The 56,505-nt window shown below is 65.3% G+C and carries 52 protein-coding genes, 1 tRNA gene and 1 riboswitch (2 of these 54 running past the window's edge); of the genes, 32 read left to right on the forward strand and 21 right to left on the reverse strand.

Going from position 1 to position 56,505, the window contains the following annotated elements:
- On the forward strand, nt 1-16 hold the 3' end of the coding sequence (locus EV663_RS09555; protein ID WP_132951573.1) for an SDR family oxidoreductase. 656 nt of this gene lie to the left of the window's left edge; the window shows 16 of its 672 coding nt (coding positions 657-672); its start codon lies beyond the left edge, outside the window; the stop codon is at nt 14-16.
- The gene (locus tag EV663_RS09560; RefSeq protein WP_132951574.1) at nt 10-1,539 is read left to right on the forward strand and encodes a cryptochrome/photolyase family protein; all 1,530 of its coding nucleotides are present in this window, start codon (nt 10-12) and stop codon (nt 1,537-1,539) included. Before EV663_RS09555 ends, EV663_RS09560 begins: the two co-directional genes overlap by 7 nt.
- A 100-nt stretch (nt 1,540-1,639) precedes the next feature.
- On the opposite strand, the gene xseA is transcribed toward EV663_RS09560, so the two are convergent.
- Nucleotides 1,640-3,187, reverse strand: a complete 1,548-nt coding sequence (xseA, locus tag EV663_RS09565; RefSeq protein ID WP_132951575.1) for an exodeoxyribonuclease VII large subunit — start codon at nt 3,185-3,187, stop codon at nt 1,640-1,642.
- 71 nt (nt 3,188-3,258) lie between these two features.
- Between xseA and purD the strand changes: the two genes are divergently transcribed.
- Nucleotides 3,259-4,521: a phosphoribosylamine--glycine ligase gene (purD, locus tag EV663_RS09570; protein ID WP_132951576.1), complete on the forward strand. Its 1,263-nt coding sequence runs from the start codon at nt 3,259-3,261 to the stop codon at nt 4,519-4,521.
- A 3-nt stretch (nt 4,522-4,524) separates the two neighbouring features.
- On the opposite strand, the gene EV663_RS09575 is transcribed toward purD, so the two are convergent.
- Nucleotides 4,525-5,112 (reverse strand): TetR/AcrR family transcriptional regulator, encoded by a 588-nt coding sequence (locus EV663_RS09575; RefSeq protein WP_132951645.1) that lies wholly within the window; start codon nt 5,110-5,112, stop codon nt 4,525-4,527.
- Nucleotides 5,113-5,217: 105 nt separating this feature from the next.
- Here EV663_RS09575 and EV663_RS09580 point away from each other — a divergent pair, with 105 nt between their 5' ends.
- The 5 genes from EV663_RS09580 to EV663_RS09600 all read left to right on the forward strand — a co-directional run bounded on the left by EV663_RS09580 (nt 5,218) and on the right by EV663_RS09600 (nt 10,901).
- Nucleotides 5,218-5,466, forward strand: a complete 249-nt coding sequence (locus tag EV663_RS09580; protein ID WP_132951577.1) for a hypothetical protein — start codon at nt 5,218-5,220, stop codon at nt 5,464-5,466.
- 92 nt (nt 5,467-5,558) lie between these two features.
- A complete protein-coding gene (locus tag EV663_RS09585; protein ID WP_132951578.1) occupies nt 5,559-6,845 on the forward strand; it encodes a homoserine dehydrogenase in 1,287 nt (428 codons plus the stop codon).
- A 41-nt stretch (nt 6,846-6,886) separates the two neighbouring features.
- Nucleotides 6,887-6,965: riboswitch (SAM riboswitch) on the forward strand.
- 42 nt (nt 6,966-7,007) lie between these two features.
- Nucleotides 7,008-8,180: an aminotransferase class I/II-fold pyridoxal phosphate-dependent enzyme gene (locus EV663_RS09590; protein ID WP_132951579.1), complete on the forward strand. Its 1,173-nt coding sequence runs from the start codon at nt 7,008-7,010 to the stop codon at nt 8,178-8,180.
- Nucleotides 8,181-8,307: 127 nt separating this feature from the next.
- Nucleotides 8,308-9,411, forward strand: coding sequence for a GTP cyclohydrolase FolE2 (gene folE2 / locus EV663_RS09595; protein ID WP_132951580.1), 1,104 nt, complete (start codon nt 8,308-8,310; stop codon nt 9,409-9,411).
- 41 nt (nt 9,412-9,452) lie between these two features.
- Nucleotides 9,453-10,901 (forward strand): TrkH family potassium uptake protein, encoded by a 1,449-nt coding sequence (locus tag EV663_RS09600; RefSeq protein ID WP_132951581.1) that lies wholly within the window; start codon nt 9,453-9,455, stop codon nt 10,899-10,901.
- A gap of 37 nt (nt 10,902-10,938) precedes the next feature.
- Here the strand turns inward: EV663_RS09600 and EV663_RS09605 are convergent, their stop codons facing one another.
- Entirely contained in the window at nt 10,939-12,681 is a 1,743-nt protein-coding gene (locus EV663_RS09605; protein ID WP_132951582.1) for a trypsin-like peptidase domain-containing protein, read from the reverse strand.
- 182 nt (nt 12,682-12,863) lie between these two features.
- Here EV663_RS09605 and EV663_RS09610 point away from each other — a divergent pair, with 182 nt between their 5' ends.
- The 7 genes from EV663_RS09610 (at nt 12,864) to glmM (ending at nt 22,935) form a co-directional block, all read left to right on the forward strand.
- The gene (locus tag EV663_RS09610) at nt 12,864-13,814 is read left to right on the forward strand and encodes a glycine--tRNA ligase subunit alpha (RefSeq protein ID WP_132951583.1); all 951 of its coding nucleotides are present in this window, start codon (nt 12,864-12,866) and stop codon (nt 13,812-13,814) included.
- A 1-nt stretch (nt 13,815) separates the two neighbouring features.
- Entirely contained in the window at nt 13,816-16,068 is a 2,253-nt protein-coding gene (gene glyS, locus EV663_RS09615; protein WP_132951584.1) for a glycine--tRNA ligase subunit beta, read from the forward strand.
- Between the two features lie 65 nt (nt 16,069-16,133).
- On the forward strand, nt 16,134-18,683 hold the full coding sequence (locus tag EV663_RS09620) for a putative PEP-binding protein (RefSeq protein ID WP_132951585.1): 2,550 nt from the start codon (nt 16,134-16,136) through the stop codon (nt 18,681-18,683).
- Nucleotides 18,684-18,816: 133 nt separating this feature from the next.
- A complete protein-coding gene (locus tag EV663_RS09625) occupies nt 18,817-19,482 on the forward strand; it encodes a cell wall hydrolase (protein ID WP_243697926.1) in 666 nt (221 codons plus the stop codon).
- Nucleotides 19,483-19,579: 97 nt separating this feature from the next.
- Nucleotides 19,580-20,530, forward strand: coding sequence for a dihydroneopterin aldolase (locus EV663_RS09630; protein ID WP_132951586.1), 951 nt, complete (start codon nt 19,580-19,582; stop codon nt 20,528-20,530).
- A 40-nt stretch (nt 20,531-20,570) separates the two neighbouring features.
- A complete protein-coding gene (gene folP, locus EV663_RS09635; RefSeq protein WP_132951587.1) occupies nt 20,571-21,590 on the forward strand; it encodes a dihydropteroate synthase in 1,020 nt (339 codons plus the stop codon).
- Entirely contained in the window at nt 21,583-22,935 is a 1,353-nt protein-coding gene (gene glmM, locus EV663_RS09640; protein WP_132951588.1) for a phosphoglucosamine mutase, read from the forward strand. Before folP ends, glmM begins: the two co-directional genes overlap by 8 nt.
- A 114-nt stretch (nt 22,936-23,049) precedes the next feature.
- Here glmM and EV663_RS09645 read toward each other — a convergent pair whose 3' ends face one another.
- The 5 genes from EV663_RS09645 to EV663_RS09665 form a co-directional block, all read right to left on the reverse strand.
- Entirely contained in the window at nt 23,050-23,958 is a 909-nt protein-coding gene (locus EV663_RS09645; protein ID WP_132951589.1) for a DMT family transporter, read from the reverse strand.
- A gap of 81 nt (nt 23,959-24,039) precedes the next feature.
- Nucleotides 24,040-25,062, reverse strand: a complete 1,023-nt coding sequence (ilvC, locus tag EV663_RS09650; RefSeq protein WP_132951590.1) for a ketol-acid reductoisomerase — start codon at nt 25,060-25,062, stop codon at nt 24,040-24,042.
- A 102-nt stretch (nt 25,063-25,164) separates the two neighbouring features.
- Entirely contained in the window at nt 25,165-26,373 is a 1,209-nt protein-coding gene (locus EV663_RS09655; protein ID WP_132951591.1) for a UbiH/UbiF family hydroxylase, read from the reverse strand.
- 58 nt (nt 26,374-26,431) lie between these two features.
- Nucleotides 26,432-26,677, reverse strand: coding sequence for a hypothetical protein (locus EV663_RS09660; protein WP_132951592.1), 246 nt, complete (start codon nt 26,675-26,677; stop codon nt 26,432-26,434).
- 112 nt (nt 26,678-26,789) lie between these two features.
- Nucleotides 26,790-27,437: a pyrimidine 5'-nucleotidase gene (locus tag EV663_RS09665; protein WP_132951593.1), complete on the reverse strand. Its 648-nt coding sequence runs from the start codon at nt 27,435-27,437 to the stop codon at nt 26,790-26,792.
- 102 nt (nt 27,438-27,539) lie between these two features.
- Between EV663_RS09665 and EV663_RS09670 the strand changes: the two genes are divergently transcribed.
- A complete protein-coding gene (locus EV663_RS09670) occupies nt 27,540-28,193 on the forward strand; it encodes a GntR family transcriptional regulator (protein WP_132951594.1) in 654 nt (217 codons plus the stop codon).
- Nucleotides 28,194-28,203: 10 nt separating this feature from the next.
- On the opposite strand, the gene EV663_RS09675 is transcribed toward EV663_RS09670, so the two are convergent.
- Together EV663_RS09675 and carA are read right to left on the reverse strand one after the other, a co-directional pair.
- On the reverse strand, nt 28,204-30,072 hold the full coding sequence (locus tag EV663_RS09675; RefSeq protein ID WP_132951595.1) for a glycosyltransferase: 1,869 nt from the start codon (nt 30,070-30,072) through the stop codon (nt 28,204-28,206).
- Between the two features lie 71 nt (nt 30,073-30,143).
- Nucleotides 30,144-31,298, reverse strand: coding sequence for a glutamine-hydrolyzing carbamoyl-phosphate synthase small subunit (gene carA, locus EV663_RS09680; RefSeq protein ID WP_132951596.1), 1,155 nt, complete (start codon nt 31,296-31,298; stop codon nt 30,144-30,146).
- Between the two features lie 182 nt (nt 31,299-31,480).
- Here carA and EV663_RS09685 point away from each other — a divergent pair, with 182 nt between their 5' ends.
- Together EV663_RS09685 and EV663_RS09690 are read left to right on the forward strand one after the other, a co-directional pair.
- Nucleotides 31,481-31,942: a GatB/YqeY domain-containing protein gene (locus EV663_RS09685; protein WP_132951597.1), complete on the forward strand. Its 462-nt coding sequence runs from the start codon at nt 31,481-31,483 to the stop codon at nt 31,940-31,942.
- A gap of 199 nt (nt 31,943-32,141) precedes the next feature.
- Complete coding sequence (locus tag EV663_RS09690) at nt 32,142-32,471, forward strand: hypothetical protein (protein ID WP_132951598.1); 330 nt, start codon at nt 32,142-32,144, stop codon at nt 32,469-32,471.
- Between the two features lie 14 nt (nt 32,472-32,485).
- Here EV663_RS09690 and lipB read toward each other — a convergent pair whose 3' ends face one another.
- Entirely contained in the window at nt 32,486-33,136 is a 651-nt protein-coding gene (gene lipB / locus EV663_RS09695; RefSeq protein WP_132951599.1) for a lipoyl(octanoyl) transferase LipB, read from the reverse strand.
- Between the two features lie 108 nt (nt 33,137-33,244).
- On the opposite strand from lipB, the gene EV663_RS09700 reads away from it, so the two are divergent.
- The 7 genes from EV663_RS09700 (at nt 33,245) to EV663_RS09730 (ending at nt 40,083) form a co-directional block, all read left to right on the forward strand.
- Nucleotides 33,245-34,564 (forward strand): peptidoglycan-binding domain-containing protein, encoded by a 1,320-nt coding sequence (locus EV663_RS09700; protein WP_165910172.1) that lies wholly within the window; start codon nt 33,245-33,247, stop codon nt 34,562-34,564.
- Between the two features lie 120 nt (nt 34,565-34,684).
- Nucleotides 34,685-34,771 (forward strand) — tRNA-Leu (locus EV663_RS09705).
- 169 nt (nt 34,772-34,940) lie between these two features.
- The gene (locus EV663_RS09710) at nt 34,941-35,675 is read left to right on the forward strand and encodes a hypothetical protein (RefSeq protein ID WP_132951601.1); all 735 of its coding nucleotides are present in this window, start codon (nt 34,941-34,943) and stop codon (nt 35,673-35,675) included.
- 54 nt (nt 35,676-35,729) lie between these two features.
- Complete coding sequence (locus tag EV663_RS09715; protein ID WP_132951602.1) at nt 35,730-36,503, forward strand: DUF6478 family protein; 774 nt, start codon at nt 35,730-35,732, stop codon at nt 36,501-36,503.
- Nucleotides 36,500-36,892 (forward strand): hypothetical protein, encoded by a 393-nt coding sequence (locus EV663_RS09720; protein ID WP_132951603.1) that lies wholly within the window; start codon nt 36,500-36,502, stop codon nt 36,890-36,892. Before EV663_RS09715 ends, EV663_RS09720 begins: the two co-directional genes overlap by 4 nt.
- Nucleotides 36,893-36,991: 99 nt before the next feature.
- Nucleotides 36,992-39,007, forward strand: coding sequence for an NADPH-dependent 2,4-dienoyl-CoA reductase (locus EV663_RS09725; RefSeq protein ID WP_132951604.1), 2,016 nt, complete (start codon nt 36,992-36,994; stop codon nt 39,005-39,007).
- Between the two features lie 173 nt (nt 39,008-39,180).
- A complete protein-coding gene (locus EV663_RS09730; RefSeq protein ID WP_132951605.1) occupies nt 39,181-40,083 on the forward strand; it encodes a LysR family transcriptional regulator in 903 nt (300 codons plus the stop codon).
- A gap of 6 nt (nt 40,084-40,089) precedes the next feature.
- On the opposite strand, the gene EV663_RS09735 is transcribed toward EV663_RS09730, so the two are convergent.
- From EV663_RS09735 to EV663_RS09750, 4 genes are read right to left on the reverse strand one after another with little or no spacing between them, the layout of a single operon-like run.
- On the reverse strand, nt 40,090-41,049 hold the full coding sequence (locus tag EV663_RS09735) for an OmpA family protein (protein WP_132951606.1): 960 nt from the start codon (nt 41,047-41,049) through the stop codon (nt 40,090-40,092).
- Entirely contained in the window at nt 41,046-41,621 is a 576-nt protein-coding gene (locus EV663_RS09740) for a peroxidase-related enzyme (RefSeq protein WP_132951607.1), read from the reverse strand. Before EV663_RS09740 ends, EV663_RS09735 begins: the two co-directional genes overlap by 4 nt.
- A 15-nt stretch (nt 41,622-41,636) precedes the next feature.
- Nucleotides 41,637-42,353 (reverse strand): GNAT family N-acetyltransferase, encoded by a 717-nt coding sequence (locus EV663_RS09745; RefSeq protein WP_132951608.1) that lies wholly within the window; start codon nt 42,351-42,353, stop codon nt 41,637-41,639.
- The gene (locus EV663_RS09750; protein ID WP_132951609.1) at nt 42,350-43,081 is read right to left on the reverse strand and encodes a competence/damage-inducible protein A; all 732 of its coding nucleotides are present in this window, start codon (nt 43,079-43,081) and stop codon (nt 42,350-42,352) included. The genes EV663_RS09745 and EV663_RS09750 overlap by 4 nt, the downstream gene beginning before the upstream one ends.
- A 206-nt stretch (nt 43,082-43,287) precedes the next feature.
- Between EV663_RS09750 and map the strand changes: the two genes are divergently transcribed.
- The 3 genes from map (at nt 43,288) to EV663_RS09765 (ending at nt 46,858) form a co-directional block, all read left to right on the forward strand.
- Nucleotides 43,288-44,100: a type I methionyl aminopeptidase gene (map, locus tag EV663_RS09755; RefSeq protein WP_132951610.1), complete on the forward strand. Its 813-nt coding sequence runs from the start codon at nt 43,288-43,290 to the stop codon at nt 44,098-44,100.
- A gap of 85 nt (nt 44,101-44,185) precedes the next feature.
- Entirely contained in the window at nt 44,186-45,742 is a 1,557-nt protein-coding gene (locus EV663_RS09760; protein ID WP_243697927.1) for an alpha/beta hydrolase family protein, read from the forward strand.
- Nucleotides 45,743-45,820: 78 nt separating this feature from the next.
- Nucleotides 45,821-46,858 carry a TRAP transporter substrate-binding protein gene (locus EV663_RS09765; protein WP_132951611.1) on the forward strand — a complete coding sequence of 346 codons (1,038 nt, stop codon included), beginning with the start codon at nt 45,821-45,823 and terminating at the stop codon, nt 46,856-46,858.
- Between the two features lie 108 nt (nt 46,859-46,966).
- Here EV663_RS09765 and rlmN read toward each other — a convergent pair whose 3' ends face one another.
- The 3 genes from rlmN to serB form a co-directional block, all read right to left on the reverse strand.
- A complete protein-coding gene (rlmN, locus tag EV663_RS09770; RefSeq protein ID WP_132951612.1) occupies nt 46,967-48,196 on the reverse strand; it encodes a dual-specificity RNA methyltransferase RlmN in 1,230 nt (409 codons plus the stop codon).
- 107 nt (nt 48,197-48,303) lie between these two features.
- Nucleotides 48,304-48,873, reverse strand: a complete 570-nt coding sequence (locus tag EV663_RS09775; RefSeq protein WP_243697928.1) for an invasion associated locus B family protein — start codon at nt 48,871-48,873, stop codon at nt 48,304-48,306.
- Nucleotides 48,874-49,046: 173 nt separating this feature from the next.
- The gene (serB, locus tag EV663_RS09780; RefSeq protein WP_132951613.1) at nt 49,047-49,922 is read right to left on the reverse strand and encodes a phosphoserine phosphatase SerB; all 876 of its coding nucleotides are present in this window, start codon (nt 49,920-49,922) and stop codon (nt 49,047-49,049) included.
- 158 nt (nt 49,923-50,080) lie between these two features.
- On the opposite strand from serB, the gene EV663_RS09785 reads away from it, so the two are divergent.
- From EV663_RS09785 to EV663_RS09795, 3 genes are all read left to right on the forward strand, one after another.
- Entirely contained in the window at nt 50,081-51,226 is a 1,146-nt protein-coding gene (locus EV663_RS09785; protein ID WP_132951614.1) for a phosphoserine transaminase, read from the forward strand.
- An 81-nt stretch (nt 51,227-51,307) separates the two neighbouring features.
- Complete coding sequence (serA, locus tag EV663_RS09790; RefSeq protein WP_132951615.1) at nt 51,308-52,903, forward strand: phosphoglycerate dehydrogenase; 1,596 nt, start codon at nt 51,308-51,310, stop codon at nt 52,901-52,903.
- 86 nt (nt 52,904-52,989) lie between these two features.
- Entirely contained in the window at nt 52,990-53,727 is a 738-nt protein-coding gene (locus EV663_RS09795) for a metallophosphoesterase (RefSeq protein WP_132951649.1), read from the forward strand.
- A 17-nt stretch (nt 53,728-53,744) separates the two neighbouring features.
- Here the strand turns inward: EV663_RS09795 and EV663_RS09800 are convergent, their stop codons facing one another.
- Both EV663_RS09800 and EV663_RS09805 read right to left on the reverse strand, forming a co-directional pair.
- Nucleotides 53,745-54,194, reverse strand: a complete 450-nt coding sequence (locus tag EV663_RS09800; protein ID WP_132951616.1) for a Dps family protein — start codon at nt 54,192-54,194, stop codon at nt 53,745-53,747.
- Nucleotides 54,195-54,305: 111 nt separating this feature from the next.
- Nucleotides 54,306-54,950, reverse strand: coding sequence for a ribonuclease T2 family protein (locus tag EV663_RS09805; protein WP_132951617.1), 645 nt, complete (start codon nt 54,948-54,950; stop codon nt 54,306-54,308).
- Nucleotides 54,951-55,080: 130 nt separating this feature from the next.
- On the opposite strand from EV663_RS09805, the gene EV663_RS09810 reads away from it, so the two are divergent.
- Complete coding sequence (locus EV663_RS09810) at nt 55,081-55,827, forward strand: DUF1013 domain-containing protein (protein ID WP_132951618.1); 747 nt, start codon at nt 55,081-55,083, stop codon at nt 55,825-55,827.
- 86 nt (nt 55,828-55,913) lie between these two features.
- On the opposite strand, the gene recR is transcribed toward EV663_RS09810, so the two are convergent.
- Nucleotides 55,914-56,505, reverse strand: partial view of a recombination mediator RecR gene (gene recR, locus EV663_RS09815; protein WP_132951619.1) — the 3' portion only. It continues 8 nt past the right edge of the window; 592 of the gene's 600 nt are visible here — the last part of the coding sequence; its start codon lies off the right edge, out of view; the stop codon is at nt 55,914-55,916.

Genomic DNA, 56,505 nt, shown 5'->3' on the forward strand with positions numbered 1-56,505 from the left:
CAGGGTGCCGTGGTGAGCCGGCTTGTCCTGGTGCTGGGCGACCAGTTGTCGGCGGGGCTGTCCGCGTTGCAACGGGCCGACAAGGCGCGCGACCTCGTGGTAATGGCCGAGGTGATGGACGAGGCCATGTATGTTCGCCATCACCCGGCAAAGATTGCCTTTTTCCTTGCCGCGATGCGCAAGTTTGCCGCCCGGCTGGAGGCGGAGGGCTGGCGCGTTGCCTATACGCGGCTGGATGACGCCGAGAACAGCCAGAGCATCGTGGGCGAACTCATGCGCCGGGCCGAGGCCGAGGGCGCCGACAGCGTACTTGCCACGGAGCCCGGCGAATGGCGGCTGATCGTGGCGCTGTCGGACGCGCCTCTCGATGTGCATCAATTGCCTGACACCCGGTTCATCGTCAGCCATGAGGAATTCGACGTTTGGGCACGGGACCGCAAAACCCTGCGGATGGAATATTTCTATCGCGAGATGCGGCGCAGGACGGGACTGTTGATGGAGGGGGGCAAACCCGCCGGGGGAAAGTGGAACCATGACCACGAGAACCGCAAGCCTGCCACGCAGGACCTGTTTCGCGTGGGGCCCATGCGCTTTGTGCCCGATGAGACGGTCGAACGGGTGCTGGACCTTGTCGAGGCGCGGTTCGCGGGCAATTTCGGCCGGCTCCGTCCGTTCTGGTTTGCCACCGATGCCGATCAGGCAGAGCGGGCGCTGGCGCATTTCCTGCGCCATGGCCTGCCGCGGTTCGGCGATTTTCAGGATGCGATGCTGGCGGGCGACCGGTTTCTCCATCACGCGGTGATCTCGCCCTATCTCAACGTGGGGCTCCTGGACCCGCTGGACGTCTGCCGCCGGGCCGAGGCGGAATACCTGGCGGGGCGCGCGCCGATCAACTCGGTCGAGGGGTTCATTCGCCAGATCCTCGGCTGGCGTGAATTCGTGCGCGGCATCTATTTCCGAGAGGGACCGGATTATGCGCGGCGCAACGCGCTGGGCCATGATCGTCCCTTGCCCGCGCTGTACTGGGGAGCCGAGACGGGAATGAACTGTCTTTCACACGCGGTCGCCCAGACGAGGGACGAAGCCTATGCCCACCATATCCAGCGGCTGATGGTGACGGGCAATTTCGCCCTGCTTGCGGGGATTGATCCCACCCGGCTGCATGAATGGTATCTTGCCGTCTATGCCGACGCGATCGAATGGGTCGAGGCGCCCAATACCGTGGGCATGAGCCAGTTCGCCGACGGGGGGGTGGTGGGCTCCAAGCCCTATGTATCTTCGGGGGCCTATATTGACCGGATGTCGGATTACTGCCGGGGTTGCGCCTATTCGGTTGCGCGCAAGACCGGGCAGGGGGCCTGTCCTTTCAATCTGCTTTACTGGCATTTCCTGGATCGGCACCGGGCGCGGTTCGAAACCAATCCGCGCATGGCGCAGATGTATCGCCTGTGGGACCGGATGGATGCCGGGCGCCGCGTGGCCATCCTGGAGGGCGCGGATGCCTTCCTGGTGCGGCTGGATCGCGGTGAGGCGGTGTGAGAGGGGGCGGCGGATTCAGGCAGTGCGGGCCAGGGTGTCGTCAGGCCCGGTGTGACCGTGGGCCGCAGCCCCGCCTTGCGTGCCCGACAGGGCTGCGGCCTCAGAACAGGCTGCCCTGTTCGGGCGGGTTTCCCGGTTTGCGGCCCGGCGCGATGCGGCGGGTGCCCAGGGTCAAGCGCCCGTCGTGGAATTCGATTTCCAGCGCGCTGGCGGTTTCTGCGGCGGCGCGGGTCGTGACGACCGTTTCGCCAGCGCGCACCACGGCAAAGCCCCGGCGCAGTGTTTCGGTATAGCTGAGGCCTGCGCGCATACGTTCCAGTGCCGCCAGGCGGGCGTGGCGCCGGTCCATCGCGGTGGCGAGTGCGGCGGCTAGGCGGCGGTCCAACTCGGCCAGACGATCGCGTTGCATGTCGATCCGGCGGGTCAGGTTCTCGGGCCGCAGCCGGGCAGAACGCGCGGCCAGTTCCATGCGCCGTTGGCGCCACAGCCGGTCCATGGCGGGGCGCACCCGCACCGCGCGGTCGTCCAGGCGCCGCCGGTCCTCGGCAAGGCGGCGGCGCATCGTGGCGGGGCGCAGGGCCGCCGCCGCCTCTGACAGGCGCAGCTTTTCATGGACGATTCTTGCGCGCAGGGCGGCGGGCAGGCGTTCGGCCGCGCGGTCGAGCCTTTGTGCGGCGCTTTCTACCAGGGTCTGGGGACGGGGCAGTGCGCGCGACAGGTCGGCCAGGCGCTGGCGGCGCTGTTGCAACAACCGCGTCAGCGCCCCCCAGCGCCGTGCCTCCAGCGTGTCCAGCCTTGCAATCAAGTCGATCCGCACGGGCACGGCCATCTCGGCGGCGGCGCTGGGGGTGGGTGCGCGCCGGTCGGCGGCGAAATCGATCAGCGTGGTGTCGGTCTCGTGCCCGACGGCCGAAATCAGCGGGATCTGCGATTCTGCGGCGGCACGGACCACGATTTCCTCGTTGAAGCCCCAAAGATCCTCAAGGCTACCGCCGCCGCGCGCCACGATCAGAAGGTCGGGCCGGGGCAGGGCGCCGCCCGGCGTCAGCGCGTTGAAGCCGCGGATCGCGCGCGCCACCTCGGGGGCGCAACTTGCGCCCTGCACCGCCACGGGCCAGATCAGCACGCGCCGCGGAAAGCGGTCGCGCAGGCGGTGCAGTATGTCGCGGATCACCGCGCCCGAGGGAGAGGTCACCACCCCGATCACCTCGGGCAGATAGGGCAGTGGTTGTTTGCGTTCGGGCGCGAACAGGCCCTCGGCGCTGAGCGCGGCCTTGCGTTTTTCCAGCATGGCCATCAGTGCGCCAGCGCCTGCGGGCGCGATATCCTCGATCACCATCTGGTAACGGGATTGACCGCCGAACGTGGTCAGCCGCCCCGTGGCGATCACCTCCATCCCTTCTTCGGGCTGGGTGGCAAGGCGGGCCGCGGCGCCTTTCCAGATGACGCTGGCCAGCACGTTGCGGTCGTCCTTAAGGTCGAGATAGACATGGCCAGAGCGTGGGCGCGACACGCGCCCCACCTCGCCGCGCACGCGGACATGGGAAAAGGCGCCCTCGACCGTGCGTTTTACCGCGCCGGAGATTTCCGAGACGGTGAATTCGGGGGCGTTGGGCGCGGGGCCGTCATCTTCGATCAGGTCGGGCATGGACACTCGCTTGTCTTGGGGCGGGGCAGAGCCTAGAACGCCGCGAACCGAAGGCCAAGCGGGGGCGGCACATGAATATCCTCATTCTCGGCGGTGGCGGGCGCGAACATGCGCTGGCCTGGGCGATCCAGCAGAACCCCAAATGCGACCGGTTGATCGTGGCGCCGGGCAATGCCGGGATTGCCCAGATGGCCGAATGCGCCGCACTGGATATCGAGGATGGCGGCGCGGTGGCCAGTTTCGCCGAGGAAAACGCCGTGGATTTCGTGGTGATCGGTCCCGAGGCGCCGCTGGCGGCCGGCGTGGCCGACCGGCTGACGGCTGCGGGCATCCTTTGCTTTGGGCCCAGCGCCGCGGCGGCGCGGCTGGAAAGTTCGAAAAGCTTTACCAAGGAAATCTGCGACGCCTGCGCCGCCCCCACCGCCGCTTACGGCCATTTCAACGATGCGGACGCGGCCAGGGCGTATCTGCGCGCCCAAGGCGCCCCCATCGTGGTCAAGGCCGACGGGCTGGCCGCCGGCAAGGGGGTGATCGTGGCCCAGACCCTTGCAGAGGCAGAGGCCGCCATCGACGACATGTTCGGCGGGGCCTTTGGCGGCGCTGGCGCCGAGGTCGTGATCGAGGAATTCATGGAGGGCGAAGAGGCGTCCTTTTTCGTGCTGTGCGATGGCGATACCGTGCTGCCCATCGGTACCGCGCAGGACCACAAGCGCGTGGGCGAGGGCGATACCGGCCCCAATACCGGCGGCATGGGGGCCTATTCGCCCGCGCCGGTGATGGCGGACGCGGTCTGCGACAAGGCGCTGGAGGAAATCGTGCGCCCCACCATGGCCGAGATGGCGCGGCGCGGCACGCCCTATCGCGGGGTTCTGTACGTGGGCCTGATGATCCGGGACGGCCAACCGCGGCTGGTGGAATACAACGTGCGTTTCGGTGATCCGGAATGCCAGGTGCTGATGATGCGGCTGGGCGGACAGGTGCTGGACCTGCTGCTGGCCTGCGCCGAGGGGCGGCTGGCCGAGGCGCGGGTGAACTGGGCCGAAGATCACGCGATGACCGTGGTGATGGCCGCCAGGGGCTATCCCGGTGCCTATGAAAAGGGCAGCGTCATCAGCGGGCTGGACGCCTTGCCCGAGGACAGCACGAACATGGTGTTCCACGCCGGAACGAAAGAGGCAGACGGCCGGATCACCGCGTCGGGCGGCCGGGTTCTGAACGTCACCGCGCGGGGGGCATCCCTGCAAGAGGCGCGCGAGCGTGCCTATGCCATGGTGGACCGGATCGACTGGCCAGGCGGGTTCTACCGCCGCGATATCGGGTGGCGCGCGCTGTAAGGGTCACGCGCCCACGGCCTTGCGCACCATGTTCCAGTAGATCCGCTCGATGCGGTCGCGACTCAGGCGCCCGTCGTCGCGGTACCAGGTAGTTACGCCCGTGAGCATGGCGATCACGGCCATCGTTGCCAGTTTCGTGTCGGGCAGGCTAAAGACGCCGCTTTCCTTGCCCGCGCGCAGGATGTCCTCGAGCACCGTTTCATAGCGTTTGCGCAGATCTTCGATCACCGCGAAATTCTCGGGCTCCAGGTTCCGTAGTTCCATGTAGGCGATGAACACCGCGTCGGGCCTTTCCAGGTGAAAGCGGATGTGAAAGCGGGTAAAGCATTCCAGCGCGTCAAGCGGGTTTTGTCCCTTGGCTTCGGCCTGCCATGCCGCGATCAGGTCGTCGAGATGGGATTTCATCAAGTCGAACAGCAGCCCCTGCTTGTCGGGGATGTAATTGTAAAGGGCCCCGGCCTGTACCCCCACCTCGGCCGCGATCTGGCGCATGGATACGGCCGCATAGCCCTGCCGTGCGAACAGCCTTTGCGCGGCCGCGCGCAGCCGCGGGCCGGTGATGTCGGAATGAGAGCCGGAGGTGCGTGCCATGGGGCAAAGGTTATATGAACGCACGTTCATTTCAATCCCCCGTGCCGCGTCTTGCCGGGCCGCGGGGCGGCGTCTAAGCTCTGCGCAATGAACGCGGGGGATTTCATGACGAGACATGGCGGATGGATCGCGGGGGCGCTGTTGCTGACCGCCTGCGCCCAGTTCCCCGAGATCGATGCTGCCGCTCCGGCCCGCAACGCGGTGGCGGACTATCCGCGTATCGTCCCGCTGGACATGGGGCGGCTTGCCTTGGTGGTCGAGCCGATGGCTGGGTCTGATGATGGCGCGAGGCTGGCCGCGCGGGCCGTCGATTTGCGCCACCGCGCCGCGCTGTTGCGCCTGCGACCGATCTAGGCGGACTGCCGTGCCCCGCTGCGCCGCGTTGCACCGGGCGGCCCTTCGCGCTAACAACCCGCGAACCCAGACCTGACCCGGGAGCATCGCCCATGACCACCCCCCTGCGCCTCGGCATTGCCGGGCTTGGCACCGTTGGCGCCGGTGTCGTCAAGATCGTGCAGTCGCATGCCAACCTTCTGGCACAGCGCAGCGGACGCCCGGTGGTCATCACCGCCGTGTCCGCGCGGACACGGGCCAGGGATCGCGGGGTCGATCTTTCGGCCTATGCGTGGGAAGACGACCCTGTCGCGCTTGCCCGTCGCGAGGATGTCGATGTTCTGGTGGAACTCATGGGCGGCTCTGACGGGCCGGCAAAGGCCGCGACCGAGGCGGCGCTTGCCGAGGGCAAGGACGTGGTCACGGCCAACAAGGCAATGCTTGCCCTTCACGGCCAGGCTTTGGCCGAGGCCGCGGAACAGGCGGGCCGCGTGATCCGTTTCGAGGCGGCGGTCGCGGGGGGGATCCCGGTCATCAAGGCATTGACCGAAGGCCTGGCGGGCAACCGGATCGAGCGGGTGATGGGCGTGATGAATGGCACCTGCAATTATATCCTTACCCGAATGGAAAGCGAGGGCCTGCCCTACGAGACGGTGTTCGAAGAGGCCAACGCGCTGGGCTATCTAGAGGCTGACCCGACGCTGGACGTGGGCGGGATCGACGCGGGCCACAAGCTGGCTCTGCTGTCTTCCATCGCGTTCGGCACGCGTGTCGATTTCGATGGGGTCGAATTGGAAGGGATCGAGCGGGTATCCATCGTTGATATACGACATGCCGCCGATATGGGGTTTCGTATCAAGTTGCTGGGCGTGGCGCAGATGACCGGCCGGGGCCTGGAACAGCGGATGTCGCCCTGCCTTGTGCCGGCACATTCGCCGCTGGGCACGCTTGAGGGGCCGACCAACATGGTGGTGCTTGAGGGCGATTCGGTTGGCCAGGTGGTGCTGCGCGGTGCGGGTGCGGGCGAGGGGCCGACCGCCAGCGCGGTCATGGGCGACGTCATGGATATCGCGCGCGGCTGCCGCCTGCCGACCTTTGGCCAACCCGCGGCGGGGCTGGCAACCGCGCGCTCGGCGCGGGCCAGTGCCGCAGCGCCCTATTATCTGCGGATGGAATTGGAGGATCGCCCCGGCGCCTTGGCCAAGGTTGCCACCGTTCTGGGAGAGGCCGGGATTTCCATCGACCGGATGCGCCAATACCGGCACAAGGACCCAACCGCGCCGGTCCTGATCGTCACCCACAAGACCACCCGCGACGCGCTGGATCACGCCCGGGCGGGCTTTGCCGCGACGGGCGTGGTTGTGGGAGAACCGGTCGCCCTGCGGATCGAACAGGTCTGAGGGTGGCCGCTGCCGCTTGACCCCGGCGGCACCCGCGCGTAGCCACGACCGGTGGTGATTTGTTCGCCGGATTGCGGGCCACGTTAAACAAGCCGCTAAAGAGTCCAGGGCTTGCCCCCGACGTCTCGGACGGTGGGGGTTTTCTTTGCGCGGGAGGGCGCGATGGGTCACCGAAACTGGTCGAAACGCACGCAGGCGGTCCATGGAGGCACGCGGCGCAGCGCCTATGGCGAAATGTCCGAGGCGCTGTTTCTGACGCAGGGTTTTGCCTATCCCACCGCCGAGGCCGCCGAGGCCCGGTTCCGTCACGCTGGTAAGGATGAATTCATTTACGCCCGTTACGGCAACCCCACCGTTGCGATGCTTCAGGATCGTATCGCCGCACTGGAGGGGGCAGAGGCGGCCTTTGCCACCGCATCCGGCATGGCGGCGGTCAACGGGGCGCTGATGGCACTGGTCAAGGGCGGAGACCGGGTCGTCGCGGCGCGCGCGCTGTTCGGATCGTGCCTGTATATTCTTGAGGAAATCCTGCCGCGTTTCGGGGTCGAGGTGGTCTTTGTCGACGGCACCGATCTGGACCAGTGGCGCGCGGCGATCATCCCCGGCACGGCGGTGGTCTTTTTCGAGACCGTCTCGAACCCAACGCTTGAGGTGATCGACGCCGCCGCCGTCGTCGCGATTGCCCATGGCGCGGGGGCGAAGGTCGTCGTCGACAATGTCTTTGTCACCCCGGTCTTTTCGCGGGCCATCGAACAGGGCGCCGATCTGGTCGTCTATTCCGCGACCAAACATATCGACGGTCAGGGGCGGTGCCTGGGCGGGCTGATCCTGGGGCGCGAGGCTGATATTCACGGCCCCGTAGAGACCTACATGAAACATACCGGCGGCGCGATGAGTCCGTTCAATGCCTGGGTGATGCTCAAGGGGTTGGAAACGCTGGAATTGCGCGTGCGCGCGCAGGCCGCGGGCGCGCGCGCGGTTGCGGACGCGCTTGTGCCTCATCCCCGGCTGTCGCAGCTGATCTATCCCGGCCTGCCCGGCGATCCGGGTTATCCGCAGTTTCCCGAGGGCGGCACGGTTCTGTCGATCGAGGTCGAGGGCGGGCAGGAGGGCGCGTTCAGGCTGCTCAACGCTTTGGAAATATGGCAGATTTCCAACAATCTGGGCGACGCGAAAAGCATTGCGACGCATCCGGCAACCACCACTCATCAACGCCTGCCCGCCGACCGGCAGGCGGCCCTTGGCATCACGCCGGGGCTGATCCGGCTCAGCGTTGGCCTGGAAGATCCCGTCGACCTGATCGCCGACCTGAGCGCGGCACTCGACCTGCTTTAGCGATTTGGGCCAGCCGGTGGTGGCCTCTGGTCGGGGCGCATGTCGGAGCGCAGAAAAAAATTGGACTTTCGCAGCCGCGCGCCCATCTTTGTGACCCGGCCCCGAGGTTGCTAAGGAGTGCGCCCCGATGAATATTCACAACCGCGAGATCGACCGTCAGCCGACCCGCGACGACGCGGAACGCGCGCTCGCGGTCCTGCGCCAATGGGCGTCGGTGGTCACAGAGGCCGAACGTCATACCCTCGATCCCGCTGTCGATGGGCTGGTGCCGGGCCGCCCGGTGCCGGATTATCCCGCGCTCAGCCGCAGCTATCCAGAGCGTTTCGTAGCGGATGCCGCCTACAAGGCGACGTTGCCTGACCTGCAAAACGGCCCCTCCAGCCTTATCCGCGGCGCGCGGCGCGAGATACAGCATGTCGGCATTTCGAATTTCCGCCTGCCGATCCGGTTTCACACCCGCGACAATGGCGATCTGACGCTGGAAACCTCTGTCACCGGAAGCGTCAGCCTGGAGGCCGAGAAGAAGGGCATCAACATGTCGCGCATCATGCGCAGCTTTTATGCCCATGCGGAACGCACTTTCAGTTTCGAGGTGATCGAGGCGGCGCTGGACAGCTACAAGGCCGATCTGGACAGCCTCGATGCTCGTATCTCTATGCGCTTCTCGTTTCCGATGAAGGTGCGGTCGCTGCGCTCGGGGCTGTCGGGCTATCAGTATTATGACATTGCACTGGAACTGGTGGAACAGGCCGGCGTGGCGCGCAAGATCATGCATCTCGATTACGTCTACAGCTCGACCTGCCCGTGCTCGCTCGAACTGTCTGAACATGCGCGACAGGCACGCGGTCAATTGGCCACGCCGCATTCGCAGCGTTCGGTCGCGCGCATTTCCGTGGCGCTGGAGCCCGATGTCGGCTGCCTGTGGTTCGAGGACCTGATCGAGATTTGCCGCGCCGCCGTGCCGACAGAGACCCAAGTCATGGTAAAACGCGAGGACGAACAGGCCTTTGCCGAACTCAATGCCGCCAACCCGATCTTTGTCGAGGACGCCGCGCGGCTGTTTGCCGAGGGCTTGCAGCGTGATCCGCGCATAGGCGATTTCCGGGTCGTTGCCAGCCACCAGGAAAGCCTGCACAGTCACGATGCGATCAGCGTCCTGACCGAGGGGCCGACCTTTGCCGGTGAAAGCCTCGATCCAAAGCTGTTCGCGACGCTGATCCACGCGGGCTGAGGCGCTTGACAGGGCAGGCGGGCGCAGCCAAGCGTTGACCCATGCTTGACCTGCGTCCCGTCGGATATGTCTGTGGCCTGCTTGTGGCCATCCTGGGTGCCTCGATGCTGGTGCCCATGGCCTTTGATCTGTGGGCGGGTGATCCCAACTGGACCGCGTTTTTCGAGGCGGCGCTTTTGTCCGGCATGACCGGCGGGTTGATCGCGCTGGCCTGCGCCAATGGCAGCGAAGAGGGGCTGTCAGTGCAGCAGACCTTTCTCGTGGCATCGGGGGTCTGGCTGGCGCTGCCGGTCTTTGCGGCGCTGCCTTTCGTTCTGGGCGTGCCCGAGGCGCGGCCGGTGGATGCCCTTTTCGAGGCGATGTCGGGGATGACCACGACCGGAGCAACGGTGTTTGCCGGTCTCGATCACATGCCGCAGGGTGTTTTGCTGTGGCGATCCATGCTGCAATGGTTCGGGGGGCTCGGCATTATCGTGGTCGCGATGGTGTTCCTGCCAGAACTCAGGGTGGGGGGGATGCAGATCTTTCGCTCCGAGGCGTTCGAGACCTCGGGCAAGATCCTGCCCCGCGCGGTGCAGATCGCCGCGGGCCTGTCCTGGATCTATTTGGGCCTGACGATCATTTGCGGGCTTGCCTACCTGGCCGTCGGCATGACGCCATTCGAGGCGGTGAACCATGCGCTGACCACGCTTTCAACCGGGGGTTTCTCGACCACCGATGCCTCATTTGGGGCGTTCCAGGGGGCGCCGGAATACGTGGCCTCGGTCTTCATGATTCTCGCCAGCCTTCCGTTCGTGCGCTATGTGCAGTTGCTGGCAGGCCAGCCCAAGCCGTTGCTGCGCGACAGCCAGATCTGGGTCTACCTTGCAATCATATCTGCTCTGGTCCTGTTTCTGGCGGCGTTCCGCGTGATGGTGAACGACGATCATTACGAACACGCCTTCCGCGAGGGGGTCTTCAACGTCACCTCGATCATCTCGGGGACGGGCTATGCCAGCACCGATTACCAGCTTTGGGGCAACCTGCCGGTGGTCCTGTTCTTCTTCATCGGGTTGATCGGGGGGTGTTCGGGATCGACCGCGTGCTCGATCAAGGTGTTCCGCTACCAGTTGCTGTTCTCGGCGATCCGCGTGCAGATCAAGTCGATCCATGCCCCGCACGGGGTCTTTCAGCCGCGTTACCAAGGTCGGGCGGTGGATGACGAGGTGTTGTCCTCGGTGATGTCCTTTTTCGTATTCTTCGTCGTTACGCTGGGCACGATTTCGGTTCTGTTGGGCGCGACCGGGCTGGATGCGACCACAGCCCTGTCGGGGGCTGCAACCGCGCTGGCAAATGTCGGGCCGGGGCTGGGCGATCAGATCGGCCCGGCGGGCAATTTCGCGGGGCTCAACGATACTGCGAAATGGATCTTGACGGTGGCGATGTTCCTGGGCCGCCTCGAATTGCTGGTGGTCTACGCGATCCTGACCGTTAGATTCTGGCAGGCCTGAGCGCGGGGCCCTTGCCCCGCGCCCGCGCCCGCAATCGTCATTTCCAGCAGGAAACCGGTACCGTCATGTCCGCCGCGTGACGGCTGAGGCGCGCGGGCGGCATCGCGCCCGCGCCGTTGGCCGCGCTGGGGTTTATGCCGTTGGCCGTCAGAAAGGCGGAAATCGCCTCGACATCGGCGGCATAGCGCACGCTGTCGGGCAAATGCCGATCACCACCCGGCGGCGGAAGCAATATCCCCAGAACCGCGCCGGTCTGATCCAGCACCGGGCCGCCGGAATCGCCCTCAAGTACCTCGATTTCCAGCCGCTGCACATCTTGTTCGCCGCCCAGCCCGCGCAGGTCGGCCAGCTTGCCATAGGTCAGAACCGGCAGGTCCAGCGCCTCGCCATAGGAAAAGCCCGACACCGCGATATCAGAGCCCAGCCTGGGCAATGCCACCTGGAAGGCAGCATGCGCGATCGGGGCCAGCGTTGCCGAGGGTTTCAACAGCGCAAGGCCCAGTCCAGGTTCCGTTGCGCCCAGTGTCGCGTCCAGATCGGGGCCGACGGTGATGCGATCACAGGATGACAACCCCTCGATCGTGGTCAGCACCATGCCCGCTGCGTCGATGAAAAAGCCGGTATGCGTGCTTTCGGGGGTGCGGATTTCAAGACCAGACAGCATCCCGGTTCGCTGTTCCTGGGTTGCCACACCCAGTGTTTCGTCCAGCGCCACGTTCGGAACCGAGTCAAGGCTTTCGCGCATCATCGCGATGGCACGCTGCATCAGCTTTTCCTCGCCCGGCTGCCACACCAGCGAAAAGCCCTTGACCATTCCGCCGGTCAACATCGCATAGGTGTAAGAGTGCAGCCGCGCGTTTTGTCCGGTCAAGGTGAAGTCGCGCGGTGTGCGGTTGCGCTCGCCCTCGACGGGTACGATCTTGAGGGTCTGCATGATGTCGTAAAGGCCGTAAAGCGTGCCCTGGTCACCGCGCTGACTGATCAAGAGAGCCTGGACACCGCTATTATCGCGCGGGGCGAAATGCACGAAGGGCGGTTCGTAGCGATCGAACTGAACCAGGCCTAGCGGCATGTCTATGCGGATACCGGCCTCGATTTCCTCGATCGGCTGCATTCCCAGGCGAGCGATCTGGGCCTGGTAATCGCCCAACAGCCTGTCGCGTTGGCGCGTCGTCAAAACCCCGGTCGGATCGTAACCCCGCGCCGCCTGCCAGTCGGCCATTGCGCGCCGGGTGCCCGGACCAAAGGCCGCGTCGATCCCCGAGTCGTAAAAACCTTCCCATTTCAGGGCGATCTGGATCTGTTCGCGTTGATCGCGATCCAGTTCGCGTTCCGATCGCCGCGCCTGGGCGAGGGTTTCCTCGGGCGGCGGCGGCGGGTTGGTGTCAAGGGCGGGGATCGCGGGATCGGCGGCGGGTGTTGCCGGGGCGGCCGGGGGTGTTGCGGGCGCAGGACGCGCGCCCGCCGCGGGCCAGACCTGGCCTTCGAAACCGGCACCATCGGCGACAAAGCTGTCGCGCGGGATCAGCCGTTCGGCGCGCAGGCGCCGCAATTCGGCGGCGGCCTGCTCGGGCGCATAGGGGCCGAGCGCCAGCGCATACCATCCGGTGCTCATCCTGAAGGCGGCGATATCGGGGAACGCGCCGGAATAGGCACTGGCACGTTCCTGCGCCGTTTGCAGGTCTGGCTGTGCCTCGATCTGGACCCATGATCGGTCTTGCGCATGCACCGGAAGCGCGGCGGCGAGCGTCAGGAAAAGGATAAAGAACAGTCTTTTCATCGGGTCCGGTCCCCTCGGGATGGCAAACAAATGTAAACTCGCGGCGAATCTCTTATGGAAATTAGCAAACCCGCACAGCATTGCACCTCAAGAGTCTCGTTGCATTCGCGCGCTTGATTGACCCCGGGACGGTGGTTGCCTATTGAGGCGGCGTTTTCTCGGGCATGAAGGGCCATCGCGACATGACCATGGACAAGCCTCGGAGCTTTCAGGAAATCATCCTGAGGTTGCAAGATTATTGGGCGGCCAAAGGCTGTGCCATCCTGCAACCCTATGACATGGAGGTGGGTGCGGGCACGTTTCATCCCGCCACCACGCTGCGCAGCCTTGGCACGCGGCCCTGGGCGGCGGCCTATGTCCAACCCTCGCGTCGGCCCACTGACGGGCGCTATGGCGAGAACCCCAACAGGTTGCAGCACTATTACCAGTTCCAGGTGCTGATCAAACCCAGCCCGCCGGACCTGCAAGAGCTGTATCTCGGGTCGCTCGCCGCGATCGGGATCGATTTCGACTATCACGACATCCGCTTTGTCGAGGATGACTGGGAAAGCCCGACGCTGGGTGCCTGGGGCCTGGGCTGGGAGGTGTGGTGCGACGGCATGGAGGTCAGCCAGTTCACCTATTTCCAACAGGTCGGCGGCCATGACTGCCACCCGGTTTCGGGCGAGCTGACCTATGGCCTGGAACGGCTTGCGATGTATGTGCTGGGCATCGACCACGTGATGGACATGCCCTTCAATGCGCCCGACGCGTCCATTCCGCTGCGCTATGGCGACGTGTTTCGCCAGACCGAAGAGGAATATTCGCGCTGGAATTTCGACGTGGCCGATACCGAAAAGCTGTTGAATTTCTTCGAGGCGGCCGAGGCCGAATGCCTGCGCATTCTCGACCATCCCCAGGACGACCCACGCTCGGGCAAGCGCATCATCATGGTTCATCCGGCCTATGACCAGTGCATCAAGGCCAGCCATTTCTTCAACCTTCTGGACGCGCGCGGCGTGATTTCGGTGACCGAAAGGCAGGCCTATATCGGGCGGGTCCGCGCGCTGGCGAAACGCTGCGCGGATGCCTTTGTAGAAACCAATGCCGGTGGCTGGACGGCGGATGCCGCCGCGCCCGCCGAGGGGGTGTGATATGCCCGACCTGCTGATCGAACTTTTCTCAGAGGAAATCCCGGCGCGGATGCAGGCCGATGCCCGCGAGGCGCTGCAAAAGCGCGTGACCGACGGGCTGGTCGAGGCGGGGCTGACCTATGTGGCGGCGCGCGCGTTTTCCACCCCGCGCCGACTGGTACTGGCGCTGGAGGGGCTGACGGCCCGCAGCCCCGACCAGCGCGAAGAACGCAAGGGCCCGCGTGTGGACGCACCCGAAAAGGCGCTGGAGGGATTCTTGCGTTCCACCGGGCTGACCCGCGACCAGTTGCAGGCCCGCGACGACAAGAAGGGTCAGGTCTGGTTTGCGGTCATCGACAGGCCCGGCCGCCCGGCGGCGGATATCGTGGCCGAGGTTCTCGAGACGACGATCCGCAGCTTCCCCTGGCCGAAATCCATGCGATGGGGCGCGGGCAGCCTGCGCTGGGTGCGGCCGTTGCAATCGATCCTGTGCATCCTCACGGATGAAAACGGCGCCGAGGTCGTGCCGCTGGACGTGGACGGCATCCGCGCGGGCGATACCACGCGCGGCCATCGTTTCATGGCGCCCGCACCGTTCCACGTCACATCCTTTGAGGACTATTCCATCAAGCTCAAGCGCGCCAAGGTCATGCTGGACCAGCAAGAGCGTGCCGATCACATCTGGCATGCCGCCACCAACGCCGCCTTTGCCAGCGGGCTGGAGGTGGTCGAGGACAAGGGCTTGCTGTCCGAGGTTGCGGGCCTGGTGGAATGGCCTGTGGTTCTCATGGGCGCGATCGGGGAGGCGTTCCTGGGCCTGCCGCCCGAGGTGCTGCAAACCTCGATGAAGGAACACCAGAAGTTTTTCTCGGTGCGCGACCCGAAAACCGGCCGGATTGTTCGATTCGTGACAGTTGCCAACCGCGAAACACCCGATGATGGCATGACGATCCTGAAAGGTAACGCAAAGGTATTGTCGGCGCGGCTTTCGGATGCGGCGTTTTTCTGGGCCAATGACCTGCGCGAGGCACGTGCGGGTATGGAGAATTGGCGCGATGCGCTGTCCAACGTGACGTTCCAGGCCGAATTGGGCAGCCAGGCGCTGCGCATGGACCGCATCGCCAATCTGGCCCGCGAGATTGCGCCGGCGGTGGGCGCCGAGCCCGACCTCGTCGAACAGGCCGCTCGCGTGGCCAAGCTCGATCTGGCCTCTGAGATGGTCTATGAGTTTCCCGAGCTGCAAGGCGTCATGGGCCGCTATTACGCCGAGGCCGCGGGCCTGCCGGCCAGCGTGGCCGCGGCTTGCGAGATGCATTACAAGCCGCTGGGGCCCGGCGATGACCTGCCGCGCGATCCGGTCTCCATCGCCGTGGCGCTGGCCGACAAGCTGGACACGCTGGCCGGGTTCTGGGCCATCGACGAGAAACCGACCGGATCAAAGGACCCATTCGCGCTGCGCCGCGCGGCGCTGGGGGTGATCCGCATCATCCTGGATCACGACCTGCGCATCGGCCTGGAACGGGTGATCGATATGCAGCTTTTGACTCATGTCATAGCGCTGAACCTCGACAGTGCAGACGAGCGAGATGTCTATTTCCTAGAGGAACTGGTGGACGAGATCGCCCGACACGGCGTGTTCGGCGCGGCCTTTCACGCGCTGATCGACCGGTTTACCCACAAGGATGAACCTCTCGCGATCGAAGAGGGCACATGGCTGGCGCGGATGCGCAAACGCCTGCCCGCGATGAGCGACGACCTTATCGGCTTTTTCCATGACCGGCTGAAAGTCCATCTACGCGGCGAGGGCGTGCGCCACGATGTGATCGATGCCTGCCTGGCCATGCCGAATTCCGATGACCTGAGCCTCCTGGTGCGGCGCGCGCGGGCGCTGGATGCGGCGCTCGGGACGGAAGATGGCGAGAACCTCGTCCAAGGGTTCAAGCGGGCCAATAACATCCTGTCCCAGGCCGAGGAAAAGGACGGCGTCGAATATCGGTTCGGGGCGGATGCGAGATTCGCCGAAGACGCGACCGAGACGGCGCTGTTCGAGGCGCTCGACAAGGCCAACGCGGCCATCGCACCTGCGCTTGCGGCAGAGGATTTCACCGCCGCCATGTCGGCCATGGCGGAGCTGCGCGAACCGATCGATGCCTTTTTCGACGCGGTACAGATCAACACCGACAACGACATCGTGCGCCGCAACCGGTTGAACCTGCTGCACCACATCCGTGAAACCTGCCTGAAGGTGGCCGACCTGACACGGATCGAGGGCTAGTCTGACGGGGTGCTTGCCAGCCGCCGCAAGGGGCGTATGCTGCAACGGGGCAAGGGGACGCTGCGGTGCAGAAACGAACTGATATCGTTGACTTTACCGAGATCGCGCCAGACGCGGATATCGCGGCCGCGCGACATGGGGGGCGGGCCAAGTGCCTGCAACGGCTGATCAGACTGGATTTGCCCGTGCCGCGCACGGTGGCCTTGTCTTTCGGGGCGGTGCATCGCATCGCGCAAGGTGAAATGCCCGACATCGCCGCGCTCTTGTCGCGGTTCGGCGCGGCCCCTCTGGTGTCGGTCCGGCCCAGTTCGCAAGACCCCGACTGGGGGGGACCGGCCTCGATCCTGAATATCGGGATGAATGACGCCCGTCACGCCGCGCTGGTGGACAGCCATGGCGAGGCGGCGGCGAACGCGCTTTACCTGTCTTTCGTCCAGTCTTACGCGGTTCATGTCGCGCGGCTTGATCCCGAGATGTTCGAGGAGGACGGCACCAGCGCCTCGGCGCTGGCAGCCGCGCTTGACGCGTATACCGAGGAAACCGACGACCCCTTTCCGCAAGATCCCGCCAGGCAACTGGCCGAGGTCCTGCGGTCGATGGCGCGGGCATGGGAGGGCACGACAGCGCGGCTTCTGCGCCAGGCGCGCGGCGCGCCGGCCGATGCGGGGCTCGGGCTGGTGGTGCAGGACATGGCGATCGGGCTGGGACCGGGCGAAAGCGGCTCTGGCCTGATCCAGTTCGTCGACGGGACAACCGGACAGCGCAGGATCGTCGGGCGCTATCTCGGCCAGAGCCAGGGCAGGGCCGCGATGCGGGGGCGAGCAGGAACGCTTTTCCTGACCCGCGACCCGCGCGGTCCCGCGCTAGAGGAACGCTGTCCCGATGTCTTTGCCCAGCTTAAACGCTATGGCGATACCTGCCGCATCAACCTGCGCGAAGAGATGCAGATCGAGTTCACGCTGGAAAACGGCAAGCTGCACGTCCTGGACGCGGTGCGTGTTGCCCGCAGCGCGCGTGGTGCCGTGCGGATCGCGGTCATGCTGGCGGACGAGGGGATCATTCCGCGCGAAGAGGCATTGTTGCGCATAGAGCCGCGCGCGGTCAGCGAATTGCTGCACAGCCAGGTTGATCCGTCCGTCCCGCGCCAGGCCATTGCCCACGGCATCGCCGCCAGCCCCGGCGCGGCGACCGGGCGGCTTGTTTTTGGGTCGGCCGCAGCTCAGGCCAGCGCGGCGCGTGGCGAGCCTTGTATCCTGGTGCGCCGTGAAACCACGCCCGAGGATATTCGCGGAATGCATGCCGCGGCGGGCGTTATGACCGAACGCGGGGGTATGACCAGCCATGCGGCGGTGATCGCGCGGGGGCTGGGGGTGCCATGTGTCGTGGGCATTTCCGACATGCGCCTGAACAGGCGCGACGGGGTTTTGATCACTGCCGATGGGCACAAGCTGCACGAGGGCGATATCGTCACGCTGGACGGCACGAATGGCCAGGTCCTGCCGGGGGCGGCGAAGATGCTTGAACCCGCCCTGGACGATGCGTTCCACGCGCTGATGGGCTGGGCCGAAGCCGCCTGCGACATCGGGATTCGCGCCAATGCGGACACGCCCGCCGACGCCCAGACCGCGCGGCGTTTCGGCGCGGACGGTATCGGGCTGTGCCGGACCGAGCACATGTTCTTCGAGGCCGACCGGCTGACGGTGATGCGCGAGATGATCTTCGCCGCCGGCCCCGAGGATCGCGCCTCGGTGCTGGAGCGGCTGTTGCCGATGCAGCGGGCCGATTTCAAGCGGCTGTTCGAGATCATGCAGGGCCTGCCGGTCTGCATCCGCCTGTTCGACCCGCCGCTGCATGAATTCCTGCCGCAATCGCGCGAGGGCGTGCGTGAGCTGGCCGAGGCGCTGGATCTGCCGTTGTCGGACGTGTCGCGGCGGGTGCAGGCGCTGAGCGAGTTCAACCCGATGCTGGGGATGCGCGGCGTGCGGCTGGGCATCGCGGTGCCTGAAATCTATGACATGCAGGCGCGGGCCATATTCGAGGCGACGATCGAGGCCAGTCGGCAGGGCGCGCCGGTGGTGCCCGAGATAATGATCCCGCTCGTATCGGCCATGCGCGAGGTGGAACTGGTCAAGACCCGCATCGATGCGCTGGCCGCTGCCGTGCGTACCGAGCACGGGGTCGATCTGGACTACCGGCTGGGTGTCATGGTGGAAACGCCGCGCGCGGCGTTGCGCGCGGGCGATATCGCGCAGCACGCGGCGTTTCTGAGTTTCGGTACAAACGACCTGACGCAGATGACCTATGGCCTGTCGCGCGACGATGCGGGACGGTTCATGGGGTCCTATGTCAAGCAGGGCGTTTTTGCCGAGGACCCGTTTCATACCCTCGACACCGAGGGGGTGGGCGAGTTGCTGAGCATCGGGGCAGAGCGGGGGCGCCTCGCGCGGCCCGGCGTGACGCTGTCGATTTGTGGCGAACATGGCGGCAATGCCGAATCGATTGCCTTCTGCCGCAAGGCGGGCTTTGACTATGTTTCGTGTTCGCCGTTCCGGGTGCCTGTGGCACGGTTGGCCGCGGCGCAGCTTGCCCTTGGCAAGGTGCTGGCAGACGTCTGATAAAAGGGCCGAAACGCGCCTCGGGTGGATGTACTGTTGCATTTTTGTCGCGCGGGTGGACTTTTCCTCTCAAAAGCCATATGTCTGCGCCGCCTGGCCGCGGCCTTGCGTGCCGAAGCTCTGGGGGTTCATCATGCTGTCATCTGTTCGTCTTGCCGGCCTTGCCGGCCTGGTCGCGGTTTTCGCGTCAGCCGCCCCGGCCGATATGACCGGTTCCCAGTCGAACGATCCGACGGCCATGCTGGGTGACAACCTGACCCGCCTGCTCAAGACCGAAAGCGCCGCCATGCAGCGATTGGGTTCGCATCGCCTGACGCGGCTGGCGACCACGCCGCGCGCCGCGGATGCCCCGACCTACAGCCTGGCCTGGGTCGATGCCCAGCCCTTGGCCAAGGGTGGAAAGGAATGGCAATGCCTGACCGAGGCTTTGTATTTCGAGGCCCGCGGGGAAAGCGTGCAGGGCCAGTTCGCGGTGGCTGAGGTCATCCTCAACCGCGTGGCCTCTGCGGCCTATCCCGATACGGTTTGCGATGTTGTCCACCAGGGAACCGGCAAGCGTTACCAGTGCCAGTTTACCTATACCTGTGACGGCCATGCCGAGGTTATCAACGAACCGGCCACCTATCGGCGCTTGGGCAAGATCGCGCGCGCCATGCTGGACGGCGCGCCGCGCAAACTGACCGGCGGGGCCACCCATTACCACACCACCGCCGTTCATCCCGGCTGGGCCAACCGCCTGCCGCGAACAGCAACCATCGGCGTGCATCACTTTTATCGGCAGGCCAGCGCGGCGAACTGAGCGGGCTGTCGCTCGTGGGCGCTGTTGCGCCGCCCACGGGCCTTTGCGCAGATGCCCCGGTCCCTATCAAGGGCCATACAGTCGCCCGGAGTCTCGCATGACAGACGATATCCGCCTCGCCTTTGCCAGCCCAGTGGAACGCGCCGCGGCACTGGCACCCGCACATCCGCTGCGCGATCGCATCTCTTTGCGTGATCATGTCGTCGAGGTCGAGATCGGTGCCTTTCAGGCCGAGCGCGGCGCAAGCCAGCGAGTTCGGTTCAACGTGGTGGTCGAGGTCCGCCCCAATCCCGCGCCGCTGGAGGATGATGTCGACCGGGTGCTGTCCTATGACACGATAACAGAGGCAATCGAGGAAGAACTGTCCTCGGAACGTCTTAACCTTCTCGAAACGCTGGCCGACCGCATCGCCGAACGTATACTTGCCGAGCCACAGGCGATGCGGGCCTTTATTCGCATTGAAAAGTTGGATCGTGGCCCCGGCGCGCTGGGGGTCGAGATCGTGCGCGACCGTCCCGCCGATGCCCCGCGCCCCGTCATCCCCGCCGATCACGGTGCCGAGGCCGCCCACCATCCCCTGGTCGTGTTCCTGTCGAACGCGGCCATTGCCGCGCCCGGCTTGCCGCGCTGGCTGGATGGCTGGATCAAGGGGCCGCACCCGGTTGTATTATGCGTTGGTGCGGCCGATACGCCCGCCCCGCAATCTGCGGTGCCCCCTGCACAGCGTCGCATAGACCTCTTGGCCATCGAACAGAATGCCTGGGTTCTGGCCGGGCGCGATCCGCGCTGCGTCGTGCGCGGCAGCCGTACCGAGATCGACTGGGCGATGAAGCATGGGCAGGTGAGCGTCTGGGCGCCTTACAAGATCGTGCTCGATGCCCTCGATGGCCCCTCTGCCGGCCCGCGTGACGCGCTGGCGCTTGCGATTTGGTTTGCGCGGGGGCTGGAGGCCGCCGAGATGCTGGTTGTGGGGGGCGAGGCACCGCCGTCCTGCGATGGGCTGAAACTGGCGCATATTCCCGCCGGTGTCTTGGCCCCCCCGTCCTGAGCCCTTGCCAATTTGCGTATTTCACGCCAATCAGCGTCGCATGCGCCGTTATTTCCGCCCCATCGTCCAGAACGATCCCGCCCGCCCCGCCGATGCCTTGCCGATTGCCGGGGGCTGGGCGTGGTTCACCCGCGCCGAGGAACTGCGCCGTGACGGACCGCCGCGGATCATCCCTGCCCATGCGATCCCTTTCGAGGAACGTGCCGCGCTGACTGCGCCGCGCCCTGCTTTGGCCGGGCTGACGATGGACCGGCCCCGGATCATGGGCATCCTTAATGTCACGCCTGACAGCTTTTCCGACGGGGGCCGGTTCGACCGCCCCGAGGCGGCGCTGGAACAGGCGCGCGCCTTGGCTGCCGCGTCCGACATGATCGATATCGGTGGCGAATCCACCCGCCCCGGTGCGCCCGAGGTTGCGGTGCAGGATGAAATCGGTCGTACCGCACCGGTGATCGCGGCACTGCGCGATGCCGGCATCGCGCGCCCGATCTCGATCGACACGCGCAAGGCCCCCGTTGCCGAGGCCGCCCTTGCCGCGGGGGCGGTCATGGTCAACGATGTCTCTGGTTTCGATTTCGACCCGGCGCTCGCCCCGTTGACAGCCCGGACGGGGGCATTGGTGTGCCTGATGCATGCCCAGGGCACTCCCGAGACGATGCAAGCCGATCCGCGTTATGAAAACGTTTTGCTGGATGTCTATGACGCGCTGGCCGCGCGGGTGGCGCGCGCGCAAGCTGTGGGCATCCCGCGGTCGCATATCGTGGTCGATCCCGGTATCGGCTTTGGCAAGACGCTGGGACATAACCTTGCGCTGCTCAGGGGGCTGAGCCTGTTTCACGGGCTTGGCTGTCCGGTTCTGCTTGGCGCCTCGCGCAAGAGTTTCATCGGCATCATTTCGGGGGTCGAGGATGCGCGCCAGCGCGCGCCCGGCTCCATCGCCGTGGCGTTGGCCGCCGCTCAGCAAGGTGTGCAGATCCTGCGGGTGCATGACGCGGCCGAGACGCGGCAGGCGTTGCGCGTCGACCAGGCGCTGAAGGGACTGGACCGGGGCCATGTCTAGAAAGATTTTCGGCACTGACGGGGTGCGTGGCCAGGCCAACAGCTATCCGATGACGGCGGAAATGGCGCTTCGGATCGGGGCGGCGGCGGGGCGGTATTTCCGGCGCGACGGGTCCAGCGCTCACCGTGTGGTGATCGGCAAGGATACGCGCCGTTCCGGTTACATGCTGGAAAACGCGCTGACGGCGGGGTTGACCTCGACGGGGATGAACGTGCTGTTGCTGGGGCCTGTGCCGACGCCGGCGGTGGGGTTTCTGACCCGGTCGATGCGGGCCGATGTCGGCATCATGATCTCTGCCAGCCACAACCCCCACCAGGATAACGGGATCAAGTTCTTTGGCCCCGAGGGGTTCAAGCTGTCGGACGAGGCCGAGGGCGAGATCGAGGCGATCCTTGAGGCCGAGATCATGCCTGCCCAGCCGCAGAATATCGGCCGGGCGCGGCGCATCGACGACGGCATCTGGCGCTATGCGGAATATGCCAAGACGACCTTTCCGGCGGGCAAGCGGCTGGATGGTCTCAAGGTGGTGATCGATTGCGCGAACGGGGCGGCCTACAAGGTGGCGCCCGAGGTGCTTTGGGAACTTGGGGCCGAGGTGATCGCGGTAGGTGTGGGCCCGGACGGGTTCAACATCAATGCCGGTTGCGGGTCCACCCATCCCCAGACCGCGGCCGCGGCGGTGCGCGCGCATGGGGCGGATGTGGGGATCACGCTGGATGGCGACGCGGACCGGGTGATGATCATCGACGAGACCGGCGCGGTGGCCGATGGCGACCAGATCATGGCGCTGTTCGCCGAGCGCTGGGCGGCCGAGGGTCGGTTGCGCGAGGGTACGCTGGTGGCCACGGTGATGTCCAACCTTGGTCTGGAGCAGCACCTTGCCGGGCTTGGGCTGCGGCTGGAGCGCACGGCGGTCGGTGACCGCTACGTGGTCGAGGCGATGCGCGCGGGCGGCTGGAACCTGGGCGGGGAACAATCGGGTCATATCGTGATGACCGATTACGCCACGACCGGGGACGGGATGCTGGCGGGGCTGCAATTCCTGGCGGCGATGGTGGAAACGGGGCTGTCGGCCTCGGCATTGGCCTGCCGGTTCGAAAGGGTGCCGCAACTGCTGAAGAACGTGCGCTTCGCGCCGGGTGGCGATCCGCTGGCGGCGGTCCCGGTGCGCGCGGCGATTGCCGCGGCACAGGCACGGCTGGCCGGAACGGGGCGGTTGTTGATCCGCAAATCGGGGACCGAACCCCTGATCCGGGTGATGGCAGAGTGCGAGGATGACGCCCTGCTGGTCGAGGTCGTGGACAGCGTGGTTGCCGCGATAGAGATCGCGAGCCGGGCAGGCTGAGTGCAGGATTTCGGTTGAATTTAACCGTAATGCCTGGCGCAGGGAATTGAATTGACGCCATGCCGCCCCTTTGTCGCATTATAGACTTTTCCGCAAAAGGCGGGCGCTTGACCGTTACCGCGATAACCGCCGAAGAGCGGGCCATTGGCTAAGTGCAACGCCTGACAGGATCATTGCCAGCGCGGCCAATAGCGCGGGCGGCAATGGCTCACCCAGTACGACGGCGCCGAATATCACCGACCAGACTGGAACCTGGTAATTCGTCAGGGTCATGAAGGTCGGGCCGGCGCTGCGGATTACCAGGATGCGCAGGAAATTCGCGCCCGCCGTGGGCAATAACCCCAGGACCGCAAGCGCGGCAAGGGTTCGCGTATCGGGCAGGGGCGGCGGCCCCTCTGCCGCCCAGGCGACGGGCACGACCACGGCCGTTCCCACCAATAGCAACACTGCCGCCAGCGCGACGGGGTCAACCGGCGGAAGACGCCGGGTCAGGATCGAACCGGCCGCATAGCATGCCGCCGCCGCGAGGCAGGCAAGGCGGCCCCCGGCCTCTCGGGCGGCGCCGGTGCTTTCGAATGCCTGACCGCCGATCAAAACCACCACGCCGAGGAACCCGATGACAAAGCCCGCCACGCGGCGCGCGTTCATCCGGTCGCCCGGCACGAAGAAGTGCGCCAGCGGCAGGACCATCAGCGCAACAGCCGCCATGGATACGCCCGCGAATCCGCTGGTGACATGCTGTTGCCCCCAACTGAGCAACATGAAGGGCACTGCCGAACTCAGCGCGCCGATGGCCAGGATCGAGGGCCCGGCCCGCCCCGCTCCGGTGTAAAGCCGCCCGCCACGCATCGCCCATATCGCCCCGGTCAGCGCCGCGGCAAAGCCGATGCGCCCGGCGGCCAGCCAGAATGGTGTGATGCCTTCGAGCGCGATCTCGATGACCATGAAGGTTGCCCCCCAGACAAGGCCGAGCGTGGCGACCATGGCCCAGTCGGAGGGGCGGATATCGGGGCTGGTCTGCATGGAGATCACTTTCCTCTGGCGTAACGAAAAGACCCCGGCGCGTGGCCGGGGTCAATCCGAAAACCGATGGAAAAGAGCGGCTTAGTTCTTTTCCTTGTCCACCATCTTGCCGGCGGAAATCCACGGCATCATGCCGCGCAGCTTTTCGCCGACCTGTTCGATCTGGTGTTCGTCGTTCAGCCGGCGCGTGCCCTTGAAATAGGGCTGACCCACGGCGTTTTCCTGCATGAAGTCGCGCACGAACTTGCCGGTCTGGATGTCGGTCAGAACCGCCTTCATCCGGGCCTTGGTTTCCTCGTAGGGCAGGATGCGCGGGCCCGAGACATATTCGCCGTATTCAGCGGTGTTCGAGATCGAGTAGTTCATGTTGGCAATGCCGCCCTCGTAGATCAGGTCCACGATCAACTTTACCTCGTGCAGGCACTCGAAATAGGCCATCTCGGGGGCATAGCCCGCCTCGACCAGCGTTTCGAAACCCATGCGGATCAGTTCGACCAGGCCGCCGCACAGCACCGCCTGTTCGCCGAAGAGATCGGTTTCGCATTCCTCGCGGAAGTTGGTCTCGATGATGCCCGAGCGGCCGCCGCCAATGGCCGAGCAGTAGGACAAGCCCAATTCCAGCGCCTTGCCGGTGGCGTCCTGGTGCACCGCGACCAGGCAAGGCACGCCGCCACCCTTGACGTATTCACCGCGCACGGTGTGACCGGGACCCTTGGGCGCCATCATGATGACGTCGACGCCAGCCTTGGGCTCGATCAGGCCGAAATGCACGTTCAGGCCGTGGGCAAAGGCGATGGCGGCGCCTTCCTTCAGGTTGTCGTGGACGTATTTGCGGTAGGTTTCGGCCTGCAATTCGTCGGGCATGGTGAACATGATCAGGTCGCACCAGGCGGCGGCCTCGGCGATGCCCATCACGGTCAGCCCTTCTGCCTCGGCTTTTTTCGCCGAGGCAGAACCTTCGCGCAGGGCAACGGCCACGTTCTTGGCGCCGCTGTCGCGCAGGTTCAGCGCATGGGCATGACCCTGAGAGCCATAGCCCAGGATCGCCACCTTCTTGTCCTTGATCAGGTTTATATCGCAGTCACGGTCGTAATAGACGCGCATGTTTTATCCCTCGTCGTAACGTTTCCCGGCCCCTGCCGGAACATATCCTGCGTTCCATAGCGGGTTTGGGCAACAAAGTGCAATGGCAAGCTGGCGCGCGGGTTATGCGGACAACCGGACCCCCATCCCCGCCCGCATCAACGCCTTGCGCACCGGCGGCAGACCATAAAGCCCGGCAATGCCCGCGGCGCGCAGGTCGCGTGCGATCCGTTCGCCGCGCATCGAAGTGCGGTTCAGGATGTCGATGCCCGCAACCCGCGCGCTTACCTCTGGGTGACGTCGGCGGTGATACAATTCCAGCATTCCGTCGTTTCCGATATCTGCCGGGGCGGCCCGCGACAGTTCCAGCAGCACGCGGATGTCGGCGAGGCTCATGTTTAACCCTTGCGCGCCGATGGGCGGCACCACGTGGGCGGCCTCGGCGATCAGGGCGGTGCGTTCGGCATACATCCGGTGTGCGATCTGGCTGATGATCGGCCAGACGGTGCGGCGGGTTTCCAGGCGCAGCGGGCCGAACAGGGCGCCCGAGCGGGCGGTCATCTCGGCGTTGAACTCGGCCTCTGGCAGGGCGGCCAGGCGCAAAACCTCGGGGCCGCGTTCCATCCAGACGATGGCCGAACAGGGCCTGCCGTCACGGTCGGGCAGCGGGACCAGCGTGAACGGCCCGCCCGAACGGTGGATCTCGGTCGAGACGTTGTTGTGCGGTTCTGGGTGCGTAACGGCAAAGGCCAACGCCTTTTGCCCGTAGCGGATGGTTTTCGCGCCGATCCCGACCGCTTCGCGCACGGGGGAATTGCGGCCATCGGCGGCGATCAAAAGCTTGGCGCGTACCCGTGTGCCGTCGGTGAGGGTCACGCGCGCCTCGACGTCGCGGGTCAGAACCGAGGCTGTGCCGGTGCCGGGGTGGAAGGTGACGTTGGGCAGTTCTTTCAGCCTGGCGACCATTTCCCTGCGCAGCAGCCAGTTGGGCAGGTTCCAGCCGAAGGGCAGGTCGGACACGTCCGACGCTTTGAACGCACGGCTGACGCGCGGGGCGGGTGTCTTGCCGCCGGCATCCACGATGCGCATTACCTGCAACTCGGTTGCATGGGGGGCAAGCCGGTCCCACAGCCCCGCGTCTTTCAGCACCTTCAGCGAGGGTTGCAGGAATGCCGTGGTGCGCAGGTCTGCACCATCGGCGGTTTCATCGGTCACCGGCGGCGCAGGGTCCACGCACGAAACGGAAAACCCGGCCGAACCAAAGGCCGCGGCCGCGGTCAGTCCGGCGACACCGCCGCCGGAAATCAGGATATCGGTGGAAAGATCGGTCATGTTGCGCCTCCTGAACCCCAGATAGCCCCTCCCGGCCCGGGGTCCAAGAGGAACCGGATCAGCCGCGCGTGATCAGCAGCAGGATGATCATCACCACCGGGACCGCAGCAACCGCAGGCAGGTAAAGGCCAAGAACGCCCCACTTTATGACGGCCAGTGCCCACAGGCACAGGCCGCCGCCGATCAGGTACCAGATATTGTCCGCATCCCCGTGCATGAGGTCGCGCAAGATCCAGCCCAGCACCGGAACGGACAAGAGGAAACTGCCCTGGCGACGCTTTTCTTCCGTAGTATTCGAATGCATGAATATCTCCCTTTGGCCAGAGCATATCACAACATGCGGCAATATGCTAAATGCGACAAATAGTCGCAACAAGGCGTGCCTCGCACCCCCCCCCCGGCGCAATCGGCGTGTCTCAGGGGCGCAGGCGGTCCAGGAACGTCGTCAGGTCGTCTGTATGGTAGTGGATATGTGGTGCGGGTTCGGGGCGGGGCGCGACATGAACGGTCCGCATGCCCATTGCGTGCGGCGCGGCTAGGTTGCGGGCGTCGTCCTCGAACATCGCAGAGTCCGGCGTGTCTATCCCGCCCTTGGCAAAGATCGTCTCGAACGCGTCGCGCCGGGGCTTGGGGTTGTAATCGGCATCCTCTATCCCGAACACTTCATCGAAGGCTCCGGCCAAACCGCGCGCGGCCAGAACCCTTTGCGCATAATCCGCCGATCCGTTGGTATAGACGATCCGCCGGCCCGGCAGCGCGACGATCCGGGCGCGCAAGTCGGGATCGGGGGTCAGCCGATCAAGCGAGATATCGTGGACCTCGACCAGGTACCGATCCGGCGCGACGCCGTGGACCTGCATCAGCCCGGCAAGCGTCGTGCCATAACGCGCCCAGTAGGTGTGGCGCAGCTTGTCTGCCTCTGGCTCGCTCACCCCCAGCGCCTCCATGACAAAGGCGGTCATTCGCTGTTCGATTTGGTCGAACAGTCGGGCCTCGGGCGGGTAAAGCGTGTTGTCGAGGTCGAAGACCCAGCCGCGGATATGAGAAAAATCGTGATGAATCATGAACACGGCCTTTACGCGCTGCGGCAATAGGCTCGATTGCCGGGGCTTGATATGAGGGGTGGCTGGACCTTAATGTAGACTGTCGTATGCAGGAGCTTCCCGATGAAAGACGCGCGCCCCGTCCAGAAGGACGCCTACGAGATGATTCTCGAAGCGATCGACGTGGGTGTTTACGGGCCGGGCGATCGTCTTGTCGAAAGCGAACTTGCCGAACGGTTCGGGGTTTCGCGTACGCCGATCCGTGAGGCCTTGCAACGCCTCGAGACACAGTCTTTGCTGGCGCGCGACGGGCGCAGCCTGATCGTCGCCTCTTTGGGCCATGACCAGATGGCCGAACTCTACGTCGTGCGCTCTGAACTTGAGGGGCTGGCTGCAAGGCTGGCCGCACGTCATGCAACCGCCGAAGAGGTCCGGGTGTTGCGCGCGATGGTCAAGGACGACGAATCGCTGGTCGAGGATTCCGCCGCGCTTGCCCGCGCCAACCGGCGCTTTCACAAACAGATCCACCTGGCCTCGCATAACCGCTATCTCGTTCAGCAACTGGATCTTGTCTACCGCACCATGGCGTTGATGGCGACGACATCTCTGGCGCTGGAGGGGCGGGGCCGCGATGCACTGGCCGAACATGCGGCAATCGTGGCGGCGATCGAGGCCGGGGATGGTGACGCGGCCTATGACGCGCTGAAAAAACATATCTCAGTCGCTTTCGAATCGCGGCTGCGCCACGATGCCGACCGTCTCATGGCAGAGTGTTAAGCCCACCCTCTCAGTCGATGCCGTGGCGCGTCTTGTCCCAGAAAAAGGGCCGCGCGATCATTTCCCATATCGCCTTGTAAAGGGCGAGCGTGGCCAGCGGGAAATAGAAATGCAATGTCGGCAGCCATGGGATCAATCCCGGCTTGCCGGATCGGCGCAGCGCCTGGATGCCGACGCTCAGCGAGACGGTCTCGCTTAGAATGAAAAGGCTTATCAGGGTCGCCAGCGCCGGCGTCATTCCATGCGCAGCCAGCGGATGGTCCAGCCCCAGCGCAAGCCCCCAGAACGACCATAATAGCGGCATCAGCGCGACCTGTGTCAGAGAGCCGAGGAACAGGATCTGGACCCCCCAGAACCCCCATGGGCCAAGCTGTCGCCATAGCCGGACCGGTTCACGCATATGGGCCGACCAGGTCATCGCGTAGCCCTTGAGCCAGCGCGAGCGTTGCCGCACCCAGGGCCATGTTCGGCAATTGGCCTCTTCGGCAGTGACGCTATCCAGAAATTCAGTCCGATAGCCATGCCGCGCCAGGCGCAGGCCCAGATCGGCATCCTCGGTCACGTTATGGGCATCCCATCCCCCCAGCGCCTCAAGGGCGGGGCGACGAAAGAACAGCGTGGTTCCCCCCAGGGGCACCGGAACGCCCAGCCGCGCAAGCCCGGGCAGAACCACGCGGAACCATGCGGCATATTCCATCGTGAAACAGCGCGACAGCCAGTTGCGCCCGGTATTGTAGAAATCGAGCCGTCCCTGCAAACAGGCAACATCGGCGCCGCGGGCGTGGAAATGTGTCACCATCCGGTGGATCTGGTCGGGCTCTGGTGCATCCTCGGCATCATAGACCCCGATGATCGACCCGCGGCAGAATTCCAGCGCGTAGTTCAGCGCCCGTGGCTTGGTCTTGAGGATGCCGTCGGGCACGGTGATCGTGCGCATCCAGCCCGGTAACTCGGTCCGGGCCAGCATGGCGCGGGTGGCGTCGTCATTTGCCTCTGTCACAAGACAGATATCCAGCAGCGCGCGCGGATAGTCGAGCTGCGCCAGCCGTTCGATCAGCCGCGTCGCAACCTCTGCTTCATGGTAAAGCGGCACGAGAATCGAGACAACCGGCAGCCGTGCGATCACCGGCGGAGGCGGCTCGGGTTGACGGCGCAGCCGGGCCGCGTGACGCGCCTCGGCAATGGCGCCGGCGGCTTTCAGCCCGGTCCCCAGCGCCATCCATCCCGCCGCCCAGACTGTCAGCGCGGCCAAGGTGCCGCGCGGGGCCAGCAGAAACAGGCAGATCAGCGTGACCAGGATGGCCGCCACCGCCACGCGCGGGGCGGCCCCGTACCAGAAGCGGCAGCTTTCAACCTCGGGGACCCGAGTCGCCGCGGCCAGCGCAAGGGCGGGGCCGAAATGCCGGGCCAGGGTGTCCTGCAACATCCGTTCGCTACAGATCAGCATGACCGGCGTTCCCATGCCGGCGGGCAAGGCGGCGGTCTGTTCGCCAAAGCGTTCTGGATGCGCGGTGGCGATCAGTGTTGCCGCGCCCATCCGGCGCAATGGAACGAAGCCTTCGCGCAGGCAGCGCGCGGCGCCCAGCATGTCGACCAGCCCGCGATCGGGGGGGAACAGGTCGGGCCGCGCGGGTGTTGTGCGATATCGTCGGCACAGTGCTCTGACCAACGTTTCGCCATCGGTCGTGCCATCGGCCACCAAAAGCGCATCTAGCCGGATATCCATCCGCGCCTTGTCGGCAAGTGTCCGGTTCAGCGCGGCAGGTGTGATCGCCCCCATCCGCAGCAGTGTATCGCCCAGCCACAGATCGCCCGGCAAGGCGATGGCGGGGGCGCGCGCCGGCATGGGGCGGGCGGCTTTCGGGGTGAGCTTGGTCATGGGGTACCACCAGGAGGGAACGACCCCTTCTGGTGGCTGTATGGTTAATATTTGGTGAATGCGTGCGGCGCTCAGGCGCGCTGGGCCATCGCGGCGGCAAAACGCTCGAACAGGTAATAGCTGTCCTGCGGTCCGGGGCTGGCCTCGGGATGGTATTGCACGCTGAAGACCGGACGATCGGTCATGCGAATACCGCAATTCGACCCGTCGAAGAGGGAGACATGGGTTTCCTTGACGCCCGCGGGCAGGCTCTGGCTGTCCACGGTAAAGCCGTGGTTCATCGAGGTGATCTCGACCTTGCCGGTTTCCAGATCCTTGACCGGATGGTTGGCGCCGTGATGGCCGTGGTTCATCTTGATCGTTTTCGCCCCCAGCGCCAGCGCCAGCATCTGGTGGCCCAGGCAGATGCCGAACAGCGGCACGTCCTGTTCCAGAACCTTGCGGATCATCGGCACGGCATATTCCCCTGTCGCCGCCGGATCGCCCGGCCCGTTGGACAGGAAGACACCATCAGGTTTCAGCGCCAGCACGTCCTCGGCCGTGGCGGTGGCGGGCAGGACGGTGACATCGCAGCCGGCCGAGGCGAGGCAGCGCAAGATGTTGCGTTTCGCGCCATAGTCGATGGCGACGACCTTGTGGCCCGGCCCCTCGCGCCGCTGGTATCCCTCGGGCCAGGCCCAGCGCATCTCGTCCCAGCGGTAGCTTTGCGCGCAGGTGACATCCTTGGCCAGGTCCAGCCCCTCCAGCCCGCAGAACCCGCGCGCCTTGGCAACCAGCTTCTCGATGTCGAAACGGCCTTCGGGGTCATGGGCCAGCGCCACGTGGGGCGCGCCCTGCTGGCGGATCGCGCGGGTCAGGCGGCGGGTGTCGATGCCGCCGATCCCGATCCTGCCGCGTTTCGACAACCAGTCCACAAGAGGTTCGGCCGCGCGCCAGTTCGAGGGTTCGGTCGGGTCCCACTTGACGACCATGCCCGCGGCGACCGGTGACGCGGTTTCGTCATCCTCGGGGTTGACGCCCACATTGCCCACATGGGGGAAGGTGAAGGTCACGACCTGGCCCGCATAGGAGGGGTCGGTCATGATTTCCTGGTAGCCCGTCATCGCGGTGTTGAAACACAGTTCCGCCACCGTCTCGCCCGTGGCGCCGAAGCCCTGGCCGTAGAACACGGTGCCGTCGGCAAGCGTCAGGCAGGCGGTCGGGCGGGCGGCGTTTGACGGGGGCATGACACTCTCCTGACGGTGATCGCGCGGAACCTATGGGGGGCGAGGGAAAGAATCAAGGGGGGGTGAAAAATGTAAAATTATTATAAAACAATAGCTTAGATATGTTCGCCTGCGCTTGTTTCGGGTGTGGGCAGGCTGTACTTTGGCATTTCCCGGCAGAGTGCCTACAAAAGGGGATCAAAATGGACTTGCGGACGCGCATCGCCGCGGCGCTGAAAGTGGCCATGAAGAACAAGGAGGCCGAGCGTCTGGGCACGCTGCGCCTGATCAACGCGGCGATCAAGGACCGCGATATCGCGCTCAGAGGCGAGGGCGCCGAAGACGGTGTCGGAGACCCCGAGGTTCTGGCTATTCTCGGCCGTATGGTCAAGCAACGCCAGGAAAGTGCGCGTGCTTACGAAGAGGGCGGGCGGCTGGACCTGGCCGAGGCCGAACGCGCCGAGATCGCTGTCATCGAGGAATTCCTGCCTCGTCAACTCACCGAGGACGAGGTCGCCGCGGCGATCGATGCCGCGATCGCCGAGTTGGGGGCCGAGTCGATCCGCGACATGGGCCGGGTCATGGGGCAACTCAAGGCAAACTATGCCGGCAGGATGGATTTCGGCCAGGTTGGTCCGATGGTGCGGGCGCGGCTGACGAGCTGATCTCAATGGCGCCGCGGTGCGAAACGGTGGGCCTGCGACAAAAAGGGCGCCCCGGAAAGGCGCCTTTCTTGCCGCAGCGGGCTTGCAGCGCGCAGCGAGGGTGCCATTTAGAAGGCGGCGTTGCGCGGAAACCTCCGCGCCGGGATTGCAGGGAAAAGGGCAGGGGCCGTCATGTCGGCACCCAAGGACGGAGCGCGAGATGTTGAACTATTTCAAGAACGTCAAACCCGAGGATTGGCCTGCCGTGCTCTTGCGCGGGGCGGCCCTGATCCTGATCGTCAGCCATCTCATCGGTTTTTTCCTGTATTCCCACAAAATCTCGTTGCCGACCGCGTTGATCATGGGCCTGCTGCTCGCGCGTGAAATGTACGAGGATTTGGCGCAGCGCTTCTTCCGCCTCAAGGCAGAGGAATATGAAAAGCACCTCGAAGAGTTGAAGCACGATAAGCACGAGCACAAGCACCCCAACCTTCTTATCGAGGGGCGGGCGGCCATGCGCGACATTACCGGACGCAAGTCGCAGGACTGACCGAGGCGAATACGCTAGCCGAAGACGCGCGGGAAACTGCGCCTCAGGGCGATGTCGACATCTTCCATCGTGACCGGCAGGCCAAGATCGACAAGGCTGGTCACGCCGTGTGCGCGGATGCCACAGGGCACGATCCCGTCGAAATGGGTCAGGTCGGGTTCGACATTGATGGCGAGCCCGTGAAAGCTGACCCAGCGGCGCAGGCGCACGCCGATCGCGGCGATCTTGTCCTCGCGCGCATCGCCGCCGGGGCCGGGGGGCAAATCGGGGCGTACCACCCAGACCCCCACGCGGCCCGCGCGCCGCTCTGCCGTGACGTTGAACTCGGATAGCGTGACGATTACCCATTCCTCGAGTTGCCAGACGAACCGGCGCACATCGCGGCCGCGCGCGCCCACGTCCAGCATCGCGTAGACCACACGTTGGCCCGGACCGTGATAGGTGTATTGCCCCCCGCGCCGGGTTTCGAAAACCGGAAACCGGCCGGGATCGGTTAGGTCGCGCGGATCGGCAGAGGTGCCCGCAGTGTAAAGAGCGGGATGTTCCACCAGCCAGATCGCCTCGGGCGCGGTACCTGCGGCAATCGCCTCGGCCCGCGCCTCCATCCTGGCACAGGTTTCCGCGTAGGGGCTCAGGCCCGGCAAGACCTGCCATTCGGGGGTCATCTCTCTGCGCTCCAGTCTTGACAGGCACAGTCCGGGGCCATGAAGGTTTTCCTCGGAGTTGTCATGGCGGCATCTGGCCCGCGCCGTCGTCATCTGGGGGGGAATAGCGTGAAACCGAAACATGTTCTAGTCGCTTGCCTTGTGGCAGGTCTGGCCGTCATCCCGGCGCCTCGGGCGGTGGCCCAAAACGACCGCGTGGTGATCATTGGCGGTCCAAAGGCACGAGAGATCGCTCGCGAACGCCTGAAAGATCGCAACAAGACAGTTGTCGTGCGTCCCGCCACGCCGGTCATCGCGCCCGAGGTCGTCGCGGTAAACCGCGAGATACAGGCCGCGCTGAACCATTTCGGATTTTCCGCGGGCGTTGTGGATGGCGTCATCGGCCAGAACACCCGCAACGCGATTTCGCAATACCAGGCTTTCATGGGATACCCGATAACCGGCGTCCTTTCACCCTATGAACAGGATTTCCTGGTCACTTCCTACCACCGGGCCCTTGCCGGGGGGGCGGTTACGGCGCAGGTGGCGGCATCCAGCCCCATGGGAATGCGCGGTCTTTTGAAAACCTATCAGCAGGAACTTGCGGCGGGTGGCTTGGGGACTGTTGCGGCCACACCGCAAGCGGCACAGGTGGCACCGCCCGCGCCCGCGCCCGCCGTTGCCGTGCCTGCCGCGCCCGCGGTTGCAGCGCCTGTTGCGCCGGTCGCCCCGACCTTGGCGATTCCCAATTTCATGGTGCAGGGCACCGGCCCCTCGCTGACATCGCATTGCGCGTCCGTTACGATGCGCACCAATGCCGGTGGTGGCATGACCGTTTTGGCCGACATGACCGACCCGGCCTTTGCCCTGAACGAACAGTTCTGCCTTGCGCGCGGCCAGGCCGTCGCCCAGGGGCAGGATCTTGCCAGGAAGGTCGCGGGGCTCAGCCCGGACCAGGTCGCCGCGCAATGCGACGGCCTGGGGCCCTTGCTGGCCGATCACGTGGCCGGGCTTTCGGTACAATCGCCTGACGCGGTGTTGCAGGGGGTCAACGCCTTTGTTCAGAATTCGGGCATGCCGCCGGGTCAGCTTGCCGGTACTGCAAAGATATGCCTGTCGGTCGGCTATGACCGCGAAAGCATGGATGTCGCTATCGGTTCGGCGCTTTTGATGGTTGCACTGGGCGAACGGGTCTATGCCGAACTCGTGGGCCATCACCTGGGCCAGGGTTTTGGCGTTACACCTCGGCCGGATCTGGCGCTGGGCTGGTATGATATCGCGTTGGGCGCATTGGAAACCGGCGCGATCCCGGTCTTTGCCCCCGATCAGCCCGAACGCAGCGCGCTTATCCGGGCCGCGGCCAACCAACTGGTCGGACGCGGCGGGGCAGGGGCGTCCCAGGGAATAGCCCAGCCAACGGGGGTGCCGAATTTCGGTATCCCGAACTAGGCCCAATATCGCGGCGCGGCCCCGCGTCGGGCAGCCGCGCCGCACCATGTCGAAAAGACGAAAATTCCCCTTCACATCCCCCGGCCAAGCCGCTATGAACCCGCGCACTAACCGACACGTGCGGTCGTGGCGGAATTGGTAGACGCGCAGCGTTGAGGTCGCTGTGGGGTAACTCCCGTGGAAGTTCGAGTCTTCTCGACCGCACCATTTCTCGGCAACCCGACGAAAAACCGGGGCCAGTCGCCGTGATGTCCCGGTTTTTACCCTCGGGCGGGTCTCATTGAAAGCTTTGATCCGCCTTCATGCCTTGGTCATCGATTACTTGTTTCTGAGGCTGGTGCTGTTTATGGCGGGGCGTCACCGACGGGAGAATGGGATGCGCCCCCCTAAGAACGGCACGATTTCTAGTTTCGGCCTCGGCCTGATTATGGCGTTGTCGGGCTGCATGGCCGATGCGCCGCAGGTCGGGCGGGGCGGTGCCTTCGGTCCCAAGGCGCCGCCGCGGGTGATCGTTGCCGATGACAGCGTCGTGATCGCCGCGCCTTACGGGTTTTGCGTGGACCGTTCCACGCTGCGCGAGGGGCGGGATGGCGCGTTTGTCCTGCTGGCCAGTTGCGCGGCGCTGACCCGTGTTTCCGACGCCCCCAGCCCCAGCCCCGACGCACTGCTGACCGCCTCGGTCGCCGCCAATCCGGGGCCTGGCGGCCGCGACGAGGATCGTGCGCTGGTGTTGGCGCGGTACTTCGATACCGATGCCGGGCGTGCTGCGTTGGCCCGCGACGGGCGGGCCGACAGCGTGTCGATCGAGGCCATGTTCGATCGCGACGGCCTGTTTTTCCTGCATGCAGCCGATCGCAGCGCCGGTCTTGGCGCGGGGCTTCGGCCAGATTACTGGCGCGCGATTTTCGATGTGAACGGGCGGATCGTCACCGCGACCGTGACACCGTTCGCGGACCGCCCCGTTACCCCCGCCGCCGCGCAGGCGCTGTTGCGTGACTTTGCCGGGCGAATCCGGCGTGAAACCGCGCGCCTGCCCGCGCCCGGGGCCGTGCCGGTCACGCGCGCGGCCGGGTTTGCCGCGATCTTTGCCGGGCAGGATTTGCCGGGATGAAGTCTGTGCGCAACTGGGCTAGAGTCTTGCCGGTGTGACAAAGGCAAATCGGCCATGATTCCCAAGACCGAAGGTTTCCTTGAACGCGTCCTGTTTCGCCGCAGCCTTGCCGCGTGGGCCCGAGCCGGGGTCGCCGCCGACGCGATGGACCTGGTCGCGCTCCGGCCTTTGCGTGGACGGGCGTGGCAGTTGCGGCGCAGCCTCGACCGGGTGATCCATGTGGCCGAAGGGCGTCTGACATTGCCCCCGATCGGGTCCAACGCGATCCGAAAGCCGCTGGGAACCGACTGGGCCTATCGCCCCGAACTGTTCCGCGGCCCCATCTTTCCACCTGGAGCGGCCTCGGTGGCGACGCGCACCTCTTTCGGAGAGGAGGCGACGATTCATCACGACTGCATCCGGTCCGAACTGACCTTTCGCCAGATCCGCAATACCAGGGCCGAGGATATCGCGCCCTTCGGTGTGCGGCTGGACGTTTTCCGGTTCGATGGCAGTTTTCTGTCGCTGGTCATCGACCTGCCGCCAGAGGCCTGCACGGGGCTGCGCTGCAAGCACCTGGTGCGCCTTGAGACCATCGTCGAGACCGAGTACCCACTTGAAATCTTTGCCCGGCTGAACGTCAAGCACGGGCCAAACGTGGAACAGGTCGTGCGCGAACTGCCGCTGGGTGAGCAGGATATCGCGGTCGAGTTCGACCTGGCTTACACCAATCTCAACGAGAAGCGGGTCGAAAAGGCCTGGCTCGACCTGATCTTCGAGGGACCAGAGATGAACCAGATCATCCTGCGAGACGTGACGTTGAGTCGCCGACCGAGGGCAGAGCTATGAAAGACACCGCACCGGGCGCGCTTCACCTGACCGCAACCCGCTTGCGCGCGGGCGTATGGGAGGGGGTGTTGAACGCGGGCGCCGAAGGCGAGATGCCTAAAATCGAGATCTTGCACCAGGAAACGCCGCTGGAAGGTGTCGTGTTGGCCCCAGACCCGGAAATGCCCGGACGTTATTCTCTGGCGGTGCCGATCCCGGCTGCCTTGTTGTCGGACGGGGTACAGACGTTTCTGGTTTGCGATGCGGCAACCGGCGCGACGCTTGACAGTTTCGCCATCGTGACAGGCGCCCCGCTGGAACAGGATCTGCGCGCCGAGATCGACCTGTTGCGGGCCGAGCTGGACATGCTGAAAAAGGCCTTTCGTCGACACTGTGTCGAAACGATGTAGCCATTTTCCCGGTCTGTCCGGAATGCTGCGGGTGACGCCGCGTTCCGGGTGACAGCGCCGCGTGGGCGGCGCAGTGTGTCCCGCGGGAGGACCGATCTGATGACCGATTACCCGCATCTTCTGGCGCCGCTCGACCTGGGCCATGTGACGCTGAGAAACCGCGTGCTGATGGGCTCGATGCATACCGGGCTTGAGGAACGCGGCGACTGGAACCGGGTGGCCGAGTTCTATGGGCTGCGCGCGCGTGGCGGGGCCGGGCTGATCGTGACCGGGGGTATGGCGCCGAACCCCGAGGGCGGGGTTTTTCCCGGCGCGGCGGGGCTTTACAACGATGACGACATCGCCAACCACGCCCGCGTGACGGACCGCGTGCATGCCGAGGGCGGGCTGATCGCGATGCAGATCCTGCATGCCGGCCGCTATGCCTATGGCCCCGATTGCGTGGCCCCCAGCGCGATCAAGTCGCCGATCTCGCCCTTTGCGCCGACCGAGTTGGACGAAGAGGGCATCGAGAAGCAGATCGCCGATATCGTGACCGCCGCGACCCGCGCCCGCGAGGCGGGCTATGACGGGGTCGAGGTGATGGGGTCGGAGGGGTATTTCCTGAACCAGTTCCTGGTCACCCATACCAACAGGCGCAATGACCGCTGGGGCGGCAGCTATGAAAACCGGATGCGCCTGCCGCTGGAGGTGGTGGCGCGTGTCCGCGCGGCGGTCGGGCCGGATTTCATCCTGATCTACCGGCTGTCGATGATCGACCTCATCCCCGGCGGGTCGACCTTTGACGAGGTGCGGGAACTGGCGCAACGCGTTGAAAAGGCGGGCGCCTCGATCCTGAACACCGGGATCGGCTGGCACGAGGCGCGGGTGCCGACGATTGCCACCTCGGTGCCGCGGGCGGGGTTCGCCTGGGTGACGCGGAAACTGATGGGCAAGGTGGGCATCCCGCTGATCACCTCGAACCGGATCAACACGCCCGATCTGGCCGAACGCGTATTGGCAGAGGGATGCGCCGACATGGTGTCGATGGCGCGGCCCTGGCTGGCCGACGAGGCGTTCGTGGCCAAGGCCGCAGCGGGCCGCGCCGACGAGATCGCGCCCTGTATCGCCTGCAACCAGGCCTGCCTGGATCACACGTTCTCGGGCAAGGTTTCAACCTGCCTGGTCAACCCGCGCGCCTGTTTCGAAACGGAACTGCGCTACGAAAAGGCAGAGGCGCCGAAACGCATTGCCGTGGTGGGGGCCGGGCCCGCGGGGCTGTCGGCGGCGCTGGTCGCGGCCGAGCGCGGGCACCGGGTCACGCTGTTCGACAAGGCCGAGAGTATCGGCGGGCAGTTGAACCTGGCCCGCCGCATCCCCGGCAAGGAAGAGTTCGACGGGCTGGTGGGCTGGTACGAAACCATGCTGGACCGGCGCGGGGTCGACCTGCGCCTTTCGACCGCGTCCGGGGCGGCGGACCTGGCCGGGTTCGACGCGGTGGTGGTCGCCACCGGCGTGACCCCGCGCGATCCCGGCATCCCCGGGCAAGACCTGCCCCATGTGCTGGGCTATGCCGACGTGCTTGCGGGCGGGGCCGAGGTGGGGCCGCGCGTGGCCATCGTGGGGGCGGGGGGCATCGGGTTCGATGTGGCCGAATTCCTGGTGACCGGGCGCAGCCCGACGCTGGACCCCACGGACTGGCGCGCGGAATGGGGCGTGGGCGACCCGGCGATCCACCGCGGCGGGCTGGCGCCGGGCGGCCCCAGCCCCTCGCGGCCCCTGCGGCAGGTGACGCTGTTGCAAAGGAAGCCCGAGAAGCCGGGCCGCCGGCTGGGCAAAACCACGGGCTGGATCCACCGCGCCGCGCTGCGGATGAAGGCGGTCGAGATGCTGGGCGGCGTACATTACGAGAGGATCACCCACGAGGGGATCGAGATCGCGTCGAGCGGCGACCGGCGGCTGATCCCGGCCGACACGGTCGTCCTTTGCGCGGGGCAGGTTCCGCGGCGTGGCCTGGCCGAGGCGCTGAGTGCGCGGGGTATTGCCTGCCACGTGATCGGCGGGGCTGATGTTGCCGCCGAGCTGGACGCCAAGCGCGCCATCGCGCAGGGCGCTCGACTGGCCGCGCAACTCTAGGCCCGCCGCCGTTCGCGTTCCGCAACTGGGCTTAATGCTGCCTTGCGGCCTTGTTCCCGGCCGGCCAACGATCCGTGCGATACCGCAGTATTGTCCTGTGCCTTTCAAAATGCTGCCCGATTTCACAGCGAGGCTGGCATCGCGTGTGGGCAGTGTGGGCAAGGGAGTCCCCGATGGACAGACTGACAGAAATGGAAGCTTTTGCCATGGTCGTTGACCAGGGCGGGTTCACCGACGCGGCCAGGAAGATGGGGATTTCGAAATCCGCGGTCTCCAAACACGTGTCCTCGCTGGAGGCGCGGCTTGGCGCGCGCCTGCTCAACCGTACCACCCGCCGCGTGAGTCCTACCGAGATCGGGCTTGTCTACTACGACCGCGCGCGGCGTGTGCTGAACGACGCCGGAGAGGCCGATGCGCTGGTGACCTCGATGCAATCGGCGCCCTCCGGGCTGTTGCGCATTTCCGTGGCTACCGATTTCGGGGTGAACCACCTGTCGCCGCTGTTGGGCGAATTCCTGAGCGAATTTCCCGATGTGACGGTCAACATGGTGCTCAGCAACCGCTATGTCGAACTGATCTCGGAAGGGTTCGACATGGCCGTTCGCGTCGGCGACCTGGAAGACAGCAGCCTGCGCGCGCGCAAGCTGGCCGAGACCACCAAGCGGATGATCGGTGCGCCCTCCTATTTCGAGAAATACGGCCGCCCGCACAAGATTGACGATCTGAACGAGCACAAGCTCTTGCATTATTCCAACCAGGCCAGCGGCAACGTCTGGAAGATCACCGCCCCCTCGGGCGAGCGTCGGCAGGTGCGTACCGCGGGCTGGCTGACGGTCAATGATGGCCAATCTCTTTTGAACGCTGCGGTGTCAGGGCTGGGTATCGCCTATCTGCCCAGCTTTCTGTTCCGCGAGGCGATGACCAAGGGCCTGGTCGAAGAAGCGATCCCCGACCTGCCTCTGGAAACACTGGGCATTTATGCCGTTTATCCGCCGGGCCGGTTTACCCAGCCCAAGGTGCGCGCCTTCATCGACTTCCTGGTGGAAAAGTTTTCGGGCAGTGACACCTTGGTCTGAGCGGTCCTATTCCTTGCCCAGCAAGACAACCTCGACCCGCCGGTTTTGTCGTCGGCCGGCCTCGGTTAGGTTGTCGTCCCGCGGCGCGAGATATCCCACGCCCTCGGCCGAAACCTGTGCCGCCGCCACGTCCAGCCTGTCCAGCAGATAGCGGCGCACTGCCTCGGCGCGCCGGCGCGACAGGGCGATGTTGCCCTCAAGCCCGCCCTCGGCATCCGTATGTCCCACCAGCACAACCTTGCGCGCGGGGTTGGCATTCAGATAGGCCGCCAGCGCCTCAAGCGGGACGAAGGGGCCTGTTTCAAGTTCTGTTGCCCCCGTGGCGAAGGCGAGGTCATCCAGCACCGCGTGGCCGTCGAGCGTCAGACGGGCGACAAGGTCCGTACCCGTGTCCGAGGCCCAGGCCGTGTCAGACAGGGTCGGCCGCGGCTGGCCGTGCCTGCCCCCAGGCCCCGTCGCGTCACTGGCCTGTGCGGTGATGCTTGTGATCTGTACAAACCCCCGGCTGGCTGACCGGCTGACCATGAGCGTGATGTATTCGGGCACGCCTGCGCTCAGCCTGCGGGCCGAGAGGAACCGGAAATCACCCAGGTCGACATGCATTTGCGGTTCCGGCAGGGTGTCGGTGGCAAAACGGAAGTCGAACCCTCCGCAAACCTCCGTGGCGCATTCATAGATCGTCTGAAAGTCTTGCGCCTGCAATTGTGCCCGCAAGGGGGCCAACAATTGCAGACTGCTGCGACCTTCAAGCGGTTGTTGCCAGACCTGCCGCGCGATCGTGCCTTCGGCGCGTATCGTCGCCACGCCGGTGCCGTCAAAGGGGCCTACAGGGATCTGGACACTGTCCAGCGTGACGGTCTCATCGGCGGCCAGCACGGCCTCTGCGGGCCAGTCAAGGCCCGCCGCCCCGACGCCGGATGCAGCCAGCGCCAGCCCGAGCGCCATTGTCAGGGCGCGCCGCCTCATCTGTGCGCGCCGTGATAGCCCGTGTTCGGTTCCATCCCGCTGGCCGAGGCGATCCGGTTCGACATGTTGAAAAACCCCACCACCGCGGCGATGTCCCAGATATCGCGGTCGCTGAAACCGTGATCGCGCAGCGCTTGGCGGTCAGGTTCCTCGATCTTGTGGCTTTCCTCGGTCAGCTTGGTCGCAAAATCCAGCATCGCCCGCTGTCGCGGTGCCAGCGGGACCGCGCGATAGTTCATCACCATCGCCTCGCCCAGTTCAGGATCGCCCGACAATTCGCGCACGGCCGCGCCATGGGCCACCTGGCAATACCAGCACCGGTTGATCGAGGAGACGACGACGGCGATCATCTCGCGTTCCAGCTTGCTCAGCCCGCTGGGGCCAAGCATCACGTCGTTATACATCGCCGAAAAGGCATCGAGCTTTGCGATGTCAAAGGCATAGGCGCGCAGAACGTTGGGCACGAGGCCCAGCTTTTGCGTGCAGAGATCGAAATATTTCTGTGTCTCCGGCGGCAGCGGATCGACCGGCGGCAGGTTCAGCGCGGTCGGCAAGTCCTGGTCCTTGGTCACGGCGTGGCCCCATTATCATTGCGCATTGGTTCGATAGTGGAACTGTCCCACATTCTCGAATCCCAATGAAGCATAGAGCGCCCGCGCGCCCGCGTTATGATCCGTCACCAGGGCCAGCACCCGCGTTGCGCCGTGATCTTGTGCCCAGATCGCGGCGGCGCGTATCATGTTCGCACCCGCGCCCTGGCGGCGATATCGCGGCGAAACCACCAGCGCGTGAACAAAGGCCATCCCGTCACAGGTCGCGGCAAAGCACGCACCCGCGCCTCGATCGGCCTGACGGGCCAGCAGGTAGGTTTTCGGCCTCGTGACGCGGTCCATCACCGCGAGGCGAGCCGGGCCGATACCGTTCTCGGCCCAGATTTCGTGCATGATCGCCAGCGGGGCCTCTACGGTAAACGCAGAGACCGGCGGCGGCGGCTTGGCCGCCAGCAGTGCAACTGGCGCCGAAAGGACAAGAACCGGATCGATGATCCGGTAGCCGCGCGCCTCCAGTGCCCGGTCCAGCGCCTCGTCGTCTGCGCCGACCATGAACAGGGCCTCTTGCCCCAGGGCGGCCATAGCCTGCTCGGCAGCGGGGATATCCGTCTTGGCAAGCGGTCCCTCGGCGGTGGCGGCACAGACCCGCTTGCCGCCGCCCCGGCCCTCGCGGATGCAGAACGCGCCCGCGCGGTGTTTCGCTGCAGGGGGCCAGGTTGCCTCTTGCCGGTCCAGGAGGTCGGTGATGTTCACGCTGCGGCCTCGGGAAAAAGGGCCGACAGTGCCGTCATGGCGGCATCTATGCGCGCCCCGTCGGTGCCCCGGATCACGATATTCGCGCCATAGGCCCCCTCACGCACGAAGGGATAGGAACCGATCGAGAGATCGGGAAATCGCTCGGCCAGGCGGCGCAACTCGTTCGCGATATCGCCCTCTGCACGCATTACCGTCAGGTTTTGCGACAACAGCGGATCGCCCCCCGTCAATGTCGGCAGGACGCCCGCAACCATCGCCTGAAAGATCGAGGGCACGCCGGCCATCACATGCACGTTGCCAAGTGTGAACCCCGGCGCGGCCGAAACCGGGTTCTCGATCAGAGTGGCGCCGTCGGGGATACGCGCCATGCGCAGCCGTGCCTCGTTAAGGTCGCGGCCCATGCTGTCGCAATAGGCCTGCATGATCGCGCGGGCATCGTCGCGCACGTCGATACCCGTGCCAAAGGCTGCCGCGACCGCGTCGGCGGTGATATCGTCATGGGTCGGCCCGATGCCGCCCGAGGTGAACACCGTGTCGTGATCGGCCCGCAGCGCGTTCAGCGCCGCGACGATCCGGTCTTGCACATCGGGCACGATCCGCACCTCTGCCAGCCTGATCCCGTGCTTGGTCAACTCTCCGGCGAGGAAATGCATGTTTGCATCGCGCGTGCGCCCGGTCAGGATCTCGTCCCCGATCACAAGCATCGCGGCGGTTGGGTTGGTCATGGCGCCCTCCTTGTCCGGCCCTGGGTCCCGGTATAGGTGCCGCCCATGCGGTTTCAAAGCCCTCTCGTGCGCGCGGGGTGCGGGGGGCGTTATCCCGGGCACGGGCCCGCCGCCCCCGCCCGGACCTTGCGCCGCAGATGGACCCCGCCCTCTGGCCTTCCCGCCAAGAGCGCCTTATCTAGTTGCCGAAAGCCAAGGAGAGAGCATTGGACGAAAAATCCGGCGGCCGCCGCACCAGGGACAACATCCGTATCCACGCCCCCGAGGATTTCGCGGGAATGCACGCGGCTGGCCGGGTGGCGGCGGAAATCCTGGACGAGATCGCGCCGGCGGTTTTTCCCGGCCAGACCACCGCGGAAATCGACCGGCTGATCACCGACATGGTCAAGGCCAAGGGCGCGACCTCGGCCACGATCGGCTACAAGGGCTATCGTCATGCAAGCTGTATTTCGGTCAACCACGTGGTCTGCCACGGTATTCCCGGCGACAAGAAACTCAAGGACGGCGATATCCTGAACATCGACGTGACGGTGATCGTCGATGGCTGGTTCGGCGATACCTCGCGCATGTACGTGGCCGGCAAACTGCCGCGCAAGGCCGAACGCCTGATCCAGGTCACCCATGATGCGCTGATGCTGGGGATCGAGGCGGTCAAGCCCGGCAATACCTTTGGCGATATCGGCGCGGCGATCCAGACCTATGTCGAGGCGCAACGCATGAGCGTGGTGCGCGATTTCTGTGGTCACGGGTTGGGGCGCGTCTTTCACGCGCCGCCCAATGTCCTGCATTACGGCCGCGCAGGCACCGGCCCGGTGCTGGAGGAAGGCATGTTCTTTACCATCGAGCCGATGATCAACCTCGGCCGTCCCGAGACCAAGGTTCTATCCGATGACTGGACGGCGGTGACGCGAGACAAGTCGCTTTCGGCCCAGTTCGAGCACTCCATCGGCGTGACCGCGACCGGATTCGAGATATTTACCCTCTCGCCCGCGGGCAAGTTCCACCCGACCTACGCCTGAGACGGCGGTGCTGGCGGCGGGCCTTTCGTGGGCTTGCCCCGACACTTCGGGGCGATGGACGTTACGCGAAAGGATGGCACACGGCATGACCCGGAATGACAGGATGTCCACCCATCGGCCGGGCTGGCGGCTGACGCCGGCCCGCTGGGCGGTGGCGATCGTGGCGGTGTTGGCTGTCGCGATCTCGGTCTGGCAACTGGAGGACGAAAGGCGCGGCGTGCTGATCGAGCCGCTGACGGGCACCGGGACCACGCCGGCCACCGTCTACCGCCTGCGCGATGCCCCCCCGGCCCCTGTCGTGATCGTTTCGCACGGTTTTGCCGGGTCGCGGCAATTGATGCAGGCCAGTTCGCTGACGCTGGCGCGGGCGGGATACGCAGTGGTGGCTTTCGATTACGAGGGGCATGGTCGCAACCCGGTGCCGATGTCGGGCGACGTGGCCAGCCCCGACGGTACCGCGTTGTTGTTGATGGATGAAACGCGCCGCGTCATCGATGCCGCACTCGCCCGGCCCTGGGCAGACGGGCGCGCCGCGATCCTGGCCCATTCCATGGGCAGCTATATCGCGATCCGGCAGGCCCGGCAGGATGACCGGCTGGCCGCCACCGTCGCCGTGGCCATGTCCAGCGACGATGTCACCGCGAGCGAGCCGCGCAACCTCTTGATCGTGAATGGCGAATGGGAGGGGCGGTTGGTCGGGGACGCGCGCGAATCCTTGCAGATGGCCGACCCGGCCGCGCAATTCGGCGACACCGTGGGCGATCCGGCGAACGGGACCGGGCGGCGCGCGGTGCTGGCGCCCAACGTGGAACATATCGGCGTGATCTACGCCCCGACCATGTTGCGCGAGGCGCGGCGATGGCTGGACGCGACCTTTGGACGACCGCAAAGCCAGGGGCCGGTGGCGCATATGGGCGGCTGGATCGCGTTGTTGCTGACGGGCATCGTGGCGCTGGGCTGGCCGCTGGCGCGCCTGCGCGGCAAGATGCACGACGCCCGCCCGGAACCGCTGTCGCGCCGCCGGTTCCTCGTGGTGGCGCTGTTGCCCGCGGTGGTCGTGCCGCTGGTACTGGCGCCGTTTGACACGCGCTTCCTGCCGGTTCTGGTGGCCGATTACCTGGCGGTACATTTCGCGGCCTACGGTGTTGTGGCGCTGGGCCTGCTATGGTGGTGGGGCGAGGTGCGATGGCCCGGCCGCGCCGAGGTGCGGCGCATCCTGGTCCTTGCCGGGTTGGTGGCCTTTTACGGCATCGGCGTTTTCGGCCTTGCCGTGGATCGTTACGTGATGTCGTTCTACCCGGTTCCCGTGCGCGGGGTGATCATCGCGGCGATGGCCGTGGGGACGGTGCCCTACATGCTGTCCGATGCGCTGATGGTCGAGGGCGGGCGCGCGCCCCTGTGGCGCTCTGTTACGGCGCGTGGCGCGTTCCTGGTGTCGCTGGGGCTGGCAACTGCGCTGGATTTCGAGCGATTGTTCTTCTTGCTGATCATCCTGCCGGTGGTTCTGGTCTTTTTCCTGTTGTTCGGGATGATGGGCGGTTGGGTCGGCCGCGCCACGGCCCGGCCCGCGGGCGCGGGGATCGGGCTGGGCCTGTTCCTGGCCTGGGCGCTGGGCGTGACCTTTCCGATGTTCCAGGCCTGAGGCGGGCTGTTGATGCGTAGCCCGGCCATGCGATACAGTTTCAGGCGATCCGCCCGCGTATAGTCGAAAGGAATGCCCATGCGTTTGCCGCGCCTTGCCCTGACCGCGCTTGTTTCTCTTGCCCTGGCTACCGCCGCGGCCGCGCAAGAGGTCACGCTGCGGTTCCAGCATTTCGTCTCGCCGCTTTCGGCGAACCCGACCTACTTCATGCAGCCCTGGGCCGACAAGATCGAGGTGGAGTCTGGCGGACGGATCAAGGTGGAACTCTATCCCCTTATGCAACTGGGCGGAAAAGCGCCAAGCCAGTACGACCTGATCCGCGACGGTGCGATCGACGGCGGCTGGGTGATCCCCGGCTACCAGCCCGGCCGCTTTCCGCAGGCCGAGGCGCTGGAGCTGCCCTTTATCGCGACCAAGACTGCCGAAGAGGCAAGCAAGGCCGCCTGGGTCTATACCCAGAAGCACCTGATGGACGATTTCGCCGATGTAAAGGTGATCGCCGCCCACATGCACGGGCCGGGCATCGTTCATAAAAAGGGCGGGCCCATTGCCAGGGTCGAGGATTTCGAGGGGTTGAAACTGCGCGGTCCCTCGCGGCCTGCGACGCTGTTGCTGAAAAAACTCGGCGCCACCCCTGTCGGCATGGCCGTACCCGCCTTTCCCGAGGCACTTGCCAAGGGGGTGCTGGATGGTGGCGTGATAACCTGGGAAATGTCGCCCTCGCTAAAGCTGGACGAGTTGACCGACAGCCATACCGACGTTGCAGGCGACCGGTCGCTTTATAACCTGTTCTTCCTCTGGGCGATGAACAAGGCGAAATATGACAGCCTGCCGCCCGACCTGCGCGCGGTGATCGACGCCAATTCGGGTTTTCATGCCTCGGCCATGGCAGGGCGGGCGCATGATATCGGCGATGCCGAAGGGCGCGGGCAGATGGCAGCGGCGGGTAATGCCCTCGCCACGCTGAGCGCGGCGGAAACCGCCCGCGTCAGGACCCTGGGCGACGAGGTGATCGCCGAGTGGATCGACGAGGTCGGCAAGCGTGGGCTGGATGGCGCGGGGTTGGTTGCCGATGTACAGGCCGCGGTGCAGATCACCCGCGCGCCCAGCAGATAGCGCCCGGTTGATTGCGCGCGCTGGCGCGCGCACGCCTTTTGTGGGCGGCCCCCGTCCGGGGGCCGCGTGTCGGGGTATTTGGCCCAAGAAGAAGGGGCAGGGCGGTGCCTAGTGTACGTCGGGGGCGTTGGGGCGGCGGACAATGCGTTCAGGTTCGGGCAGCCCCGCCTCGGCCGCGATCTGGAAGCGGTTCTTGCGCGAGCGTTCGGTCGCGGATTTGAGCTGACCGCAAGCGGCCATGATGTCCTCGCCCCGCGGCGTGCGGATGGGCGAGGCGTAGCCCGCCTTGTAGACGATATTGGCGAACGCCTCGATCCGGTCCCAGTCAGAGCGCTCATAGGGCGATCCGGGCCATTCGTTGAACGGGATGAGATTGATCTTGGCCGGGATACCCTCGATCAGCTTGACCAGGCGGCGGGCATCCGCGTCGCTGTCATTCACGTCTTTCAGCATCACGTACTCAAAGGTGATGCGTTCTGAATTGGACAGTTTCGGATAGGCGCGCAGCGCTTCGAACAGTTGTGCGATCGGGTATTTGCGGTTGATCGGCACCAGCGTGTTGCGCAGCTCGTTCGTGGTGGCATGTAGCGAGATCGCCAGCATGCAGCCGATTTCCGACCCGGTACGGGCGATTTCGGGTACGACCCCACAGGTCGAAAGCGTGATGCGGCGGCGTGACAGCGATATCCCCTCGCCATCCATCGCGATCTGCATCGCATCGCGCACGGCCTCGAAATTGTAGAGAGGTTCGCCCATGCCCATCAGCACGATGTTGGAAATCAGCCGGGTTTCATCCTTGGGGTGACGCCCCGGTTCGGGCCATTCGCCCAGGTCGTCGCGGGCCAGCATGATCTGGCCGACGATTTCGCCCGCCGTCAGGTTGCGCACAAGCCGCTGGGTGCCGGTATGACAGAAGGTGCAGGTCAGCGTACAGCCCACCTGTGACGAGATGCACAGCGTGCCGCGATCTTCCTCGGGGATATAGACCACCTCGACCTCGTGGCCGCCGGCAATGCGGACAAGGTATTTGCGCGTGCCGTCGGCAGAGACCGTGCGGGTGACGATCTCGGGCACCTCGATCACGAAGTGTTCCTTCAGCCGGGCCCGGTACTCCTTGGCGAGGTTTGTCATCGCGTCGAAGTCGCGCACGCCTTTCTGGTAGATCCATTGCCATAGCTGGACCTCGCGCATCTTTGACTGGCGGTCGGGCGTGCCTGCGGTGACAAGTGCTGCGCGCAGTTGCTCTCGGGTCAGGCCCACGAGGTTTTGCCGGTCGGACACCACGGGCTTGCGGGGAATCAGCATTGCCTCGGGCGCGATGGGCGGTGTCACGGACATATGGCGCGTCTCCTTGGGGTCAGGGCGCGGGGTCTACAGCAATCAGCATCATAAATAAAGCCGCCCGCCCGTCTCGCAAGGGGCAGGCGGTATACGGCTGTCGGGACTCAGTTGCCCGCGCAGCGGCGCTGGGCTTCGTCATGGGCGGCGGTGAAACCCAGCAGCGAGAAGGTGTCCCTGGTGGTCGTGCCGCGCGCGGAACGGCCGGTGAGAACGGCCTCTGCGCCGGCTTTCATGGCGGCGACGATGCGGGTATCGTCCTGGGGCGTGGCGGACCAGGCCCATTCCGGCGACGAACTGTCGGTGAACAACTCGAAGCTGTTATCGCCGATCTGGAGACTGACGGTGGAATCCGATGCGAAGGGATAGCCGCCGGTAAAGGAGACCTCGCCCGATACGTCCGCCCCCGGCCGGAACGTCACGAAAAGCAGGATCTCGCCCCGGCGCACCGAGACGACGCGCCCTTCGCGCGTGTTCACGGTTTCCTTGGGCGGCGAGACACCCCAGCATTCGGTCGGGTCGTCCTCGACGAAAACGCTCCAGTCTGTCTTGACGGCGACGTTGTTGGTCGATTCCTCCTGGGCGTGACCGGCCAGCGCGATCAGCGCCAGCGCCCCGCCCAGAAGGGCCGTTCGCAATGGGGATGTCATTTCTGCCGCGGCCTCCTGCTGTCTCATGCGCCGCTGCCCGCCGACCGGGCCCTGTCGCCCGTGATTTTAAGTGGCGCGGCTCTGTGCACCTCGATAGGCGTCAACCTAACGTAGTCGTGCCGAAATTTGAAAGCCCCCTTGGCGGAAATTTGCGCAGTCGTGACGACGGGGCGGCCAAGTGGAGATCGGGCGGCGCGTGCTCAGACGCGTAACGCGTCCTGCATGTAGCCTTGCAGGTACAAAAGCGCGGTCAGGTCGCCATGGTTGATGCGGATATCGCATTGCATGGCCACGGTCGGTTTCGCATGGAGCGCGACGCCCGCCCCGGCAAGGCCCAGCATGCCGAGGTCATTGGCCCCGTCGCCGACCGCCATGACCTGATCCGGCGTGATGCCGAGGTCGGTGGAGATGCGCGTCAGGGCCTCGATCTTGGCCTCGCGACCCAGGATCGGCTCGGCGACCTTGCCGGTCAGCTTCCCGTCTTCGACCAGCAGGGTATTGGCCTGGTGGTCGTCAAAGCCCAGGTCCGCCGCCACCTTGGCCGCGAAATTCGTGAATCCGCCCGAGACCAGGACGCAATGGGCGCCATTCGCCTTCATCGTGGCGACCAGGGCCGCCCCGCCGGGGGTATAGGTGATGCGTTCGGCCAGCACCTTGTCGACCACGCCGACATCCAGCCCCGCCAGCAGGCCCACGCGTTCACGCAGTGCGCCCTCGAAATCCAGTTCGCCGTTCATCGCGCGCGCGGTGATATCCGCCACGCGGGGGCCGATACCGGCCTCGTCGGCCAGTTCGTCGATACATTCCTGCCCGATCATGGTCGAATCCATGTCCGCGATCAGCATCTTCTTGCGCCGCCCCTCGGCGGGCTGGGCGACCAGGTCGACACCGATCCCCTGCAACTCGGACCAGATATCCCAGAAATTGCCAGGCAGGGTATCCACCGCGAATTCGGCGGCGATGCCATGGGCCAGCCAGCGCATGTCAGCGCCGCCCCAGGCGTTGCACAGGGCCTCGATCGTGGCGGTTTCCAGCGTGGGATGGGCGGGATTGGTCAGCAATGTGACGATGTGCATGGGCAAGTTTCCGATCGGCTGCGGCGCATGTCGCAATTTGGTGCTCAGGCGCCGCGATAGCGTAGTTTTCCCCCTTGCGCCAGAGGGGCAACAAGCGTAGAGGCGTCCGTGGGACACCCCTCCCCAACGAGGGGCGTATATCTGGAAGGATACCAGCAATGGTCATCGAGACTCCGGCCGCGCGGCCGGTTAATCCGCGTTTTTCTTCTGGCCCCTGTGCCAAGATTCCTACCTTCTCTCTCGACAAGCTGAACGACGCCGCCTTGGGCCGCTCGCACCGCGCCGCGGTGGGCAAGGTCAAGCTGAAGGCCGCGATCGAAGAGACGCGCGAGATCCTTGGCATCCCCGCCGATTACAAGATCGGTATTGTTCCCGCCTCGGATACCGGCGCCGTCGAGATGGCGATGTGGTCGATGCTGGGCGAACGCGGCGTCGAGATGCTGGCCTGGGAAAGCTTCGGCGCGGGCTGGGTCAGCGACGTGGTCAAGCAGCTGAAGCTGGACGCCACCGTGCGCGAAGCCCCCTATGGCGAGATCGTCGATTTCGCCGAGGTCGATTTCGACAGGGACGTGGTCTTTACCTGGAACGGCACCACCAGCGGCGTGCGTGTGCCGAACGGTGACGCGATCCCGGCGGATCGCGACGGTCTGACGATCTGCGATGCGACCAGCGCCGCCTTTGCGATGGACCTGCCTTGGGACAAGCTGGATGTGACCACCTTCTCCTGGCAGAAGGTGATGGGCGGCGAGGCCGCGCATGGCATGCTGATCCTCAGCCCCCGCGCGGTCGAGCGGCTGGAAAGCTACACGCCGGCCTGGCCGCTGCCCAAGATCTTCCGCCTGACAAAGGGCGGCAAGCTGATCGAGGGAATCTTCGTCGGCGAGACGATCAACACGCCCTCTATGCTGGCGGTCGAGGATTACCTCGTCGCGCTGGACTGGGCGAAATCCATCGGCGGGCTGCCTGCGCTGATGGCGCGGGCCGATGCGAATGCCCAAGCGATCTTCGATTTCTGCGCGGCGCGCGACTGGATCGACAACCTGGCCGTCGACCCGGCCACGCGGTCGAACACCAGCGTTTGCCTGAAATTCACCGATGCCCGCATCGCCGATGGGGCCGCCTTTGCCAAGGCCGTCGCCAAGCGGCTGGAAGCCGAAGGCGTGGCGCTGGACATCGGCGCCTATCGCGACGCGCCCGCGGGGCTGCGCATCTGGTGCGGTGCGACGGTCGAGACCGCCGATATCGAGGCGATGCTGCCCTGGCTGGAATGGGCCTTTGAGGCCGAGATAGCCGCTCAGGGCTGAGACGAATTTTCTGCGAAAATTCGGGGCCGGGTGATACCCGTCCGGCCCCATCCCCCCATTCGTGACAAAGGAGCGCCCGAGATGGCCCCCAAAGTTCTCGTTTCCGACGCGCTGTCCGAAACTGCCGTCCAGATTTTCCGCGACCGCGGGATCGACGTCGATTTCATGCCCGAACTGGGCAAGGACAAGGATAAGCTGATCGAGGTGATCGGCAATTATGACGGCCTTGCCATCCGCTCGGCCACCAAGGTGACTGAAAAGATCCTGGAGGCGGCCGAAAACCTCAAGGTCGTCGGCCGCGCCGGCATCGGCGTGGACAACGTCGATATTCCGGCGGCCTCGAAAAAAGGCGTGATCGTAATGAACACGCCCTTTGGCAACTCGATCACCACGGCCGAGCATGCCATCGCCATGATGATGGCCGCGGCCCGGCAGATCCCCGAGGCCAACGCCTCGACCCATGCGGGCAAGTGGGAAAAATCCCGCTTCATGGGTGTTGAGGTGACCGGAAAGACGCTGGGCCTGATCGGCTGTGGCAATATCGGGTCCATCGTCGCCGATCGCGCGCTTGGGCTGCGGATGAAGGTTCTGGCCTATGACCCGTTCCTGTCCGAGGAACGCGCCAACAAGCTGGGTGTAACCAAGGTCGAGCTGGACGAGTTGCTGCCGCGTGCAGATTTCATCACCCTGCACGTGCCGATGACCGAAAAGACGGCGAATATCCTGTCGGCCGAGAACCTCAAGAAGACCAAGAAGGGCGTGCGCATCGTCAACTGTGCCCGCGGCGGGCTGGTCGACGAGGCGGCGCTCGCCGAGATGCTGCAATCGGGCCATGTCGCGGCGGCAGCCTTTGACGTCTTCGCGGTTGAACCGGCCAAGGAAAACGTGCTGTTCAACCTGCCCAACGTGGTCTGCACCCCGCATCTGGGCGCCTCCACCACCGAGGCGCAGGAAAACGTCGCCCTCCAGGTGGCCGAGCAGATGGCCGATTACCTGCTGACCGGTGCCGTAACCAACGCGATCAACATGCCCTCGATCACCGCCGAAGAGGCCAAGGTGATGGGGCCGTGGATCAAGCTGGCCGGGCATATCGGGTCGTTCATCGGGCAACTGACCGATGAGCCGATCAAGGCCATCAACATCCTCTACGACGGTGTCGCCGCCGAGATGAATACCGCCGCGCTGAGCGCCTCGGCCATCGCCGGCCTGTTGAAAGTGGCCAATCCTGACATCAACATGGTTTCTGCCCCGGTCGTGGCCAAGGAGCGCGGGATCGCCAGTTCTGTTACCACGCAGGACAAGTCGGGCACTTTCGACGGCTATATCAAGATCACTGTCGTCACGTCCGAACGCGAACGCTCCATCGCCGGTACGGTGTTCTCGGATGGCAAGCCGCGCTTTATCCAGATCAAGGGCATCAATATCGACGCCGAAATCGGCGAGCACATGCTCTATACGACCAACAAGGACGTGCCCGGCATCATCGGTGCGCTGGGTGGCACGATGGGCGCGCATGGCGTGAACATCGCGAACTTCACGCTTGGCCGCACCGCGATCGGGGACAGTGCGATCGCGCTTCTCTACCTCGACCAGCCGATCCCGGCCCATGTGGTCGAGGAACTCAAGGCCACGGGCCTGTTCCAGCGCGTGCGCCCGCTGGAATTCGACGTGGCCTGAGCCTTTTCGGGTTTGACAGGACCGGGGTCCGCCGCGTTTGCTGCGGCGGACCTTTTTCGTTCAAGCCAGGAGAGGGGCGGCCCATGCTGCGCAGCTATGCCATCGGTGACGTTCACGGCCATCTACAAAAGCTGCGCGCCGCGCATGCGCTGATCGCGTCCGACCGGGCCTTGACCGGCGACGACCAGGCGCCCGTGGTGCATCTGGGCGATCTTGTGGATCGTGGTCCCAACAGTCGCGGTGTTCTTGACTTTCTGGATCAAGGTCGTGTCGAGGGGCAGCCTTGGGTCTTGCTCAGGGGCAATCACGACCGGTTCATGCAGTATTTCCTGCGCCCCGGTTGCAAGCCGGAGCCCCGGCGCCCGGACCTGGACTGGTTGTCGCCCAATGTAGGCGGTCGTGAGACCCTGGCCTCTTACGGGGTCGAGACCGGGATGCATCCCGACCTTGCGGCGCTGCATGATGCGGCTGTGGCCGCCGTGCCGGGCGGCCATCGCGACCTGCTGGAGTGTTTGTTACCCGCCTTTCGTCGCGGCGAAGTATTTTTCTGCCATGCGGGCGTGCGGCCGGGCAGGGCGCTGGAGGACCAAGTCGAGGATGACCTGATCTGGATTCGCGGCGAATTCCTTGACGATCCGCGCGATCACGGCGCGTTGATCGTGCATGGTCACAGCCCGGTTGAACAGGTGACCCATTACGGCAATCGGGTGAACCTCGATACCGGCGCAGGCTATGGCGGGCCCGTTTCAGCCGTCGTGATCGAGGGCCGCGAGGTATTCGTGTTGACAGAAAACGGCCGCGTGCCGCTCGGCCCCGTGGGCTGAGGGCACGCGTAACCGTATCATTTCAGAAGGCTTTTCATCATCCAGAGTGCTTTCTGGTGGACCTCGAGACGGTCGCCCAGCATCCCGGCACTGGCCTCGTCTGCAGCGTCCTGCGCGGTTTTCAGCGCCTCTGTAAGCGTGGCGCAGACGGTTTCGTAGTCTTTGATCGTTTCGGCAACCATGTCCTCGGCCGAAAGCTGTGCGTCGGTTTCAGTGACGCTGGCCAGCGCGGTCAGGGCCGCAGTGGTGCCAGGCGCGTATTCGTCCAGCGCGCGGATGCGTTCGGCGATGTCATCCATGGCCGCGGCTAGTTCGGTATACTGGGCCTCGAACATCTCGTGCAGGGCAAAGAATTTCGGCCCCTCGACATTCCAGTGAAAATTATGGGCTTTGGTGTAAAGGACAAAGGTATCGCCCAATACGCGGGCGAGGGCTTCGGCGACAGCCTTGCGGGTATCGTTGGTCATGGTGGTCTCCGTTGCAATGTGACTTTCAAGGGCCGGTTTCCCGCGTATATCAGCGGGTGGCTGGGCCAAAGCTATGCCCATGCTGGCCGTTTCAAAGGGCTCGCCCCTGTGTCAAAAGGCCCCGCCAGACCGGATCGGCGCCATCAGCGCGTCTTGCAGCGGGCAATCGCGCACCACGTCCTCGCCGCACAAGCGCGGTTCGAAATCGCGCGTCAGGCATAGCCGGGCCTCCTGGATGCGCCCGGCCTTGCAGGTGATGGTGACCATGTCTGCGCGCCAGTCGGGGTTGGCTTGCAGGAAAGCCTCTTCGACCACGGCGGCGGGTAATCGCACCGAGCCCCTGAGCTTGCGGAACACATCGGGGCGATTCACCGCGGTATAGGCGCGGCGCGCGGCGTCGAAATAGGCCGGTGCATCCATCCCGCTGCACCGTCCATGTTTGCGCCACTGGTACCACGCAAGGCCCGAACTACCCATGATGTCGATCATCGCTTCGGTCTGTTGGCGCGAGGGGTTTGGGTGGGGCGTCGGGCAATCGCTGGGCCAGCCACGTTCGAATTGCGGCCATAGACCATGCAGAATCCAGCCATGACCGGCCTCGGCATCGCATTGCGGGCTGTTGTGACGATCTCCTTCAAGCGCGCACCAGGTCGGTGACCAGCTCAGCGCAAGAACGTAGTAGTCGAACGCGCCGACCGTCTCGCCCTCGGCCCGGGCCAGCGTTGCGGTCAGCATCAGGAGTGCAATCCAGCGCATTTTCTCTTTTATCCGCTCCTCGGGCGCAGTATAGAACGTCGCAACCTCCCCGAAAACGAGGATCGGCGCCGCAGGGCGCAGCCGTTTTCCCGGCAGGGGAGCCCCATGTGCGTTTAGAGGAGTGAGGCCAATGAACAAGCCGCTTATGGCCAAGGCCACCGCCGTCTGGCTGATCGACAACACCACGCTGAGTTTCAAGCAGATCGGCGATTTTTGCGGCCTGCACGAACTGGAGGTGCAGGGCATCGCCGATGGCGACGTGGCCGCCGGGGTCAAGGGGTTCGATCCGATCGCGAATAACCAGCTCAATCCCGAAGAGATCACCAAGGGTGAGGCCGATCCGCTTTACAGCCTCAAGCTCAAGTTCAACCCCGCCTCGGTGGGCGAGGAAAAACGCCGCGGGCCGCGTTATACCCCGCTGTCCAAGCGGCAGGACCGGCCCGCGGCGATCCTGTGGCTGGTCAAGTTTCATCCTGAACTGAGCGATGGACAAATCTCGAAACTGGTTGGCACGACCAAGCCGACGATCCAGACGATCCGCGAGCGAACGCATTGGAACATCGCCAACATCCAGCCGATCGACCCGGTCGCGCTGGGTCTTTGCAAGCAATCCGAACTTGATGCCGCCGTGCAGAAGGCCGCCAAGGCCAAGGCCGCAGCGGGCGAGTTGATGTCGGATGATGAGCGGCGCAAGCTGGTTTCGACCGAGCAATCTCTGGAAATGGCCACGGAACCCAAGATCCCCACCGCGATTTCGGGGCTGGAAACCTTTACCTTGGGCGGGCGCGACGACGACGACAGGGAGGATACGCTGCCGGATGCCGACAGTTTCTTCAACCTGCCGGACACTGACGACGACGAGGACGATCTCCGCTGAGCCGTCCCCGCAATGACCCGGCCCCGCGCGGCCGGGTTTTTCCATTCACGGGGGGGGCCGAGTTGGGCGGCGGCCATGCAACCCGATCAGAATCCCTTGCGGGCCTTCAGGGCTGCGCTGATGGTTCCATCGTCAAGGTAATCAAGTTCGCCCCCGATCGGAACGCCCTGGGCCAGAGAGGTCAGGGTAACACCGGTATCTGCCAGGGCGTCGGCGATGTAATGGGCGGTGGTCTGGCCGTCGACGGTGGCATTCAATGCCAGGATCACCTCTGATATGCCCTCGTCGCGCACCCGTGCCGCAAGGGTCGGGATGCGCAATTCGTCCGGGCCTACCGCATCCAGCGCCGAAAGCGTGCCACCAAGGACGTGATAGCGTCCCTTGAACACCCCCCCGCGTTCGATGGCCCACAGGTCGGCCACATCCTCGACCACGCAGATCGTGCCGGTGGTGCGCTCGGGGTCGGTGCAGATCTCGCAGATTTCGGTGGTCGTGATATTGCCGCAGCATTGGCATTCGCGGGCGGTTTCGGCGGCCTGCTGCATGGCCTGGGCAAGCGGCACCAGGAGCACCGCCCGTTTCTTGACAAGATGCAGCACCGCGCGCCGCGCCGATCGGGGGCCGAGCCCCGGCAACCGCGCCATCATCTCGATCAGCGTCTCGATCTCGCGGGGCCGG

This window comes from Rhodovulum bhavnagarense, from assembly GCF_004343505.1.
GTDB classification, from domain to species: domain Bacteria; phylum Pseudomonadota; class Alphaproteobacteria; order Rhodobacterales; family Rhodobacteraceae; genus Rhodovulum; species Rhodovulum bhavnagarense.

Excerpts from the sequence above, each read along its gene's own strand:
- EV663_RS09585 (WP_132951578.1), top strand. The coding sequence starts at position 5,559 with ATGACCACCCCCCTGCGCCTCGGCATTGCCGGGCTTGGCACCGTTGGC.
- EV663_RS09715 (WP_132951602.1), top strand. The coding sequence starts at position 35,730 with ATGATTCCCAAGACCGAAGGTTTCCTTGAACGCGTCCTGTTTCGCCGC.
- rlmN (WP_132951612.1), bottom strand. The coding sequence starts at position 48,196 with ATGTCCGTGACACCGCCCATCGCGCCCGAGGCAATGCTGATTCCCCGC.
- purD (WP_132951576.1), top strand. The coding sequence starts at position 3,259 with ATGAATATCCTCATTCTCGGCGGTGGCGGGCGCGAACATGCGCTGGCC.
- lipB (WP_132951599.1), bottom strand. The coding sequence starts at position 33,136 with ATGACCCCCGAATGGCAGGTCTTGCCGGGCCTGAGCCCCTACGCGGAA.
- EV663_RS09710 (WP_132951601.1), top strand. The coding sequence starts at position 34,941 with ATGCGCCCCCCTAAGAACGGCACGATTTCTAGTTTCGGCCTCGGCCTG.
- ilvC (WP_132951590.1), bottom strand. The coding sequence starts at position 25,062 with ATGCGCGTCTATTACGACCGTGACTGCGATATAAACCTGATCAAGGAC.
- EV663_RS09580 (WP_132951577.1), top strand. The coding sequence starts at position 5,218 with ATGACGAGACATGGCGGATGGATCGCGGGGGCGCTGTTGCTGACCGCC.
- serA (WP_132951615.1), top strand. The coding sequence starts at position 51,308 with ATGGCCCCCAAAGTTCTCGTTTCCGACGCGCTGTCCGAAACTGCCGTC.
- carA (WP_132951596.1), bottom strand. The coding sequence starts at position 31,298 with ATGCCCCCGTCAAACGCCGCCCGCCCGACCGCCTGCCTGACGCTTGCC.
- xseA (WP_132951575.1), bottom strand. The coding sequence starts at position 3,187 with ATGCCCGACCTGATCGAAGATGACGGCCCCGCGCCCAACGCCCCCGAA.
- EV663_RS09690 (WP_132951598.1), top strand. The coding sequence starts at position 32,142 with ATGTTGAACTATTTCAAGAACGTCAAACCCGAGGATTGGCCTGCCGTG.
- EV663_RS09720 (WP_132951603.1), top strand. The coding sequence starts at position 36,500 with ATGAAAGACACCGCACCGGGCGCGCTTCACCTGACCGCAACCCGCTTG.
- EV663_RS09605 (WP_132951582.1), bottom strand. The coding sequence starts at position 12,681 with ATGAAAAGACTGTTCTTTATCCTTTTCCTGACGCTCGCCGCCGCGCTT.
- EV663_RS09775 (WP_243697928.1), bottom strand. The coding sequence starts at position 48,873 with ATGAGACAGCAGGAGGCCGCGGCAGAAATGACATCCCCATTGCGAACG.
- EV663_RS09655 (WP_132951591.1), bottom strand. The coding sequence starts at position 26,373 with ATGACCGATCTTTCCACCGATATCCTGATTTCCGGCGGCGGTGTCGCC.
- EV663_RS09670 (WP_132951594.1), top strand. The coding sequence starts at position 27,540 with ATGAAAGACGCGCGCCCCGTCCAGAAGGACGCCTACGAGATGATTCTC.
- glmM (WP_132951588.1), top strand. The coding sequence starts at position 21,583 with ATGTCTAGAAAGATTTTCGGCACTGACGGGGTGCGTGGCCAGGCCAAC.
- EV663_RS09625 (WP_243697926.1), top strand. The coding sequence starts at position 18,817 with ATGCTGTCATCTGTTCGTCTTGCCGGCCTTGCCGGCCTGGTCGCGGTT.
- EV663_RS09600 (WP_132951581.1), top strand. The coding sequence starts at position 9,453 with ATGCTTGACCTGCGTCCCGTCGGATATGTCTGTGGCCTGCTTGTGGCC.
- serB (WP_132951613.1), bottom strand. The coding sequence starts at position 49,922 with ATGCACATCGTCACATTGCTGACCAATCCCGCCCATCCCACGCTGGAA.
- EV663_RS09765 (WP_132951611.1), top strand. The coding sequence starts at position 45,821 with ATGCGTTTGCCGCGCCTTGCCCTGACCGCGCTTGTTTCTCTTGCCCTG.
- EV663_RS09645 (WP_132951589.1), bottom strand. The coding sequence starts at position 23,958 with ATGCAGACCAGCCCCGATATCCGCCCCTCCGACTGGGCCATGGTCGCC.
- EV663_RS09610 (WP_132951583.1), top strand. The coding sequence starts at position 12,864 with ATGACCATGGACAAGCCTCGGAGCTTTCAGGAAATCATCCTGAGGTTG.
- EV663_RS09660 (WP_132951592.1), bottom strand. The coding sequence starts at position 26,677 with ATGCATTCGAATACTACGGAAGAAAAGCGTCGCCAGGGCAGTTTCCTC.
- EV663_RS09575 (WP_132951645.1), bottom strand. The coding sequence starts at position 5,112 with ATGGCACGCACCTCCGGCTCTCATTCCGACATCACCGGCCCGCGGCTG.
- glyS (WP_132951584.1), top strand. The coding sequence starts at position 13,816 with ATGCCCGACCTGCTGATCGAACTTTTCTCAGAGGAAATCCCGGCGCGG.
- EV663_RS09590 (WP_132951579.1), top strand. The coding sequence starts at position 7,008 with ATGGGTCACCGAAACTGGTCGAAACGCACGCAGGCGGTCCATGGAGGC.
- EV663_RS09630 (WP_132951586.1), top strand. The coding sequence starts at position 19,580 with ATGACAGACGATATCCGCCTCGCCTTTGCCAGCCCAGTGGAACGCGCC.
- EV663_RS09760 (WP_243697927.1), top strand. The coding sequence starts at position 44,186 with ATGACCCGGAATGACAGGATGTCCACCCATCGGCCGGGCTGGCGGCTG.
- EV663_RS09665 (WP_132951593.1), bottom strand. The coding sequence starts at position 27,437 with ATGATTCATCACGATTTTTCTCATATCCGCGGCTGGGTCTTCGACCTC.
- EV663_RS09750 (WP_132951609.1), bottom strand. The coding sequence starts at position 43,081 with ATGACCAACCCAACCGCCGCGATGCTTGTGATCGGGGACGAGATCCTG.
- EV663_RS09810 (WP_132951618.1), top strand. The coding sequence starts at position 55,081 with ATGAACAAGCCGCTTATGGCCAAGGCCACCGCCGTCTGGCTGATCGAC.
- EV663_RS09730 (WP_132951605.1), top strand. The coding sequence starts at position 39,181 with ATGGACAGACTGACAGAAATGGAAGCTTTTGCCATGGTCGTTGACCAG.
- EV663_RS09725 (WP_132951604.1), top strand. The coding sequence starts at position 36,992 with ATGACCGATTACCCGCATCTTCTGGCGCCGCTCGACCTGGGCCATGTG.
- EV663_RS09685 (WP_132951597.1), top strand. The coding sequence starts at position 31,481 with ATGGACTTGCGGACGCGCATCGCCGCGGCGCTGAAAGTGGCCATGAAG.
- EV663_RS09735 (WP_132951606.1), bottom strand. The coding sequence starts at position 41,049 with ATGAGGCGGCGCGCCCTGACAATGGCGCTCGGGCTGGCGCTGGCTGCA.
- EV663_RS09785 (WP_132951614.1), top strand. The coding sequence starts at position 50,081 with ATGGTCATCGAGACTCCGGCCGCGCGGCCGGTTAATCCGCGTTTTTCT.
- EV663_RS09800 (WP_132951616.1), bottom strand. The coding sequence starts at position 54,194 with ATGACCAACGATACCCGCAAGGCTGTCGCCGAAGCCCTCGCCCGCGTA.
- folE2 (WP_132951580.1), top strand. The coding sequence starts at position 8,308 with ATGAATATTCACAACCGCGAGATCGACCGTCAGCCGACCCGCGACGAC.
- folP (WP_132951587.1), top strand. The coding sequence starts at position 20,571 with ATGCGCCGTTATTTCCGCCCCATCGTCCAGAACGATCCCGCCCGCCCC.
- EV663_RS09675 (WP_132951595.1), bottom strand. The coding sequence starts at position 30,072 with ATGACCAAGCTCACCCCGAAAGCCGCCCGCCCCATGCCGGCGCGCGCC.
- EV663_RS09805 (WP_132951617.1), bottom strand. The coding sequence starts at position 54,950 with ATGCGCTGGATTGCACTCCTGATGCTGACCGCAACGCTGGCCCGGGCC.